The organism is Stutzerimonas stutzeri SDM-LAC (genome assembly GCF_000235745.1).
Classification (GTDB): domain Bacteria; phylum Pseudomonadota; class Gammaproteobacteria; order Pseudomonadales; family Pseudomonadaceae; genus Stutzerimonas; species Stutzerimonas stutzeri_H.
The window spans coordinates 1-55,888 of the sequence record NZ_AGSX01000193.1; the positions used below are offsets into that span (position 1 = coordinate 1).

Genomic DNA, 55,888 nt, shown 5'->3' on the forward strand with positions numbered 1-55,888 from the left:
GCCTGCTATTCCGATCCCGCCGACCACTATTCGCATCGAGTGCGTTATGTGCTTGCTGAAAAAGGCGTCAGCGTCGAAATAATCGATGTCGACTCGGCGCACTGTCCGGTCAGGTTGACCGAGGTGAATCCGTACGCCAGCGTGCCGACGCTAGTGGATCGTGATTTGGCGCTTTATGAGCCGGGTGTTATCACCGAGTATCTCGAAGAGCGTTATCCGCACCCACCTTTGCTTCCTGTCTATCCGGTAGCGCGAGCAAATACCCGGCTGCTGGTGCATCGAGTGCAGCGGGATTGGTGTGCGCTGGTGGATCGGATCGGCGACCGCCGCACAGCTGAAGCGGCGCGTACCCAGGCGCGCAAGGAGCTGCGCGAGAGCCTGACGGGCGTGTCGCCCGTGTTCGCTGAGAAGCCGTTCTTCATGAGTGATGAGATCAGTTTGGTGGATTGCTGCCTGTTGCCTATCCTGTGGCGTTTACCCACACTCGGAATCGAGTTGCCCCGAGCGGCGAAACCGCTGCTCGACTACATGGAGATCAATTTTGCTCGTGAGGCCTTTCAGGTCAGTCTATCCGCCGTTGAGCGCGGCATGCGCTAAGAAGGGGTTGTATATGACATCGAGCCGACCTTATCTGGTACGGGCGTTGTACGAGTGGATCGTCGACAACGACTACACGCCACATCTGCTGGTCAATGCTGATCACGCGGGCGTTCGGGTACCTGATGGCTTTGCCAGTGATGGCCAGATCGTTTTGAACGTGGCGCCCAGTGCGGTGCGCCAACTGCAGATGGATAACCAGGCAATCAGTTTCGAGGGACGCTTTGGTGGTGTTCCGCATAGCTTGCACGTCCCGTCTGCAGCGATCATGGCAATCTACGCCAGGGAGAACGGGCAGGGGATGGTCTTTGAAGTTGAGCCGACTCCGCCGGATGACGAGACGCCCTCCGATGATGCTTCAGCCGGCACGGGCACCGCGTCACGCCCGAACTCCGGTGGGCGGCCGAGTTTGAAGGTCGTCAAATAAGAGAGACCGAAAGGCGCTTTTTGGTTGCGCGGCCGGAAAAGGTCGGTCAAAGCGGCCGGAAGCGTCGAGGGCATACAAGGCTTCATCCGCCGTTGCGCTTTCCGGCCTCGAGGCCTCAATCGATATATTCGAACAACTTGACGATGCGTTGCACGCCGGAAACGCCTTGCACCACGCTTGTTGCGCGGTTGCCTTCCTGGCGCGTGACGAGGCCAAGCAGATAGACGATGCCGTTCTCGGTGATGACTTTGATGCGGGAGCCGGGAACGGAAGCGTCTGTCAGCATCTGAGCCTTGATCTTGGTCGTTAGCCAGGCGTCATTACTGCGAGCCAGGCCGGATGAGGGTTTCAGCACCTGGACTTCGTTGTGTACGCGCTTGACGCGCTGCACTGAGCTGGCGGCTTGTTCGGCTAGCTGTTTCAGTTCTGCGCGTGGCGTTTGCCCCGCCAGCAGCACCACCCCGTTGTAACTGGCAACGACGATGTGGGAGGCCTGGTCTAGATCCGGATGGGCTTTGGCGATGTTCACGGCCGCTTTCGTTTCGATCAAGGAGTCATCAATCGTGCTGCCGATCGTGCGAGTACCACGATTGTCGTCGATCGGGTCGTCGCGTGTAGCGGTGAGCACTGAGCTGCAGCCGGTAACGGCGAGGCACAGTGCGAGCGTAAGCGCGTGCCGATGAACCGAAGTCATTCTTCACTCCCAAAGAGTTGGTTATCGATCAGGTCGCAGAGGCAATGAATGGTCAGCAGGTGCACTTCTTGAATGCGTGCGGTCACCTTTGCCGGTACGCGTATCTCGACGTCCTCCGGAAGCAGCAGCGAGGCCATACCGCCGCCGTCGCGGCCAGTGAGCGCGACCACCACCATCTCTCGGTCATGCGCGGCCTGAATCGCCTGGATGACGTTGGCTGAGTTGCCGCTGGTGGAAATCGCCAGCAGCACGTCGCCCGGCTGACCCAGTGCGCGGATCTGCTTGGAGAACACTTCGTTGTAACTGTAGTCGTTGGCAATGGAGGTTATCGTCGAACTGTCCGTGGTCAGCGCGATTGCCGGCAGGCTAGGCCGTTCCCGCTCGAATCGGTTGAGCAGCTCAGAGGAAAAATGCTGCGCATCGCCAGCGGAGCCACCGTTGCCGCAGGTCAGGATTTTGCCTTCGCTGAGCAGCGTGTTGACCATCACTTGCCCGGCTTGCTCGATGCTTGGTGCGAGCACTTCCATAGCGCTTTGTTTGGTTTCGATGCTGGCCAGGAAGAGCTGACGTATACGGGATTGCATATCCATCGGAAATAAACCTTCAGGTGACGGGCTGGGCTGCTTAGCCGTGCCGCAAGGAATCTTTGGTACAGAAGTGATGTTCACGAGATATCGCAAACCCCGCAAAGCGTATCTTTAGCTATCGAAGGCATTTCGAATCCAACTGGGTTTCGCGTCGCCGTCGGTCGCGCCTATGGCGACGACATCGAAGCGACAGGGATACCTTGCCCAGCGACTCTCCTTGAGCAGGAATAGCTGGGCTGCCTTGATCAGCTTCTGCTGTTTGCGCAGGTCCACGCTCTCGAGCGCGCCGCCCCATGCGGCGTGACGCCTGTATCGAACCTCGACGAATACTACTGTATCGCCATCGAGCATGACCAGATCAAGCTCGCCGCTACGGCAGCTCCAGTTCCGGCAGAGCAGGCGTAGCCCGTGCGCTTGAAGGTGCCGTAGTGAGAAGTCCTCGGCGAGCTTTCCGCTGGCCTGCTTGCTGGTCGCGGTCAATCGGGCATTTCCGTGAGGGGGTGAACTTCGCCATCGCGGAATTCGGCCCATGGCAAGCGCCGCTCGATCCGCTGCTGCGGCGTTAGGCTAAGCGTGCCCGAAAGGCCGTCGAGCTGTGTGTCGGGTAGTGCCAGGAGTTGATTCAGGCGTGGCGCCAGCAGGTAGGCATCCGCGCCCATGGCATACAGCCTGCCGAGGCTGCCGCGGGCTTGCGGCCACTTGCGCTCGATTTCCTGGCGCAGGGGAAGTTGCGGATCGAGCAGCCAGGGGGTTTCGGTAAAGCGAATGCCTTCCAGATCCAGATACTGCGTACGGTTGTCGGTGGCAGCGTGAAGGTGTGAAGTGGCGTAGACGGGTAGGTCTCCGGCGTACTGGAAGATCAGGGTTGGTTTGACTTGTTGCGCCTGCTGCGGCGTGGCGGCAAGAAAGAGGAAATCGATATCCTGACGACGCGATGGCTGCGCATCGCCGCCACTTCCGCTGCTGCGTATCTGAAGTAGATCTGCTATCTGATTGGCCAGCTCGATGGGTTCGGCCAACGGCTCTGCGGCAATTACCGTGCCGCCCAGCTCCTGCCATTCCTGGCGGAAGGCCTCGAATACGCGATTGCCCCAGTCACCGCGAGGTGTCAGGGCTACGGCCCGGCGGTGTCCATCAGCCCAGGCGCGGCGAGCGACTTCACGTGCTTCGTCCTCTGCCGCAAGGCCAAATTGAAACAGTTGCGGTGGCACCTTTTGGTTCGCGTCGCTGTAATTGAGGGCAAGAGTGGTGATGGGGAGCTGCTCGCGGTCGGCCAGCTGGCGGACCATATCCTTTTCCAGTGGGCCAATGACCAGCTCGACGCCTGCGGCAGATGCTTGCCGATAAAACTCATCGAGTGAAGACAGGCGGGTGCTGTCGAACAATTCGATCTTTAGATCTTGCTGGCCAGCGAGGTGGGCGGCTAGAAAGCCATCGCGCAGCGCGCGCGCAACGCTGGCCAGCGGGCCATCCATAGGCAATAGCAGCGCCACATGTGACAAGGGTTTGTCAGCCAGCTCGCTGAGTTTCTTCAATGGGTCCGGCAGTCGTTTCGCGGCGGGATGATTGGGATTTTGTTGTAACCATGCCTCAATTGCGTGTTGCTGCTGGCCGATGGTGCCGGCCTGTTTGACTGCGGCTGCCAAAGTTAGCCAGCCGGTCAGATCGGTGTCAGTGGTCGGTTGCAGCTGCTCTATCGGCAGGCCTGAAACGAGCGCCCAGATAGATTCGTGATTTGCTTCGGCCGGCTCGCCACTTAGCAGGGGTGCGATGAAGGTACGTTCGCGGGCTGCGTCCAGGGGCTGGCTGTTTGCTTCGAATGCCTTGGCGCGGGCCAATTGGGTTCGTAGCTGCTGGTCGATAGGCAGCTCTGCGAGGCGTTCGAACGCGGGGTGCTGAAGTGCCTGCAGTGCACCGTTGGGCTCGTCAGCAGCCAAGGCCAGCTCCGCTTCCAGGGTTTTTGCGAACATTTGCTGGGCAGGCATCAATTGATTGATGTCGATCTGACCAAGGATGTCTCGAGCTTGAGCCTGGTTGCCCTGTTGCATGCTCTGGTCGGCAGCAGACAGCCGCAGCGATGCGGCTTGGGCGGGGTCGCTGGCATCGGCTTCTTTCAATAACTGCTGCGTCGACGCCTGTGGGGTCCGAGGCAGTTCGCCAAGGGTGGACGATGGCGAGCTGGCACAGGCCGACAGCAAGGCGGCAATGCATAAAAAGAAAAGCGGGCGAAAGCGAGCCGTCATGTGTTCATTCCTGAAAGGCGCTGGCGGGTGTCGGCGGATTGTACCCAAGCGTTGGCGGGGTCGCGATGTTGCCGTCCGTAAACGGGCTACAATGCGCGTTTTAGTGACCGAGGTACGCTCTGTGACTGCGACAGGTGATGTGAATTCCGCGGCAGGCACGCTCTATGTGGTTGCCACCCCCATCGGCAATCTCGAAGATATCACCGCACGGGCTCTGCGCGTGCTCTCTCAGGTGGCTCTGATTGCAGCGGAAGATACCCGTCATTCGTCTCGACTACTTCAACACTTCGGCATCACTACACCCTTGGCTGCGTGTCATGAGCATAACGAGCGAGACGAGGGGGGGCGCTTTATCCGGCGGCTGCTGGCCGGTGACGACGTGGCGCTGATCTCCGATGCCGGCACGCCGTTGATATCCGACCCAGGCTACCACCTTGTACGGCAGTCGCGGGCGGCGGGTGTGCGGGTCGTTCCGCTGCCCGGTGCCTGTGCACTTATCGCAGCGCTGTGTGCTGCCGGCCTGCCGTCTGATCGGTTCATCTTTGAAGGCTTTCTGCCTGCCAAGCAGGCCGCGCGTGTTGCTCGCCTGGAGCATCTGCGGGTTGAGCCGCGTACGCTGATCTTCTATGAGGCGCCGCATCGTATTCTTGCTGCGCTTATTGATCTTGAATCGGTGTTCGGTCCTGATCGACCAGCAGTGCTGGGTAGGGAGTTGACCAAGACCTTCGAGACGCTGAAGGGCCTTCCATTGGGCGAGCTGCGCAGCTGGGTTGAGTCAGATACCAACCAGCAGCGCGGCGAGTGCGTGCTTGTCGTGGGTGGCTGGCAAGCGCCAAATGAAGACGAGACGGTCGATGCGGATGCCCGCCGGGTTTTGAATTTGTTATTGGCTGAGCTGCCGGTCAAGCGCGCCGCGGCGCTTGCATCGGAGATTACCGGGGTCAGGAAAAATCTGCTCTATCAACTGGCCTTGCAGGGAAAAGACGCGGGGCAGTGAGCCTGCCGGATGGCCTGTTCAGGGCTTCGAGTGCTTCGACCGGCTGCGATCAGCTTGCAGCAGGCAGTCTAGCCAAGTACTCTAGGCGACCGGAGAGTCGATCGGACAGTCGCTGTCTCTTTTTGTTCCGCAAGAAGGGAGGGAGGAAAGTCCGGGCTCCATAGGGCAAAGTGCCAGGTAACGCCTGGGAGGCGTGAGCCTACGGAAAGTGCCACAGAAAATAACCGCCTAAGCGTTTCGGCGCCGGTAAGGGTGAAAAGGTGCGGTAAGAGCGCACCGCACGGCTGGCAACAGTCCGTGGCTAGGTAAACCCCACTTGGAGCAAGACCAAATAGGGATCCATTGGCGTGGCCCGCGCTGGATCCGGGTAGGTTGCTAGAGGCAGTCAGTGATGGCTGTCGTAGAGGAATGACTGTCCTCGACAGAACCCGGCTTATAGATCGACTCTCCGAACTCTTCCGAAATACCCCCTCTTTTTAGTCCAAAAAATTCTTGCTCTTCATAAAGTACTTTAACTTTGAAGTGCAGGCTTTTGCGTTTGCTGAATATCTCTTGCGGTGCCCCTCGCCAGTTTGCCGTTTATTCCCGTTTCGGTTGCTAAATTCCCGTCACATAAGGGTTTTTCCCGTCAGGCGTACCTTGACGGTGGGGCTGCTGCATTTCTATAGTGCGCACAAGTGGTAGAAAGTGGAATGAAGTGGATATTTATGGGCATGGATAGCTAATTCAGGGGAAGCGCAGCCGTGTTTCGCGGAGCAAACGCCATCAGTCTCGATGCCAAAGGCCGGCTAGCGATGCCCAGTCGGTATCGTGACGAGCTCGTTTCGCGTTGCGAAGGCCAGTTGATCATCACCATCGATGCCGTCGACCGCTGCCTCGGTATCTATCCGTTGCCTGAATGGGAGCAGATCGAAGCCAAGCTGCGTGAGCTGCCGTCTCTAAGAGAAGAAAGTCGTCGGCTGCAGCGCTTGCTCATCGGTAACGCGGTTGATCTGGAGATGGACGGCAACGGTCGCATTCTGGTGCCGCCGCGCTTGCGCGAATACGCCGGGCTGGACAAGCGGGCCATGCTGGTCGGTCAGCTGAACAAGTTCAGCTTGTGGAACGAGGACGACTGGAACGCACAAGCAGATGCGGACCTGGCGGCCATCAAACAACCCGGCGCGTTGCCGGAAGAATTGCGTGATCTAATCCTGTGAGCCAGACCAGCAGCTATAACCATGTGACCGTTTTGCTCGACGAGGCCGTTGCGGCGCTCGGCGTGCGTCCGGATGGCCGCTATCTGGATGGCACCTTTGGGCGTGGCGGGCATAGCCGCCTGCTGCTGCGGCAGCTTGGGCCTGATGGCTGTTTGCTAGGTTTCGACAAAGACCCGCTAGCAATCGCTACGGGGCAAGCACTGGCGGCCGAGGATGGCCGCTTTGTCGTTGTGCAGAGAAGCTTCGCAGAGCTTGGCGAAGAGCTTGCGCAGCGCGGCTGGACCGGTACTTTGAGCGGTGTGCTGCTGGACCTTGGCGTTTCTTCGCCGCAGCTGGACGACCCCGAGCGCGGTTTCAGCTTTCTAAACGACGGCCCGCTGGATATGCGCATGGATCCCAATCGAGGGATCAGTGCCGCTGAGTGGATCGCAACCGCCAGCGAAGACGACATCGCCCGTGTTCTCAAGGAGTACGGTGAAGAACGCTTTGCCAAACGTATGGCGCGGGCCGTGGTACAGCGTCGGGCCGTGCAGCCTTTCGAGCGTACGGCCGATCTTGCTCAAGTATTAACCGTGGCCAATCCCGCCTGGGAAAAAGGCAAGAACCCAGCTACCCGCGCCTTTCAGGGGTTGCGCATTTTCATCAATAACGAGCTTGGCGACCTGGAGGCTGGGCTGGAAGCCGCTCTCGAGGGGCTCGATGTTGGCGGTCGGCTGGTGGTGATCAGCTTCCATTCGCTAGAAGACCGCATCGTCAAACAGTTCATGCGCCGGCATGCGAAAGGCGAAGCCGACACTTTGCCGCGCGACCTGCCGATCATCCCTGAAAAATTCGTGCCTCGGCTGAAACTGCTGGGCAAACCGCAATACGCGTCCGCCGACGAGGTCAAGGCGAACCCCCGTTCGCGTAGCGCGGTGATGCGCGTGGCGGAGAAGTTGCGGTGACTCAGCTGCGTCGCGCCATGCCCAGCGGCAGCTTGTTGATGCTGGTGCTATTTGTTGCCGTGCTTGTTTCGGCGATTGCTGTCGCCTATAGCGCGCACTGGAACCGCCAGTTGCTCAACGAGCTGTACGGTGAGCTCAGTGTGCGTGACAAGGCGCAGGCTGAGTGGGGGCGTCTGATACTTGAGCAGAGCACATGGACTGCTCACAGCCGTATCGAGACCTTGGCTTCCGAGCAGCTGAAGATGCACATTCCTGAAGCGGCCGCTGTCAGGCTGGTGGCGCCATGAATCTCCAGGGCGCGCTCTATCCATGGCGTTTTCGCATCGTGCTGGCATTGCTGGCACTGATGGTCGGCGCTATTGCATGGCGAATCGTCGATTTGCAAGTGCTGGATCAGGGGTTCCTTAAGGGACAGGGCGATGCGCGCAGCGTGCGCCATATTCCAATTCCCGCTCACCGTGGCCTCATGACCGATCGGCATGGCGAGCCCCTGGCGGTGAGCACGCCTGTCACTACGCTTTGGGCGAACCCGCGTGAAATACAGAGCGCGCAGGCCCGCTGGCCCGAGCTCGCCGAAGCGTTGGGGCAGAACTCCGCCGAATTGCATCAGCGCCTCAAGGAGCAGGCCGAGCGGGAGTTCATGTACCTGGTGCGCGGCCTGACGCCTGAGCAAGGGCAGCGCGTGCTGGATCTGGATATACCGGGCGTTTACTCGCAAGAGGAATTCAGGCGTTTCTACCCCGCCGGGGAAGTGGCCGCACATGTAGTGGGTTTCACCGATATCGACGACCACGGTCGTGAAGGTATGGAGCTGGCCTACAACGAGTGGTTGGCCGGTGTTCCGGGTAAACGACAGGTGCTCAAGGACCGTCGCGGTCGTCTGATCAAAGATGTTCAGGTCGTCAAGAATGCCAAGGCCGGTAAGGCGCTTGCGCTGTCCCTTGACCTGCGTCTGCAGTATCTGGCACATCGCGAGTTGCGTAACGCGTTGCTGGAGTTCGGTGCCAAGGCCGGCAGTTTGGTCGTGCTCGATGTGAAAACGGGCGAAGTGCTGGCCATGGTCAATCAGCCGACCTATAACCCGAACAATCGCCGAAATCTGCAGCCAGCGGCGATGCGTAACCGGGCAATGACCGACCTGTTCGAGCCGGGTTCGACGATGAAGCCCTTCTCTATGAGCGCGGCCCTCGAAACGGGGCGTTGGAAACCCAGTGACCTTGTCGAGGTCTGGCCGGGTTCGCTGCGCATTGGTCGCTATACGATCCGCGACGTGTCCAGAACCCAAGGCCGTGAGCTTAGCCTGACTGGCATTCTGATCAATTCTTCCAACGTCGGAATGAGCAAGGTCGCTTTTGATATCGGTGGCGCTACGATTCATGACGTCATGCGCAAGGTCGGCTTCGGGCAGGACACTGGCTTGGGCTTTCCGGGCGAGCGAGTCGGCAATTTGCCGACCTACCGTGAATGGCGCCAGGCAGAAACCGCCACGCTTTCATATGGCTACGGCCTGTCGGTGACGGCCGTGCAACTGGCTCACGCCTATGGCGTGTTGGCTAACGATGGCCGCTTGGTGCCGATGTCATTGACCCGGGTAGATCACAAGCCAGAAGGCGTGTCGGTGGTGTCGCCTGAGGTGGCCAAGACAGTCCAGGGCATGCTCCAGGAGGTCATCGAGGCCCCGCGTGGCGTCTTCCGTGCTCAGGTGCCGGGTTATCACGTGGCCGGCAAGAGCGGTACCGCGCGCAAGGCCTCGGTTGACAGTCGCGGCTATCAGGAAAATTCATATCGGTCGATGTTCGCTGGTTTCGGGCCTATGCGCGATCCGCGCATCGCAATTGCAGTGGTCATCGACGAGCCCAGCAAGAGCGGCTATTACGGCGGCCTGGTATCGGCCCCCGTGTTCAGTCGCGTGATGTCCGGAGCGCTGCGTCTGATGAATGTCGCTCCCGACAATTTACCTCCGGAAGACGTCAAGACCGCCGACGCTGACAAGACCAAGGGAGGGCGTATCTGATGCCGATGCCGCTGAATCAGTTACTGCCTCAAGCTGCCAGCGATACCCTCATTCGAGAGCTGACGCTGGACAGCCGCAAGGTCCGCCCTGGTGATCTGTTTCTGGCTGTGCCCGGTTACCAGCAAGATGGCCGCGTGCACATTGCCGATGCGGTTGCCCATGGTGCTGCTGCTGTCGCCTACGAGGCCGAAGGCGCTGAGAAAATGACCGCGGCAAGCGCCGAGCTGGTGCCGGTTCGCAACCTGGCGGGGCAGCTTTCAGCCATTGCCGGGAGGTTCTATGGTGAGCCAAGCCGCAGCCTGCACTTGGTCGGGGTCACCGGAACCAATGGCAAGACTAGCGTGACCTACCTGATTGCCCAGGCGCTGGATCGTTTGGGCGAGCGCTGCGGGATCATCGGAACCCTCGGTACTGGCTTTCATGGAGAGTTGATCCTCGGTCAGCACACCACGCCTGATGCAATCGGCGTACAGGCCAACCTGGCAAGCCTGCGCAAGCAGGGCGCGCGCGCCGTCGCGATGGAAGTTTCCTCGCATGGCTTGGCGCAAGGTCGGGTTGCCGCGCTGGCGTTCGATGTGGCTGTGTTTACCAATCTTTCCCGAGACCACCTCGACTATCACGGCTCCATGGAAGCCTACGGTGAGGTCAAGGCGCGGCTGTTCAAGATGCCGGGGCTCAGCTGTCGGGTGATCAATCTGGACGACTCCCTGGGCCGCTCGTTCGCGGCAGAGCACGCAGAGTCTCGGTTGATTACTTATAGCCTGGAGGATGCTTCGGCTTATCTCTACTGCCCAGAGGCGCGACTGGACGATAGCGGAATCCATGCGCGGCTGGTCACTCCCCAAGGGGAGCGCTCGCTACGTAGCCCGCTACTCGGCCGCTTCAACGTCAGCAATGTGCTTGCGGCAGTAGGTGCCTTGCTGGGTATGAATTATCCACTCGATGAAATCTTAGTAGCGCTGCAGGACGTTGACGGCCCTGCCGGTCGCATGCAGCGGCTCGGTGGTGGCGACTGCCCGTTGGTCGTGGTCGATTACGCCCATACGCCGGATGCGCTTGAAAAGGTTCTTGGCGCTCTACGCCCGCATACCCGCGGCAAGTTGCTGTGCTTGTTCGGCTGCGGCGGCGACCGTGACCGTGGCAAGCGCACGCTGATGGCCCAGGTTGCCGAGCGTCTGGCAGATCACGTCACGGTCACTGATGACAACCCGCGCAATGAGGACCCGCTGCAGATCCTCGATGAGATTCGTGCTGGTTTCAGCGCACCCGAGCAAGCGCTATTTGTGCCGGGGCGCGCCGCAGCCATTGCCCGCTGCATTGAAAGCAGCGGTGTCGATGATGTGGTGCTGCTGGCTGGCAAAGGGCATGAGGATTACCAGGAAATTAACGGCCAACGCCTGCCATTCTCCGATCTTGAACAGGCCTCGAAGGCCCTGGCTGCCTGGAGAGCTTCCCATGCTTGAAGCCAAGCGCCTTAGCGATCTGGTCGAGCCGTTGTCAGCCAAGCTGATCAACGCCGATGCAGCCTATAGCTCTGTCAGCACCGACAGCCGGGCAATCGGGCCTGGGCAGCTTTTTATCGCACTCACCGGGCCTCGCTTCGACGGCCATAGCTACCTGGCAGACGTTGCGGCAAAGGGCGCCGTCGCTGCGCTGGTTGAACGCCATGTGCCAGAGGTTTCGTTACCTCAGCTTGTTGTTGCCGATAGCCGTATCGCGCTCGGTCAGCTGGGTGCGTTGAACCGCAACGCGTTCACCGGTCCGGTTGCAGCAATCACCGGCTCCAGCGGCAAGACCAGCGTCAAGGAGCTGCTTGCCAGCATCCTGCGTGCTGCCTATGGCGACGATGCGGTTCTTGCCACGCGCGGCAATCTCAACAACGACCTGGGCGCGCCGCTCACGCTGCTGGAACTGGCCCCTCAGCACAAGGCTGCAGTCATCGAGTTGGGCGCTTCGCGTGTTGGCGAAATTGCCTATACCGTCAGCCTGACCCGCCCAGATGTCAGCTTGATTACCAATGCCGGCACGGCTCATGTTGGCGAGTTCGGTGGGCCGGAGAAGATCGTCGATGCCAAGGGCGAAATCCTCGATGGTCTCGGCACGAATGGCGTCGCCGTGCTCAATCGTGACGACCGCGCATATTCGGTGTGGGAGCGCCGAGTGACAGGCAAGCGCGTGGTGAGCTTTGCGGTGGCGAGCCCGCTCGCCGACTTCCACCCCGCCTCGATTGCGTACGACCTGCGCGGCTGCCCCAATTTCGTCCTGACCGGACCGACTGGGTCCGTGCGGGTGCAGCTGAACTTGCTGGGGCGCCATAGCGTGGCCAATGCCCTGGCCGCCGCCGCGGCCGCCAGCGCCATGGGCGTTGCGCGCGAGCACATCGTCGCCGGGCTCGAGAGCCTGCAGCCAGTGAAGGGGCGCGGCGTGGCGCAGATGCTGACTAACGGCGTACGCCTCATAGACGACACATACAACGCTAACCCCGCATCCATCTGTGCCGCCATCGATGTGCTGGCCGGCTTTGCCGGGCGCACGGTGCTGGTGCTGGGTGACATGGGAGAGCTGGGCTCTTGGGCCGAGCAGGGCCACCGTGATGTCGGCAGTTATGCGGCAGGCAAAGTGGACACCCTGTTTGCGGTCGGGCCGCTGATGAAACATGCCGTAGAGGCCTTCGGCCATGGTGCCCGCCATTTCGCCGATCAGCAGAGCCTGATCGAGTCGCTGCGTCTGGAGCAAGGCAATGCGACCACCATTTTGATCAAGGGATCACGGAGTGCAGCGATGGATAACGTCGTCGCAGCGCTTTCCGCATCCGGCATGGAGAAACATTGATGCTGCTGCTACTCGCCGAGTACCTGCAACAATTCCACACGGGCTTCGCAGTCTTTCAGTACCTGTCGCTGCGTGGAATTCTCGGCGTACTGACCGCGCTGGTGCTTTCGCTATGGCTGGGACCCTGGCTGATCCGTACGCTGCAGCTGCGTCAGATCGGTCAGGCGGTGCGCACAGACGGGCCGCAAACGCATCTGTCGAAATCCGGCACGCCGACCATGGGTGGTGCCCTGATCCTCAGCGCAATCGCCATCAGCACCTTGCTCTGGGCCGACCTGTCCAATCGCTATGTGTGGGTGGTGTTGGCCGTGACCCTGCTGTTCGGCGCAATCGGCTGGGTCGATGACTATCGCAAGGTGATCGAAAAGAACTCCCGCGGGCTGCCAAGCCGTTGGAAATATTTTTGGCAGTCGGTCTTCGGCCTTGGTGCTGCGGTCTTTCTCTACCTGACCGCGCAGACCCCGGTCGAAACCACGTTGATCCTCCCGCTGCTGAAGAACATCGAGATTCCGCTGGGGATCGGCTTCATCGTGCTGACCTATTTCGTCATTGTCGGCTCGAGCAATGCGGTGAACCTCACCGATGGACTGGATGGCCTGGCAATCATGCCGACGGTGATGGTGGGCGGCGGTCTGGGTATTTTCTGCTACCTGTCGGGCAACGTGAATTTTGCCGATTACCTGCTGATTCCATACATCCCCGGAGCCGGTGAGCTGATCGTGTTCTGCGGTGCGCTGATCGGTGCCGGGCTCGGCTTTCTCTGGTTCAACACCTATCCCGCGCAAGTCTTCATGGGCGACGTGGGTGCGCTGGCCCTTGGCGCCGCCTTGGGCACCATCGCCGTGATCGTCCGTCAGGAAGTCGTGCTGTTCATCATGGGTGGGGTATTCGTGATGGAAACCCTATCTGTGATGATCCAGGTCGCCTCATTCAAGCTGACCGGCAAGCGGGTGTTCCGCATGGCGCCGATTCATCACCACTTCGAACTCAAGGGCTGGCCAGAGCCCCGGGTGATCGTGCGCTTCTGGATCATCACCGTGATCCTTGTGCTGGTCGGTCTTGCCACATTGAAGTTGAGGTAATACAGAGTGCTTATCGCTTCCGATCAGTTCCGCATCGTCGTAGGCCTCGGCAAGAGCGGCATGTCCCTGGTTCGCCATCTGGCGAGTCGTGGGGTGCCGTTCGCCGTCGCTGACACGCGTGCGAACCCACCGGAGCTGGCCACTCTGAGAGCGCAGTATCCGAATATCGAGGTTCGTTGTGGCGAGCTCGATCCCCAGTTTCTCAGCCGCGCCAGTGAGCTATTGGTAAGCCCGGGCCTACCGATCAGCTTGCCAGCGTTGCAGGCAGCCGCTGCGAACGGCGTGAAGCTGTCCGGTGATATCGAACTGTTCGCGCGCGAAGCCAAGGCACCAATCGTGGCGATCACCGGATCGAACGCGAAGAGCACGGTAACCACCCTGGTTGGCGAAATGGCCGCCGCGGCCGGTCGCAAGGTGGCTGTAGGCGGAAATCTCGGGACGCCGGCGCTGGATCTGCTCAACGATGAGGTCGAGCTCTACGTCCTCGAGCTGTCAAGCTTCCAGCTGGAAACCACGGACCAGTTGAATGCCGAAGTCGCGACCTGTCTGAATATCAGCGAAGACCACATGGATCGCTATGATGGTCTGCCGGCCTACCACCAAGCCAAACATCGCATATTCCGCGGCGCGCGCCAGGTTGTAATCAACCGTGACGATCGACTCACGCGTCCGCTGATCGCCGACGACCTTCCAACCTGGTCGTTCGGCCTTGGCAAACCCGATTTCAAAGGCTTCGGGCTGTTCGAAGAAAGCGCGGAGAAGTACCTCGCCTTCCAGTTCGACGCTTTGATGCCGGCCAACCAGTTGAAAATGCGCGGGGCTCACAATCAGTCCAACGCACTGGCAGCCTTGGCGCTCGGTCATGCCGTTGGCCTTCCGTTCGAGCCAATGCTCGCCACCTTGCGTAACTTTGCCGGCCTCGCCCATCGCTGCCAGTGGGTTGGAGAGCGCAAAGGCGTGACCTACTTCGACGATTCGAAGGCGACCAACGTTGGCGCTGCTCTGGCAGCAATCGATGGGCTGGGTAGCGATATCACAGGCGAACTGGTGCTCATCGCCGGCGGTGACGGCAAGGGCGCGGATTTCTCCGCGTTGCACAGCCCGGTCTCGCATCAGTGCCGCGCGGTCGTCTTGCTGGGGCGCGATGCCGAGCGGCTTGCGGCGGCGCTCGAAGGGGCCGCGCCCATTCACCACGTCAAGACCCTTCAGGACGCCGTGCAGCTTGCGTCCAAGCTTGCCCAGCCAGGCGATGCGGTCCTGCTGTCGCCGGCCTGCGCCAGTCTCGACATGTTCGAAAATTTCGAAGATCGCGGACGCCAGTTCGCCGCTGCAGTGGAGGTGCTCAGCTAATGATCGCTTTCCTGCGCAGCGCGCCGTCACCCTTGTTCAGTCGGCGCGGCATCGACCTCGATTTCCCGATGCTCGCCGGCTGTCTGGCGTTGCTGGGCCTTGGGTTGGTCATGATCACTTCAGCCTCTTCGGAAGTCGCGGCAGTCAATGCCGATAATCCGATGTACTACATGATCCGCCATCTGGTTTACGTGCTGCTCGGTCTTGGCGCAGCGGCACTGGTACTGCTGGTGCCACTGTCTGTGTGGCAGCGGCTGGACTGGATGCTGCTGATCGGCGCGTTCGTGTTGTTGATTCTTGTACTGATTCCGGGCATCGGGCGAGAAGTGAACGGCTCCATGCGCTGGATCGGTTTTGGTGCCTTTAACGTACAGCCCTCTGAATTGGCCAAGCTGTTCGTCGTGGTCTATCTCGCGGGCTATCTGGTGCGTCGCCAGCAAGAGGTGCGCGAAAGCCTGTGGGGCTTCCTCAAGCCGTTTCTTGTGTTGCTGCCAATGGCCATGTTGCTTCTGCTCGAGCCCGACTTCGGTGCGACTGTGGTGATGATGGGTGCAGCGGTGGCCATGCTGTTTCTTGGCGGTGTCGGCTTGATCCGGTTCAGTCTGCTGGTCCTGTTGGCGGTCGGCGCTGTGTTCATCCTGGTGCAGACGCAAGAGTATCGACTGCAGCGGTTGATCACCTTTACCGACCCCTGGGCGGATCAGTATGGCGCGGGCTATCAGTTGACTCAGGCGCTGATCGCATTTGGTCGTGGCGAATGGCTGGGTGTCGGGCTGGGCAACAGCGTCCAGAAGCAGTTCTACCTGCCTGAAGCGCACACCGATTTCGTCTTTTCAGTCCTGGCCGAGGAGCTGGGTATGGTTGGCGCGCTGCTGACCATCCTGCTGTTCGCTTTCGTGGGGGTACGCGCTCTATACATCGGGCTCGCGGCTGAGCGGGCGCGGCAGTTCTTCGCTGCATATATAGCCTGGGGCGTTGCGTTCCTTTGGCTCGGGCAGTTCTTGATCAATGTTGGGGTAAATATTGGTTTGCTGCCGACCAAAGGTCTGACGCTGCCGTTCTTGAGTTATGGCGGCAGCTCGCTGGTGGTGACCTGCGCCAGCATGGCGTTATTGCTGCGCATCGAGTGGGAAAGCCGCACGGTGCTGGGCAGCGAAGATGCCGAGTTCAGCGAAGACGATTTTGCCGAAACGCCTGCGCCGCAAGGTAAGGGGGTCGCGCATGGGCGGTAATGTCCTGATCATGGCCGGCGGAACTGGCGGGCATGTGTTCCCGGCGTTGGCCTGCGCTCAAGAGTTCCAGAGTCGCGGCTATAGCGTGCATTGGCTGGGTACTCCGCGCGGCATCGAAAACGAAGTGGTTCCGGCGGCCGGTCTGCCGTTGCACCTGATCCAGGTAAGCGGGCTGCGCGGCAAAGGTGTGGGCTCGCTTCTCAAGGCGCCATTCCAGCTGCTGCGCTCGCTCGGGCAGGCTCGGCGCATCATGCGCGAGCTGCAGCCCGTATGTGTGCTTGGGCTTGGCGGTTACGTGACAGGGCCCGGTGGCCTCGCGGCGAAGCTTGCTGGAGTACCGCTGATCATCCATGAGCAGAACGCCGTGGCCGGGACCGCCAATCGCAGCCTGGTGCCATTCGCCCAGCGGGTCTGCGAGGCCTTTCCGAATACCTTCAGCAACAGCGCCAAGCGGCGTACGACCGGCAATCCGGTGCGTCACGAGCTGTTTCTCGAAACGCCGCGGCAAACGTTGCTCGGCCGTCGCCCTCGACTGTTGGTGCTGGGCGGTAGCCTCGGCGCCGAGCCTTTGAACAAGCTATTGCCAGAAGCGCTCGGCCAGTTAAGCGAGGAGCTGCGTCCCGAAATATTCCATCAGGCCGGCAAGCAACACGCCGAAATCACGCGGGAGCGCTATGTCGCCGCGGGTGTCGAGGCCGAAGTGGCACCTTTTATCAAGGATATGGCCCGTGCTTACGCCTGGGCTGATCTGGTGATCTGCCGCGCCGGTGCGCTGACGGTGTGCGAGCTGGCAGCCGCTGGCTTGCCTTCGTTTCTGGTGCCGCTGCCCCATGCGATCGACGACCACCAGACCCGTAACGCCGAATATCTGGCGAAGGAAGGCGCCGCCATTCTTCTCCCTCAAGCAACGACCGATGCTGCCGCGCTCGCCGCGCAGTTGACCGAGGTAATGATGCAGCCGGAAAAACTCAAGGCCATGGGAGCAACGGCGCGCCGCCTGGCTCGGCCGGACGCCACTCGAACCGTCGTCGATATCTGCCTGGAGGTGGCGCATGGCTAAATCCCCTGCAGCGGTCAAGGCAGAAGTACGGCGCATGCGCCGCATTCGCCGGATTCATTTCGTTGGCGTCGGCGGCGTCGGCATGTGCGGCATCGCTGAAGTGCTGCTGAATCTCGGGTACGACGTCTCGGGTTCGGATCTAAAAGCCTCCGCAAGTACCGAGCGTCTGCAGAATTTCGGTGCGCAGATCTTCATTGGGCATCAGGCCGGCAACGTAGCCGGTTCCGATGTGCTGGTGGTTTCCAGTGCGGTCAACACCACCAACCCTGAGGTGGCGTTCGCCCTTGAGCAGCGGATTCCGGTGGTGCCCCGCGCAGAGATGCTCGCCGAACTGATGCGCTATCGTCACGGCATCGCCGTCGCAGGCACCCACGGCAAGACCACCACAACCAGCTTGCTGGCCTCTGTTTTCGCTGCGGGTGGGCTGGATCCTACGTTTGTCATCGGTGGTCGCCTGACCGCGGCGGGCACCAACGCACAGCTCGGGACCAGCCGCTACCTGATTGCCGAGGCCGACGAAAGCGACGCCAGCTTTCTGCACTTGCAGCCGATGGTTGCAGTCGTGACCAATATCGATGCCGATCACATGAGCACCTACGGCGGTGATTTCGGCAAGCTCAAGCGCACTTTCGTCGAGTTCCTGCACAACTTGCCGTTCTACGGACTGGCAGTCCTCTGTGTCGATGACCCGATAGTGCGCGAGGTCATTCCCCAGGTGAGCCGGCCGATCACAACGTATGGCACTCACGAAGATGCCGACGTACGCGCCATCAACATCCGCCAGGAAGGCATGCGCACCTACTTCACCGTGCTACGCGATGGTTTCGAGGCACTTGATGTTTCGGTCAACATGCCGGGCAACCACAACGTGCTCAATGCCTTGGCCACCATTGCCATCGCCACCGACGAGGGCATCGACGACGATGCTATCGTCCAAGGTCTTTCGCATTTCGGTGGTGTCGGTCGACGCTTCCAGGTCTATGGCGAGTTGCCGGTGGACGACGGCAGCGTGATGCTCGTTGACGACTACGGCCATCATCCGCGTGAAGTTGCAGCCGTGATCCAGGCCGTCCGGGGCGGGTGGCCTGATCGCCGCTTGGTCATGGTTTATCAGCCGCACCGCTTCAGCCGAACCCGTGATCTGTACGACGACTTCGTTCAGGTGCTGAACGAAGCCAATGTGCTGCTGTTGATGGAGGTGTACCCGGCCGGCGAAGAGCCTATTCCGGGCGCAGACAGCCGCCATCTGGCCCACAGCATCCGCCAGCGCGGCCAACTCGACCCGATCTATATCGAGCGTGGCGTCGATTTGGCTCCGCTGGTCAAACCGCTGCTACGACCGGGCGACATCCTGCTTTGCCAGGGCGCCGGCGATATCGGTGGGCTGGCCCCGCAACTCATCAATAGTCCCCTGTTTGCTGGCGCTGCGAACGCCACGAGGAAGAGCGAATGACGGCCCTCCAATCGACTCGTGATCCCCAGGCGTTCGGCCGGGTTGCCGTGCTCTTCGGCGGCAAGAGTGCCGAGCGCGAGGTATCGCTGAAATCCGGTGCTGCGGTGCTGGCGGCGCTGCAGGCCGCAGGCGTCGATGCGTTCGGCATCGATGCCGGTGATGACCTGCTGACGCGCTTGAGCAATGAGCACATCGATCGTGCATTCATCGTGTTGCACGGGCGCGGCGGTGAGGATGGCAGCATGCAGGGCTTGCTCGAATGCGCCGGTATTCCCTATACCGGCAGCGGCATTCTCGCGTCGGCGCTGGCCATGGACAAGTTGCGCACCAAGCAGGTCTGGCAAAGCCTTGGCCTGCCGACACCGCGACATGCCGTGCTGGCGAGCGAGCGCGATTGCCGTGATGCCGCCGAGCGCTTGGGCTTTCCGCTAATCGTCAAACCGGCCCATGAGGGGTCCAGCATCGGAATGGCGAAGGTCGCCGGCGTCGACGAGCTGATTGAAGCCTGGCGCGCAGCGAGTACATACGACTCGCAGGTTCTGGTCGAACAGTGGATCCACGGCCCGGAGTTCACCATCGCCACGTTGCGCGGCGCGGTGCTGCCACCGATCGGCCTCGGCACACCGCATACATTTTATGACTACGACGCCAAGTATCTGGCCAACGATACCCAGTACCGCATTCCGTGTGGCCTGGATGCCGCCAAAGAGCAGGAGCTCAAGGAGCTCTCCGCACGCGCCTGCGAAGCCGTGGGAATCCAGGGCTGGGCGCGTGTCGATGTCATGCAAGACAACAGCGGTGCGTTCTGGCTGCTGGAAGTGAACACCGTTCCAGGGATGACCGACCACAGTCTGGTGCCGATGGCCGCGCGCGCAGCAGGGCTGGATTTCCAGCAGCTGGTGCTGGCGATCCTTGACGCCAGCATGGCGGCAGGGAACTGACCCATGATCACTACGCTGCGTCACTCACAACCCGGAACCGGACGCGCTTCGCGCAAGCCGGCGCAGCGGGGCGCGAGCCGTCTGGTGCAGCGCGAACCGCTTTCTGCGCGCTTGCCTCGGCCGAGCCTGGGTTCGCTCAAGCGTGCCCTGTGGCCGGTATTGCTCGTGGGGCTGGCTGTGGGACTTTACCAACTGAGTGGCTACCTCGCGCCCTATGCCGATAGGCCGATCGCCAAGGTCAGTGTTCGGGGTGAGCTGACCTACGTCGATCGGCAGGTGGTACAGGCGCGCATGGCTCCGTTCGTCGAAGCCAGCTTCTTCAAGGTGGATCTCGATGCATTGCGTCGCGACCTTGAGCAAATGCCGTGGATAGCCCATGTCGAAGCGCGTCGGATCTGGCCGGATGAGGTCATGGTGCGTCTTGACGAGCAGTTGCCTATCGCTCGCTGGGGTGACGAATCGTTGCTCAACAATAACGGCCAGGCCTTCGCGCCGGACGATCTGACCGGATATGAACACTTACCGCAGTTGTATGGTCCGAAGCGGGCCCAGCAACGGGTCATGCAGCAATACCAGGTGCTTAGTCAGATGCTGCGGCCACTCGGTTTTTCCATCGCTCGCCTGGAATTGCGGGCGCGCGGCAGCTGGTTTGTGACGACCGGGCAGGGCGTCGAGTTGCTACTGGGAAGAGACCAGATAATCGAAAAAATGCGGCGCTTCACTGCCATCTACCAGCAAGAGCTGGCGCAGGAGAGCGACAAAATTGCGCGGATCGACCTTCGCTACGCCAATGGCCTCGCCGTTGCGTGGCACGAGCCGACCCCGACCACGACGGATGAAGCCGTCGTTGCGAAGAATTGAGGAATGAAACACATGTCTAGCGTGCAAAGCGGCAAGATGATCGTCGGTCTCGATATCGGCACCTCCAAGGTGGTGGCGCTGGTCGGCGAAGTGACGCCGGATGGCGAATTGGAGATTGTCGGGATCGGCACGCACCCGTCGCGTGGCTTGAAGAAGGGTGTGGTGGTCAATATCGAGTCCACCGTTCAGTCAATCCAGCGTGCCGTTGAAGAGGCACAGCTGATGGCCGGCTGCCGCATCCACTCGGCATTCGTCGGTCTGGCCGGCAACCATATCCGTAGCCTCAACTCGCACGGGATCGTCGCCATCCGGGACCGTGAGGTCAGCACTGCCGACCTCGAGCGTGTGCTTGATGCTGCCCAGGCCGTCGCTATTCCGGCTGATCAAAGGGTTCTCCACACGCTGCCACAGGACTACGTAATCGATAACCAGGAAGGCGTGCGCGAGCCGCTGGGCATGTCGGGCGTGCGCCTGGAAGCCAAGGTCCACGTCGTTACTTGCGCGGTCAATGCAGCGCAGAACATCGAGAAGTGCGTACGTCGTTGTGGTCTTGAGGTTGACGACATCATCCTCGAGCAACTGGCCTCGGCGCATGCCGTGCTGACCGATGACGAGAAAGAGCTGGGCGTCTGCCTGGTGGATATCGGAGGCGGTACCACCGACATCTGCATCTTCACCGAGGGCGCGATCCGCCACACCGCGGTCATCCCGATCGCCGGTGATCAGGTCACCAACGACATTGCCATGGCGCTGCGTACCCCGACCCAGTATGCCGAGGAAATCAAGATCCGCTACGCCTGCGCGCTGGCCAAACTGGCAGGGCCCGGCGAGACCATCAAAGTACCGAGCGTCGGAGATCGACCGCCGCGGGAACTCTCGCGCCAGGCACTGGCCGAAGTCGTGGAGCCGCGTTATGACGAGCTCTTCACCTTGATTCAGGCCGAGCTGCGTCGCAGCGGCTATGAGGATCTGGTCCCTGCTGGGATCGTTCTCACTGGCGGTACCGCGAAGATGGAAGGCGCCGTCGAACTCGCCGAGGAAATCTTCCACATGCCGGTGCGCCTCGGCGTACCGCACAGCATCAACGGACTCGCGGACGTGGTCCGCAATCCCATCTATTCAACGGGCGTGGGCCTGCTGCTCTACGGGATGCGCAAGCAGACCGAGGGCACATCCATGTCCGGTCTCGGCAACTTTGCCGAAGAACCCAAGACGTCTGTCGTGGACCGGCTCAAGAGCTGGATCCAGGGCAATTTCTGAGCAGTGCGGCTGTACCTAAAACTAGAAAGCTGGAAGGAGAGAGGGAAATGTTCGAACTCGTAGATCATACCCCGCAAAGTGCAGTGATCAAGGTCATTGGCGTAGGCGGAGGTGGCGGCAACGCCGTCAATCACATGGTGCGCAACAGCGTTGAAGGCGTGGAGTTCATCTGCGCCAACACCGATGCCCAGGCGCTGAAGAAAATCGAAGCGCGGACCGTACTGCAGTTGGGTTCCGCCATTACCAAGGGCTTGGGCGCAGGCACCAATCCCGACATTGGCCGTCAGGCTGCGATGGACGATCGTGAGCGCATCGCCGAAGTGCTGCAGGGCGCCGACATGGTGTTCATCACCACCGGCATGGGCGGTGGTACCGGCACTGGCGCCGCGCCGGTGATTGCTTCGGTCGCCAAGGAAATGGGCATCCTGACCGTTGCAGTAGTGACCCGTCCGTTCCCATTCGAAGGCCGCCGCCGCATGCAGGTCGCTGACGAAGGCATCCGTCAGCTGTCGGAGTGTGTCGACTCCCTGATCACCATCCCCAACGAAAAGCTGCTGACCATTCTCGGCAAGGATGCGAGCCTGCTGTCTGCCTTCGCCAAGGCCGACGACGTGCTGACCGGCGCCGTGCGCGGCATTTCCGACATCATGCAGCGTCCGGGCCTGATGAACGTCGACTTCGCTGACGTCAAAACCGTCATGGGCGAAATGGGTATGGCGATGATGGGGACCGGTTGTGCCACAGGCCCGAACCGCGCTCGCGAGGCCACCGAGGCTGCGATCCGCAACCCGCTGCTGGAAGACGTCAATCTGCAGGGTGCTCGCGGCATCCTGGTCAACATTACCGCTGGTCTGGATCTTTCGCTGGGCGAATACGCGGCGGTGGGCGAGATCATCGAGGCGTTCGCGTCCGACGAGGCGACAGTTAAGGTGGGTGCTGTAATCGACCCCGATATGCTCGACGAACTGCACGTAACCGTGGTGGCAACTGGTCTCGGACCGCGTAACGAGAAGCCGGTCAAGGTTGTAGACAATACTCTGCAAACCGCAGCCGTGGCGCCGCAGCCCGCTCCAGCGCCGCGTCAGGACCAGGCGGCCGTGAACTATCGGGACCTTGACCGCCCCACCGTGATGCGTAATCAGGCCCACGCGGCGGCGACCGCAGCGAAGATGAACCCTCAGGAGGATCTGGATTATCTCGATATTCCGGCATTCTTGCGTCGTCAGGCTGATTGATTGGATGTATCAGGACTATCGGGGTGATTGGTATTCAGCAAAGTGGGGTTCTGCTATGATCGCCACCTTTGTTGGAAACCATTCGCAACAGCGCACTAGCGAAAACGAGCCATGATCAGACAACGCACCTTAAAGAACATCATTCGCGCCACAGGCGTCGGCCTGCATTCGGGGGAAAAGGTTTACCTGACCCTGAAGCCGGCTCCCGTGGACACGGGAATCGTGTTCTGTCGCACCGATCTCAACCCGCCTGTGCAGATTGCCGCACGGGCCGAGAACGTGGGCGAGACGACCATGTCAACTACGCTGGTTAGCGGTGACGTCAAAGTCGATACGGTTGAGCACTTGTTGTCAGCGATGGCTGGGCTGGGCATCGACAACGCCTACGTCGAGCTTTCCGCTTCGGAAGTGCCGATCATGGACGGTAGTGCTGGTCCTTTCGTATTCCTGATTCAATCGGCCGGCCTGCAGGAGCAGGACGCCCCCAAGAAGTTCATCCGCATCATCCGCGAAGTTTCGGTGGAGGACGGCGACAAGCGCGCCACTTTCCTGCCATTCGAAGGCTTCAAGGTAAGTTTCGAGATCGATTTCGACCATCCGGTTTTTCGCGGTCGTACCCAGACCGCCAGCGTGGATTTCTCCAGTACTTCCTTCGTCAAGGAAGTCAGTCGTGCCAGAACCTTTGGGTTCATGCGTGACATCGAATTCCTCCGCTCGCACAACCTGGCCCTGGGCGGAAGCGTCGAAAACGCTATCGTGGTCGACGAAGATCATGTGCTCAACGAAGACGGCCTGCGGTACGAGGACGAGTTCGTAAAGCACAAGATTCTCGATGCAATCGGTGATCTTTACTTGCTGGGCACCAGCCTGATCGGCGAATTCCGCGGCTTTAAATCCGGACATGCCCTGAACAACCGTCTGCTGCGCACCCTGATGGAACAAAAGGATGCGTGGGAAATGGTGACGTTCGAGGAGTCCCAGACCGCACCGATCTCCTATATGCGCCCGGCAGCAGCCGGCTGAGCTGTACTCTCTTTCCTTTTAAGGCCACCTTTCGGTGGCCTTTTTTTTGCGAAATAACAGACCGGTGAATGAACCGGTTCGTCAGTTCATGCCGTCCAGCAGGCCGGCCATGTCATCGGCATGTTCTTCCTCCTGTGCGAGGATATCTTCGAAGATTCGCCGTGTGGTCGGATCTTTGTCCCCGATGTACTGGACGATTTCCCGGTAGCTGTCGATCGCGATGCGTTCAGCCACCAGGTTTTCGAACACCATGTCACGCAGCCCGTTTCCCTCCGCATATTGCGCGTGGGCGCGTTCGGTCAGGCTGTCGGGGTTGAAATCCGGGGCGCCGCCGAGCTGCACGATACGCTCGGCCAAACGATCGGCATGCTCCTGCTCTTCGTTGGCGTGCTCAAGAAACTCATCGGCGGCAACGCTCGACTTCAGGCCTGTGGCCATGTAGTAGTGGCGCTTGTAACGCAGGTAGCAGACCAGCTCGGTGGCGAGTGCCTCGTTGAGCAGGTTGATCACCGTATCGCGATCGGCCGAATAGCTTTCAGTCACCGCGCCATTTTCGACATGCTGGCGCGCGCGCTCGCGCAACGTCTGTTTGTCGCTCAATTGCACATAACTCATCACGATTTCCTCCATCTGTGGCGCGCGGTATCGCGTCGCCATGGCTGTCGCGCCTGTCGGCGTCTCGCTGGGCCATAGGTTGTGATAGGCGAGGGCGCGGAAAGTTTAGCCACGTCCGTCGCTAGGGCGCTCCGGCTTGCCCGGCTCTTCGATAGGGACGGGTTCGCCGGGGTCACGGCGCTCAGGCTCCGGCAGCGGGCTCGGCGTGCCGTCGTCCCGCGGATCGGGTTCTTGCATGCAGTGCTCCATTAACTGAGGGCCTTTATCAGATCGTCCTTGCGCATCTTTGAACGACCTCGCACGTCGCGCTTCTGCGCTTCGTGCATCAGTTCGTCGCGGGTGAGATCGCTGAGTGACGTACTGCCTGATCGGTCGTTACGTGCCGAACCCTTGTTGGGTGACTTGCCGGAGCGAGCCTCAGCCGCTCGATGTGCTGAATCCTTGCGGTCGGCTCGCTTGGCTGTCTCGCTCTTTTCTTGCCCCGAGCCACCCTTGCGCTCACCGCCGCCGGACTGCTTGTTGACGGTGGCCCAAGCGCGTGCTTCCGCTTCTTTAGCGGGCACGCCACGCTCTTCATAGCTGTCTTCGATATGTTCGGCTTTACGTTGTTGTTTTTCGGTGTATTTGGATTTCTCTCCTCTGGGCATGACGGCGTCCTCTTGGTGATTGGCGATGTGAGCCTAGGTGGGGTGACGTCTGGGCGAGATTGGCCGCGACGCTTATCCTGTTTGGTCCGCACAACGGGTCTTGGGTTTCACTCGTGTTAGCATTGCCGGCTCGTGCAATATGCCCCCTGACGGACGAATGATTCATTCTTTTCGCTCGCAAAGCGGCGTGTCAGGTCTGCACTCGCACAATAATTCCCATTACGCCTCAATCGGGCGGAACAAAACCCATTTATGCTGGCCTGAACCAGGCGCGGGCTGCGCTATCTCGGTAGTTGTAGCGTGATGCGTGTATCGAGTCTGTTACAAATCCATGCCTGCCGTTTACGGCGGGCCTTGAACGAGGCGCTAACCAGATGCGAATCCTAGTATGCGGAGCCGGTGGCCAGGTCGGCCACGAGTTGATGAACCGTGCCGGCGGGTACGGTCTCGAAGCGCTCGGCATGACTCGCGACCATCTTGATATCACTGACGCGGGCCAGGTGGCCGAGGTAGTCGGCCGACTCAAGCCGGGGCTTATCATCAATGCGGCCGCTTACACGCATGTCGATAACGCCGAGACGCACAGCGAGCAGGCTTACAGCGTGAACCGTGATGGTGCGCAACGGCTGGCGCAAGCGGCACGTCAAGCCTCCATTCCTCTATTACACATCTCCACCGATTACGTGTTCTCCGGTAATGCCCAGACGCCTTACAGGGAGGTCGATGAAGTCGCACCAACGGGTGTTTATGGTGCTAGCAAGTTGGCGGGCGAAGCGGCCATCCAGGCAGCGCTGGACGAGCACCTTATCATGCGTACCAGTTGGGTCTATGGGGCGCATGGCCATAACTTCGTAAAGACCATGCTGCGCCTTGGCGATCAGCGTGACGCGTTATCAGTGGTTGCCGATCAGTTTGGCTGCCCGACTCAGGCGGGCAGCATTGCCGATGCGTTGCTCGAGCTGGCGAAGCGTTATGCCCAGAACGGCGTGCTGGAGTGGGGGCTCTATCACTACAGTGGACGATCCCCCTGTACCTGGTTCGATTTCGCCGTAGAAGTCTTCCGTCAAGCAGAAGCCAAAGGCATGCTTGCTGCTCGTCCGAAAGTATCGCCTATCAGCACCGCTCAGTACCCCACCCCCGCGCGCCGGCCGGCTTGGTCGGTGCTCGATTGCTCGAAGTTCGAGACCACGTTCGGTATCGAAACCAGAGACTGGCATGACGATCTTTCCATTGTTCTCGACTCCCTGGCCAGGGCTGCAGCAGCAGTCGCAGCTGGCGCCGCGCAGCATTCCCAGGCTTGAACAGCCAAAGCAGCCAATACCGACTCAGGCGCATATACGCCTGGGCTTGATCTGGTGATCTGACGCGGGACTCAGGTATTCTGCGCGGTCTTTTACGGGGCGGCATGACGTCGCAACGTTTGCTGGAGAAGCCGCGTGGTGGTGTTTCAGGCGATATTGCCGATCTTTGGCTTGATCATGCTCGGCTACCTGCTGGGCTGGCGTAAATGGCTGGCGGGGGAAGCGGCAGCCGGGCTCGCCAACATCACCTTCAAACTCTTCATGCCGGCGGTTCTGTTCACCGGTATCGCTCGGGCCCAGCTGAGCGACGGGATGTCGCCGACGCTATTGCTGGCCTACTTTGGGCCGGTGCTCACCGTTTTTGCACTGGTTGCGCTAGTTGCTCATCGCTGGCTGGGCCGAGCTTCCCCTCTCGGCTTGACGGCGGCGTACTCAAACAATGTGCTGGTCGGCATCCCTCTGGTGACCACCTTGCTCGGGTCGGAGAGTCTGGTGTACGTGTTTGCCATTCTGGTATTCCACAGCCTGATCCTGTTTTCGCTACAGAGCTCCTATAACGCGTTCGGCTCAGGGCAGAAGATCAGTGCCACCGGACTGCTGAAGAATCTGGCCAACCCGCTGATCGTCGGTCTCTTGCTTGGCGCTTTGCTGAACGTGTCGGGCTGGGAACTGCCTGTGCCGATCTGGCGTGTTGCCGACTGGCTCGCCCAGGCGGCCTTGCCTTGTGCGTTGATGGTGTTGGGCATCAGTCTGTCACGTTATCGGCTGCGACCCAGTGCTACGGCGCTGGGCCTGGCGCTGGTGAAGCTGGGTCTGCTTCCGTTGCTGGTCTGGTATGTCGGCGGATGGTTGCCGGGCCTTAGTCACGAGGCCCGGAGTGTGCTGGTGTTGTTGGCCGCTTGCCCGAGCGGTGTCAACGTGCTGGCATTCGCAGTCACTCCCGAGGACACCCGCGTCGTCAGCTCGACGGTGTTCCTGTCGACGCTGCTGGCCGTGATCAGCTTGCCGCTGTGGATGCTGCTGCTGTCGTCCTGAGGGGTGTCAGGTCTGCTTATCGGTGTGCGCATGGTTGGCGATGATGTCTTCCAGGCGCAACCCGGTCAGGCCGTGGATGGTTTTCCAGAGGTAGTAGAAGATTGCCATCATCATCACCATGCTCGGGATCGCGATCATCGGGTAGCTGAGCAACGTCATGCGGCCGAGTTCCGCGTTGAACGCTTCGCTCCCGGCGGGACTGTTGACGATCCATTTGGCCAATACGTAGTTCATGAACGACGAAAAGAAGAAGGTGGCGCTGAGAAAGTAGGTGGCACGCAGCAGCCGCGTCTCGAAGTGGGCGGTTTGCCCGTTGCGCTCAAGTTGTTCATGAACCTTGTCGACGTTTAGCACCTTGGGGTTGTACAGCAGCGTGCGGATCAACGGAAAACGTGTGCGGGTGGAGGCCAGCACGGCGATGCCAATGATGCCCGGAATTGCAGCCTCTTTGATCGCCAGCCATTGCGGGTCGAGCTGCAGCAGACCGATACCTCCGGTCAGCAGCACGCTTATCAGGCCCAGCAGCGCAATCCAATTGAACTTGCGGTATTTAGCCAGTTCGAACAGTCCCCAGCCGAGCGGAAAGGCCAGCGCCAGCAACAATGCGCCATCCGCCCCAAGGCGATCATCCCCGCTGAGCTTCATCAGGATCAGCGATGGAATAACGATACTGATGGCCAAGTCCATCAAAGGGCGCGGTTTATGTGCAGCCGGTTGATCGGAACCGGGGCGGTTGGTACGGGTATTGGTCATGTGATTCGACTTCGTCTCGTAAGAGGGCGAATGATCGCGCGGCCAAGCGCGTCTGGCCATAGGGCAATGGTGTCGTTTCGTGACCCGTTCAGCGGCTGGTTGAGCCGGTGTGTCGTCGCTGCGACCACTGCCCCGCTTCAAACAGTGCGACCACCAGGATTGCCAAGGCAAACGGCAGTAGCAGGTAGAACCCTCTGAATACGATCAGGGCGGCCAGCACGTCAGCGGTGGGCAGCTCAGGCATCGCAGCGAGAAAGGTCACCTCGAGCACGCCGAGTCCGCCGGGTGCATGTGACAGCAACGCCAGTGAAAATGAGGCAAGGAATACGCCGAGCACGACCAGGTAGCCCGGATTATCCGCCTCGGGCAACGCAAAGTAGATGATCGCCGCGGCGCAGGCGAGCTCCAGAGGCGCGGCAATCAGTTGCCTGCCGACGATAGGCAGGCGCGGATAGGTGATGTGCCATTTGCCGATATGCATGGGCGGGAAGTGCCGCCAGGCGCCGATCACATAAAGCCCGATCACGCCCAGCAGCGATGCGCCTATCGCCCTCGACAGCCATGGCTCGGCATCGACGAGCCTGTTGAGCAATTCCGGCCGGAGGATCAACACCAGGCCGCCGGCCAGCAGCGTGCCAAGAAAAAAGGTCAATGAGCAGAACACGATCACTACGCCAATTTCGTGTGGCGTCAGGCCTTTGCTGCGATATGCGCGGTACCGCACCACCGCGCCGGAAAACACCGACGCGCCAACGTTATGAGCGAGGGCATAGGTCGTGAAGGAGCAGAGCGTGATAAACCACCACGAGATGTGCTTGCCAAGGTGCGCTATGGCGATGCGGTCGTACCAGGCTAGCGCAAAATAGGCGCCCAGCGTTGCCAGCCCGGCCATGACCCAACGGGGTTGGCTGATCGCGTCGAGGCTGTCGGTAAGTTCGGCCAGTGAAAGATTGCGGATTTCCTGATAGAGCATGTAGCCAGACAGCACAACCGCCATGATGCCCACGAGGGTCCAGGCGACATCGCTCCTCTTCAACATTGCGTGGGCTCCTTGGCGACGGCTTATGCCTCGACGCGAAGGTTCGGACACTGGGTAACGTTTCGTCGCGGAATAATTCGGCCGGTCTTTTATCGGCAGCGGGTCGGGCGTTTTGTTCAGTGTCGGGCCAAAAGGCAGGTATGGCGCCATCAACGTCCAGGCATGACCAGAGGCTAATAATCCGCCGCGGCTGCTCGGATCCGGACCCAGTGCTCGATCAGCTCGCGCAACTGCGACATTTCGACTGGTTTGGCCATGTGCCCGTCCATTCCGGCTTCGCGGGCTCGCTCGCGGTGCTCGCTCAGAATGTGCGCAGTCAGGGCGACCACCGGCGTTCGCCGACGGGCCTCGGACGCTTCCCACGCGCGTAGCTGGGCAGTAGCCTCGAAGCCGTCCATCACGGGCATCTCACAGTCCATCAGCACCAGGTCGTAGGGGTGCGCCTTGATCAGTGTGAGCGCCTCCGCTCCGTTGCTGGCGGTATCCGGCTTGAGGTTGAGCTTGCTCAGCATGCCGCGGATAACCTTGGTGGATATGCTGTTGTCCTCGGCAACCAGGATGCGGAAATCGTCCGGCACGGACAGAGGTGCGTTGACTTGAGTCGCCGACGTCTGCGCAATTGCGCTGGTGCGGCGGGCAAGCTCGTCCGCCAAGGTGGTTTTCAGCGTATAGCCGGCAACGGGTTTGGCCAGGATGCGTTTGATGCCGGCGTTGCGTGCGATGATCTTGCTCGGCGCGCTACTCATGCCGGTCAGCATGATCAACAAGATGTCGTGATTGAGGCTGAAGTCTTCCTTGATTCTGCTCGCCAGCTGCATGCCCGTCATACCGGGCATGTCCTGATCGAGCAACACCACGTCGAAATAGTCGCGCAAGTGCGCTTTGGTACGCAGCAGTGCCAGCGCCTCTTTGCCTGAGGCTACCGCGCTGACTTCCATGCCCCAGCTGCTGCACTGCTGGCCGAGCACTTTCCGGCAGGTATCGTTGTCATCCACCACTAGTAGCCGCGCACCTTTGAGCTGATGGTCGAGATCGCATGCGGGATCGGCGATTTCGGCGGACAGTGGCAGACTCATCCACAACGTGTTGCCAGCAATGCCGCCAGTCTGAATGCCGAATTCGCCATCCATCAGATGAATCAGCTGACGCGCGATGATCAAGCCGAGGCGACCACCAAGGCGGGTCGCGGCGAGAAAGTCGCGGCTATCCAGCGCAGCATTGAGCAGGGCATCGCGCTCTTGTGTCTCCAGCGGACGGCCGCTGTCCTGTACGGTGATGCGCAGCCGGGGCTGTCCCTCGCGATCATCCACCGCTGCGGTCAGTAGCACCTCGCCTTCTTCGGTTTGCTTGAAGGCGTTCTCGAGCAGATTCAACAGTGCCTGGCGCAGGCGAGTCGGGTCGCCAGCAACCACGTGCGGCATCTGGGGCTGGACAAAACTGATCAGCTCGACTCGCTGCTGTTCGGCCTTGGCGCGGAAGATACTGAGGCAATCTTCGATCAGCGCGTTGAGATCGAACTGCACGTCGTCCAGCTCGATCTGCCCGGATTCCAGTTTGGAAATGTCCAGAATCTCGTTGATCAAGTTGAGCAACTCGTTGCCGGAGCTGTGGATCGTCTGGACGTAATCACGCTGTTTCGCCGACAGCGAGGTGCTGAGTAGCAGTTCACTCATGCCCAGCACACCGTTCATTGGCGTGCGAATCTCGTGGCTGATCTTCGCCAGGAAATCCGCTTTGGTCCGCAGTTCGGCGCTATTAACGGCCTCGGCGGTATGTTGGTTGCGGCTGTCCGATTGAATCTGTCGCTGCCGCTCGAGTAGTGCAAAGCTGAGAATGAGCCCGGAACAGGTGGCCACGCTGAACATGATTCCGGTCAGCCAATCCGGATCGAATTGATTGAAGCCCAACAGAACGGGCAGCACCAAGATAAAGCCGCCATCGAACAACAGCATGCCAGCAACCAGCAATCGGGCCGGCTCGTAGCGCTGCCGCCAATGATGAATAGCCACGACGGTAACGCTGACGGCGGTGCCTAGCACCAGCGCATATATCAACCAGCTGAACCAGAGGTGATCGGTAAGCAAGATGGTTGCTGCTACCGCGCTCACCAGACCTGTTTCCAACGCGAGCACTGCAGTTACCCAGGGTATCTTGCGGTTATGGAAGAAACCGTAGGTGAAGGCCAGCAAGGAAATACAGGTCAGCAACGCGGCCATATCGGCAATCAGCGGCTGGCTATAGATCAGCTTGGGCGACCAGACCGCAAGCAGGCCTAGATTCGTGATCGCGCAAGTGAGAAGGGTGCCGTGTAGCAAGGCAAGCCACACATGGCTGTAGCTCAAGGTGTAGGCGAAGCGCAGCAGGTTGTAGATGGTCAGTAGCGCCAAGGCTCCAAACAATGCGCCGAACAGGTAAGCCGGGCGCGCCAGTCCGACCAGCCCTACCTCATCCACGGTGCTGAACCAGGCCATGATCGGATGGGATGATTGCAGGCGAATGTAGGCCTCGCGAGGCGTATCGTCGCTGGGTAGCGTAAACAGATAGGCCCGGGTGGGCAGGGGGCGCGACTCGAGCGGTCTGAGCTCGCCAGTTTCGATATGGCGTTCCAGCTGCCCGTCACGCAGCAGGTAAAAATCGAGGTACTGCACGCGTGGCGCAAAGATCCACAACCAGTTCGGCTCGGCGAACGCGGGGAGGTTCACCTGCAGCCAGATGGCGTTATCGCTCGCTGGAGCGGCATAGGCACGTTTGTCGATTCGCTGGAACAGGCTGCGCTGGGCGACAACCTCATCAAGCGTGAGCAAGCCGGATTGGTCGACGAGTAATCGCCAGTTGGGCTCTGCCGCTGCTATGGCGTCTGGGGATACAGGAAGGGGGGCGGGCTCGGTAACGGCGCCCAATGCAGGCCATGCAACCAGCGCAGTCAGCAACAGACTGAAGGTAAAAGCAATGGCGACCCAGAGTCGACGCACGATTGAAGTCCCTTCATGTGTGTGGCGGTGGATTATAACCACCGCACGGGCGCTCAGTAACGCGCGCGACGACCTATAAGAGTTGCCGCCGCGCACATTACCGCGATTATCGCGCTTAGCTTTCGCCCTGCTCACGTGCAATTGCACGATAGCCGATGTCATGGCGGTAGAAATGTCCGTCCCAGTCGATTCGGGCCGCCAGTGCATATGCATTTTGCTGGGCCGCGGAGACTGTTTCACCAAGTGCCGTCGCGCAGAGGACGCGACCGCCTGAGGTGGTTACCGCTCCGTCCGCCAACAGGGTACCGGCATGGAACACCTTGCCTTGCAGTTGGGCAGCAGCCTTCAGGCCGTGGATCGCGGCGCCTTTGCTGTACTCGCCTGGATAGCCCCCCGCAGCCATTACCACGCCGAGGCTCGGGCGCGGGTCCCACTGTGCTTCGATCTTGTCCAGCGCCTTGGCCAGGGCTGCTTCCACAAGCAGTACCAGACTGGACTGCAAGCGCAACATGATCGGCTGGGTCTCCGGGTCGCCGAAGCGGCAATTGAACTCGATGACTTTGGGTGCACCGTGGTGATCGATCATCAAGCCGGCGTAGAGAAAGCCGGTATAAACGTTGCCCTCGGCAGCCATGCCTTTCACCGTCGGCCAGATCACTTCGTCCATCACGCGTTGGTGGACATCGGCTGTCACCACGGGCGCAGGGGAATAGGCGCCCATGCCTCCCGTATTCGGGCCGGTGTCGCCATCGCCGACGCGCTTGTGGTCCTGGCTGGTCGCCATCGGCAACACATTGGCGCCATCGACCATGACGATAAAGCTGGCTTCCTCGCCGTCGAGAAATTCTTCGATCACCACGCGTGCGCCCGCATCACCGAATGCGTTGCCGGAGAGCATGTCGCGCACGGCCTCTTCCGCTTCGGTCAGGGTCATGGCGACGATCACACCCTTGCCAGCGGCCAGGCCGTCGGCCTTGATCACGATCGGGGCGCCCTTTTCTTGCAGATAGGCGAGAGCCGGTTCGACTTCGGTGAAGTTCTGGTAGTCGGCGGTGGGAATCTTGTGGCGAGCCAGGAAGTCTTTGGTGAACGCCTTGGAGCCTTCCAGTTGAGCTGCGGCGGCCGTCGGGCCGAAGCAGTCGAGCCCGCGCGAACGGAACAGGTCGACTACACCTTTGACCAGCGGCGCCTCGGGGCCGACGATCGTCAGCTGTACGTTGTGCTCGGCGAAGTCCGCCAATTGCTCGATGGCCAATACATCGATCGCGACATTTTCACATTTGGCTTCAGTTGCCGTGCCGGCATTGCCGGGCGCGACAAAGACTTTCTTGACGCGCGGGTCCTGTGCGACCTTCCAGGCCAGGGCGTGCTCGCGGCCGCCGCTGCCGATGATTAAAACGTTCATTTGTCTCTCCCAATGGAGGCGGGCCGATAGCCCGTTTGGTGGATAAGCGAACCGTTATCCACCCTATGAAACCCGAGGTCGCGATCGGGCTGGTAGATGCGAGGCGCCCGATTCTTCCCCCAGCGGAGTTGCCTTCCGGCAATGAACATGGGGAAGAGTCGGGCAACGCCGCAAACGCCTGTCCGAGTGCAGCCGATTCAGTGCCGGAAATGGCGCATGCCGGTGAACACCATGGCGATGCCAGCTTCATCGGCTGCGGCGATTACTTCGGCGTCGCGCATCGAACCACCTGGCTGGATCACTGCAGTAATGCCAGCTTTGGCGGCATTGTCGATGCCATCACGAAACGGGAAAAACGCATCGCTGGCCATCACTGCGCCGGGCACCGGCAGGCCGGCATGTTCGGCCTTGATCGCGGCGATACGTGCAGAATTGACCCGGCTCATCTGACCGGCTCCGACCCCGACCGTCTGCCGGTTCTTGGCATAGACAATGGCGTTGGATTTGACGAACTTGGCGACCTTCCAGGCAAAGATCAGGTCGTGGATTTCCTGCTCGGATGGGGCGCGCTGGGTGACGACCTTGAGGTCGGCTTCGCTGATCATGCCGATATCGCGGCTCTGAACCAGAAGCCCGCCGTTGACGCGCTTGAAATCCCAGCCTGGCGCACGCTCGGCGGGCCACTGGCCGCATTCGAGCAGGCGAATATTGGCTTTGCTTGCGATGACTTCACGGGCTTCGGCGCAAATGCTCGGCGCGATGATTACTTCGACGAACTGGCGTTCGACGATGGCTTTTGCGGTCTCGCCGTCGAGCTCGCGGTTGAAGGCAATGATGCCGCCAAATGCGGACTCGCTGTCGGTGGCATAGGCCAGTTCATAAGCTTGACGGATACCGCCCTCAGCATCCGGAACCACGGCGACGCCGCAAGGGTTGGCGTGCTTGACGATGACGCAGGCTGGCTTGACGAAGCTCTTCACGCACTCAAGCGCGGCGTCGGTGTCGGCCACGTTGTTGAAGGACAGTTCCTTGCCCTGCAACTGGCGGGCAGTCGCAACGCAGGCTTCGTCGGCGGTTTCGACATAGAACGCCGCGATCTGATGCGGGTTCTCACCGTAGCGCATGTCCTGCGCCTTGACGAACTGGGTGGTGAAGGTGCGCGGCAGCAGACTGCGGCCTTCGGTGGAAAGTGTCTCGGCGCTCTGGTCGACCGTGCCCAGGTAGTTGGCGATCATGCCGTCGTAGGAAGCCGTATGCTCGAAGGCTTTAAGCGCCAGGTCGAAGCGCTGCGCATAGGTCAGCCCGCCGGTCTTGAGGTTCTCGATGACGCTGGCATAGTCATCGGCGTTGACCACGATGGCGACGTCCTTGTGGTTCTTAGCCGCGCTGCGGACCATGGTCGGGCCGCCGATGTCGATATTCTCGATCGCGTCCGGCAGCGTGCAGCCAGGCTTGGCGACGGTGGCAGCGAACGGATAAAGGTTGACCGCAACCAGGTCAATCGGGTTGATGCCATGTTCGACCATGACCTCGCCGTCCAAGTCACGCCGGCCGAGGATGCCGCCGTGTATCTTCGGGTGCAGGGTCTTGACCCGACCATCCATCATTTCCGGAAAACCGGTGTAGTCGGCGACTTCGACCGCGGCGATCTGGTTTTCGCGCAACAGCTTGAAGGTACCGCCGGTTGAGAGAATTTCGACGCCGAGTGCGACGAGCTCGCGTGCGAATTCAACGACGCCGGTCTTGTCGGACACGCTGATCAGCGCGCGGCGGACGGGAAGGCGGGTGCTTTGGTCGGTCATAGACATTTCCTAGGAGCTACAGGCTGCGAGCGGACAAGCCCTTGAGAGACGGCTTGCACCGTTCCATCGGAGCGCGCCGCTGTTCAGAGAAGGTCGTACTGCTTGAGTTTCTTGCGCAGGGTGCCGCGGTTCAGACCCAACAGCTCCGAGGCCTTGGTCTGGTTGCCTTTGACGTAATTCATTACGGTTTCCAACAGTGGGGCCTCCACTTCGGAGAGCACCAGGTTGTAAACGTCGGTAACGTCTGCGCCTTCCAGACGAGCGAAATAGTTGTGCAACGCCTTCTCTACACTGCCTCGCAAGGTCTGGCCTGCTTCGCTTGGCGTGTTGAGGTGTTGCTTGAGGTTCACGTTGTCGCTCACGGATGTTGTTCCAGTTAACAAGGTTTCGTTCAACAGCGTCATGCAGCCACCCCTTTTCCTTCCCCCGAAACAGGGCTTGTACGGCGCTCGGCGAAAAACCTCCGAACGCTGGCGCATTGCGCATCCCTGTCTTCCAAACCGTTGAACCGGCCGCGGTATTCCTGCGCGCCGGGTAGTGTTGCCAGATACCAGCTGACGTGCTTACGGGCGATACGTACACCCATCACATCGCCATAGAACGCATGCAGTGCTTCGAGGTGCTGCAGCAGAATCTCCTCGACTTCGACCAGCGTCGGCGATGCCATCAACTCGCCTGTGGCGAGGTAGTGGTTGATCTCGCGAAAGATCCACGGTTTGCCCTGGGCCGCACGGCCGATGAGCAGTCCGTCCGCGCCGGTCTTGTCGAGTACCTGGCGGGCCTTTTCTGGTGTATCGATGTCTCCATTGGCAAACACAGGTATCGAGACGGCCTGCTTGATCGCGGCAACGGTCTCGTATTCCGCATCGCCGGTGTAAAGGTCGGCACGTGTACGGCCGTGCACGGCCAATGCAGCGATTCCGGACTGTTCGGCGATTCTCGCCACCGAGAGTCCGTTCTTGTTCTGTCTGTCCCAGCCGGTTCGGATCTTCAGCGTCACGGGCACATCAACCGCGCCGACCACGGCCTCGAGTATCTCCGATACCAGTTTTTCATCCTTCATCAGCGCCGAGCCGGCGGCCTTGTTGCACACTTTCTTGGCTGGGCAACCCATGTTGATATCAATGATCTGCGCGCCGAGCTCGACATTGCGAGCAGCCGCTTCGGCCAGCATTTGTGGATCGCCACCGGCGATCTGCACAGAGCGTGGCTCTGGATCCCCTTCGTGCAGCAAGCGCAGGCGCGATTTGCGGCTGTTCCACAGGCGCACATCGCTGGTCACCATTTCCGACACCACCATGCCGGCGCCTAGGCGTCGACATAACTGGCGGAACGGCTGATCGGTCACGCCGGCCATGGGCGCGAGGATCAACCGATTCGAAAGGATGTAGGGGCCGATGCGTACCGCTGACATGAAGATTCCCTGCTTGGAGCCTGCTTGTTAGGTCGATCGGGACAGCAAAAAAGGGTGTGCATAATACCCGCTACGGATGACGGGTTAAAGGCTGTTTTGAACAAAATCTGAACAGCTCCGGCCTTATAACCAGCCGTAGCAGGCTGCCCTGAAGCGGGGCGCGGCAACGCCGCTCATCGTCTCAGGCGCAGCGGGTATCAGTCGGGTGAGCGAAACGCGAGGCTGTAGTTAACCGCCGTAATGCCAGGGTCGAGGATATCCAGAGCGATGTGGATTGGAATCTGCGACGGCATTTCCCGCTGTCCTGCGAGCTCTCCGGAAAGGTATTCGCCAGGCTTGAACGTCCGCTGCGCCAGTGTCTTACCCTGGATGTCAGCGAAACGTACTTCCAGCAACGGGAACGGTTGGGCGAAGGGCGCGCGGTTGTAGATGATTGCGTCGACTACCAGCGCTCCTGCGAAATCCGGATGGCTGCGCACCACGAGATTGCTGCTCTTGATCTGGCTGATGTCGACTCTGGGCGGTAGCTTGCAGTCCACCACAGGGCAGACTTTTTCCAGCCATGGGCGGTACTCATCCTGTCGCGCCAGCTCATCGAAGTTATAGATCACATATTGGGTCACCAATCCAAGCAGGGCGATCAGGTTCAGCAAGCCCCAGCCCATCCAACGGCCCCAGGGCCGACGGCGCGCCTGCCAAGCGAGCTGCAACGGTTCATCGTCCAGTTCGAATAAGCGCTCTTCACGATCTTGACGTGGTGATCGCGTTGATTCGTGCTCGGTGCCGGACCTGTCTCGGCCTGTCAGCGTTGTGCGAGCGCTGGTCTCACCGGAATCCAAGGGCAGATCGACCAGCGGTTCGGCGCGCTCCGTTGAGTTGACCTGTCGGATCAGTGGATCAGGCGCCGCGAGCGGACTTGGCGGGGCGGGATGTTCGACACTCACCGGGGTGAAGCGAATATCCGCGGCGTCGACAGCGGCTTCGCCGGTGTGTTCTGGTTTCGCCTCGGGTGGTTCGTTGTTGGCCTGGGGCGATGATTCCGCGCTTAGCAGCTGCTCGGCCCACGCTTCGTCGTCGTCACTCGTAAGATCGGCGTGGGTGTGATGCTGCTGCTCACCGGGTTGCGGCTCCAGTTCGAGAAACTCGCGGGACAGTTCCAGCTCCTGCCGCTCAAGCTTCGCCAGCTCTTCATCGAGGTCCAGGCTATCGAGATCCAGATCGTCGTGGATCCATAGTGTGTCGTCTCGACCGGCAGATTTGGCTGGCTGTGCCCGCTCGCTTGGCACCTGGCTGGCGGCGGGGACGTCAGTGGCGCGGCTCGTGACATCCGGTCCTGCTTCTCTGGTGCCTGTCGTGTCTGCGTCTTGCAGGTAACGGGCGGCATTGAACAGCTCCATGCAGGCGCCGCACCGCACCACACCCTGGGCAGCGGCGAGCTGGGTGCGGCTGACGCGGAAGCTGGTCTGGCAATGGGGGCACTGGGTGACGAAGCTGGTCATGCGTTGGTCCGGCTTAAATGGCCGTAGTCTAGCGTATGCACGTTAATGAGCAGCAGCGGAGGACGGCGAGTTGATTGCTGGATCTGAGACATTATTCAGAGCCGACGAGTGCCGGTGATCCGCACCCAGCCGTCTTTGTCGGCCGTTGGGTCAAGGTCGAATTGGTTGGCATAGGCGGTGCGCACCTCTTCTGCCTGCTCGGCCAATATTCCCGACAGGGCAAGACGGCCGCCGGGCTTGACCCTTTCAATAATGCGCGGCGCCAATGCCACCAGCGGGCCGGCAAGAATGTTGGCGACCACTACGTCAGCCTGGCCCTCGGGTAGCTGCTCGGGCAGATACAGCGGGAAGCGCGCCGGGTCGATGCCGTTGCGCCCTGCATTGTCGCGTGATGCTTCAAGGGCCTGCACGTCGATATCGGTTCCGACGGCTTGCTTCGCGCCCAGGAGCAGGGCAGCAATGGCGAGAATGCCCGATCCGCAGCCGAAATCGAGTACTTCGAGACCTTTCAATGGCTGGGCGTCAAGCCACTCCAGGCAAAGCGCCGTGGTCGGGTGAGTGCCGGTGCCGAAGGCCAGGCCGGGGTCAAGCAAGAGGTTCACGGCATCCGGTTCTGGAGCAGCGTGCCAGCTCGGCACGATCCATAGACGATTGCCGAAACGCATCGGGTGAAAATTGTCCATCCAACTGCGTTCCCAGTCCTGGTCTTCGATGCGCTCGAGCTGGTATTCAGGTAACTCTCCGCCCGTAAGTAACTGCAGGTGGGCCATGAGATTACTTTCATCAGTATCGCCTTCGAACAATGCCAGCAGGTGGGTGTGCGACCACAGCGGCGTGGTATTGAGGTCGGGTTCGAATATCGGCTGATCTTCGGCGTCCATGAAGGTCACCGACACTGCACCCACGCCCAGAAGCGCGTCTTCGAGGGTTTCTGCCTGTTCGGGGGAAATCGCGAGACGGAGTTGTAGCCAGGGCATTGGGGCCTCTCGGAGCGAGCGACCGGAATAACCGGTCGGAAAAGTCGGAATCTTACTGGAGCCTGTGAGTGGCATCCATCCTGCTGATGCCAGAAACGACAAGGGCTGCCGATTGGCAGCCCTTGTCGATGTCCGCACTGAATCAGTGCTTGTCCATTCCCAGCTTCTTCTCCAGGTAATGGATGTTCACGCCGCCTTTGCCGAAGCCATCATCACGAACCAGATCCCGGTGCAGCGGGATGTTGGTCTTGATTCCGTCGACAACGATTTCGTCCAGAGCGTTGCGCATGCGCGCCATTGCTTCCTCACGAGTGGCGCCGTAGGTGATCAGCTTGCCGATCAGCGAATCGTAATTCGGTGGTACCGAATAGCCGCTGTACAGGTGCGAATCAACCCGGACGCCGTTGCCGCCAGGCGCATGGAAGTGCTTGACCTTGCCTGGACTTGGCAGGAAGTTCGAAGGGTCTTCGGCGTTGATCCGGCATTCCAGGGAGTGGCCGCGAATGACCACGTCTTCCTGCTTGATCGACAGCTTGTTGCCTGCCGCGATGCTGAGCATTTCCTTGACGATGTCGACGCCAGTCACCATTTCGGTTACCGGATGCTCGACCTGAACGCGGGTGTTCATCTCGATGAAGTAGAAGCGGCCGTCTTCGTATAGGAACTCAAAAGTGCCGGCGCCCCGGTAACCGATCTCGACGCAGGCATCGGTGCAGCGCTTGAATACTTCGGCGCGGGCCTTCTCGTCGATATATGGAGCCGGTGCTTCTTCGAGAACCTTCTGATGGCGGCGTTGAAGCGAACAGTCGCGGTCGCCCAGATGCACGGCGTTGCCCTGTCCATCAGACAGTACCTGGACTTCCACGTGGCGCGGATTGCCCAGGAATTTCTCGAGATAGACCATCGGATTGCCGAACGCTGCGCCCGCTTCGGTGCGGGTCAGCTTGGCCGACTTGATCAGGTCTTCTTCGTGATGGACCACGCGCATGCCGCGGCCACCGCCGCCACCCGCCGCTTTGATGATGACCGGGTAGCCGACCTCACGGGCGATACGAAGGGCTTCCTTCTCGTCTTCCGGCAGTGGGCCGTCGGAGCCGGGAACCACCGGCACGCCGGCCTTGATCATCGCCTCCTTGGCCGAGACCTTGTCGCCCATCAGGCGAATGGTGTCGGCTTTCGGGCCGACAAAGGCGAAACCGGATTTTTCCACTTGCTCAGCAAAGTCGGCATTTTCTGCGAGAAAACCATAGCCGGGATGTATCGCTGTGGCGCCAGTCACTTCCGCTGCGGCAATGATCGACGGGATATGCAGGTAAGAGTTGGTCGCGAGCGCCGGGCCGATGCAGACGGATTCGTCGGCCAGGGCCAGGTGCATCAGCTCTCGGTCAGCGGTGGAGTGAACCGCGACGGTCTTGATCCCCAGCTCTTTGCAGGCTCGCAAGATCCGCAGGGCAATTTCACCGCGGTTGGCGATTAGTACTTTTTCCAACATCGCTGGCTCTCCGCGGTTCAAACGATGGTGAACAGCGGCTGGTCGTATTCGACCGGCTGACCATTCTCCACCAGGATGGATTCTATGGTGCCGCTGGTTTCGGCCTCGATGTGGTTCATCATCTTCATGGCTTCGACGATGCAGAGGATGTCGCCCTTCTTAACGCTCTGGCCGACTTCAACGAAGCTTGCCGACTCCGGCGAGGAGGCGCGGTAGAACGTGCCGACCATCGGCGAACGGATTACGGTGCCATTGAGCTTTGGCTGCGCCGGTGCAGCATCGGCTGCGGGTGCGGCAGGGGCTGCTGCTGCGGGCGCTGGCATCGGTGCCGGAGCGTAATAAGGCTGTTGCATGGCCGCTTGCTTGCTGTGGCGGCTGATGCGAACGGATTCTTCGCCTTCGTGAATTTCCAGCTCATCGATACCGGACTCTTCCAGCAGTTCGATCAGTTTTTTGACTTTGCGAATATCCATGAAGCGGTGACTCCCGAGGTAAGTTCAAAGGGCATTGCTGCTCGCTTCTTCGAGGCCGGGCGCATGTCGCGCGCGGTCCTGTCAGGAAGCAGCGAGTTGTTCCAGGGCGGCCTCCAATGCCAGGCGGTAGCCGCTGGCGCCAAGGCCGCAGATCACTCCTACCGCGACGTCTGAGAAGTAGGAGTGATGACGGAAAGGTTCACGCTTGTGCACGTTTGACAGGTGCACTTCGATGAATGGGATGCTCACCGCCAGCAGCGCGTCACGTAGCGCGACGCTGGTATGCGTGAAAGCGGCGGGGTTGATCAGGATGAAATCGACGCCTTCGCTGCGCGCGGCATGAATCCGCTCGATCAGTTCGTACTCGGCATTGGACTGCAGGTGCAGCAGGTGGTGACCGGCATTGCGGGCTCGCTGCTCCAGATCCTGGTTGATCTGCGCCAGCGTCGTGGCGCCATAGACGCCCGGTTCGCGGGTGCCGAGCATATTAAGATTCGGGCCGTGGAGGACCAGAAGCGTCGCCATGAGTATTCCTTGTTGTTCTGTCCGGACGGGTGCCTGGAAGGGCATCGGTCGGTGAGGGCAAAAACTATGCACGAAGCGAGGGCTGACTGTCCAGTCATGTCTTGATCGGCGTAAATGCCGACATTATGGCTGGAGATTGCCGCAGGGGCCGTCTAGAGAGAGGCTTCGACGCGGTCCAGTCGTTCAGCGAACTGGCTGGCGTTTATTTCGCCCACGACCCTTACGTCGGTTCGCTCCTTGCCGGTGCGATCGAAGAACAGAACCGCTGGCGGGCCGAAGAGTTTATAGCGATCGAGTAATGCCCGTTGCTCCGGGTTGCTGTCGGTGATGTCGAAGCGAATCAGGCGGTAGTCTGCCAGACGGGGGGCGATTTCCGGGGCAGCGAACACTTCACGCTCAATCACCTTGCAGCTGATGCACCAATCGGCGTACCAGTCGAGCATCAGGGGCTGACCGGCTGCCTGCGCTGCGTTGATCTGGGTATCAAGTTCAGCCGGGGTAGATATTGTGTGCCAGGCTTCTGCCTCGCTGGTGAAGCTGCCAGCTGCAACTGGGGTCGAGCGAGGCAGTGGCCGCAGTGGATCGGAGCCTCCTTGTAGCGCACCGACCCAGGTCGCCAAGGCATACACCAGCAGAACCAGGCCCAACAGCTGTGCGAGTTTTTGCCGGGAGGTCTTGGGGGCGAATTCCAGGGTGCCCAGGAACAGTGCCGTGCCGGCGGCCAGCAAGCCCCAGAGTGCCAGCGCTAGCGGGCCTGGCAAGACTCGCTCGAGCATCCATACGGCAACCGCCAGGAGCAATACACCGAAGACGTTGCGCACCGTGACCATCCACGGACCGCTCCTGGGGAGCAGGGCGCCGCCGCCAATCGCGAACAGAATCAGCGGTGTGCCCATGCCCAGGCCAAGGGCAAACAGTTTCAGGCCACCACCCAGCGCATCGCCACTGGCACTGATATACAGCAAGGCGCCGGCAAGCGGTGCCGAGACGCACGGCGAGACCAGCAAGCTGGAGATGGTGCCGAGCAGCGCGGCACCGATGAACGAGCCACCTTTGGCATTGCCAGCGATGCGCTCGAGGCGGTAACCCATCGCTTGCGGCAGGCGTAGCTCAAACAAGCCGAACATCGCCAAGGCAAAGGCGACGAAAAACAGGGCGAACGGCACCAGGATCCAGGGCGACTGCAAGCGTGCCTGCAGATTCAGTTCGGCGCCGAACATGCCCATCAATGCACCCAGCACAGCGAAGCCGGCGGCCATTGGCAGGACGTAGGCGAGTGATAGGCCGAAGCTGCGCATCCCTCCGATCTGCCCGCGCAAAACAACACCAGAAAGAATCGGCAACATGGGCAAGACGCACGGTGTGAACGTCAGCCCCAGCCCGGCGAGAAAGAACAACGCCACTGAGCGCCAGGAGAATCCGGTAGTGCTGTCGGCCCCGCTGCTTGAATCGGTGGCTGCAGATGCCGCCACCGGCGTGCCGCCAATATCGAACGATTCGGTTTCCGGCGGATAGCACAGGCCCTTTTCGGCGCAGCCTTGGTAGGTCACCTTCAACGTAAAGGGCTGGTTCTGTGGGTTGTGAATCGGAAGTTCGAGGTCGAGCACGCCGTAATAGACTTCGACCTCGCCAAAATAGTCGTCGGTCTTTTGCTCTCCCGCCGGCAGCTTCGCTTCTCCGATGACGACCCCGGAGGTATTGGTCTTGAATTTGAACTGGTGCCGGTAGAGGTAATAGCCCTCCGCTGCGACGAAACGCAGCTTGACCTGTTCTGGCGAGGAGTCGACCAGATTCAGGCGAAACGCCTCCCGTACCGGCAGGAAGTCCGCACTGTTGTTCAGCCCCCCAAGCGTTGAGCTGGGGCGGCTATCAAACAGGCCTGCGGCAGCGGGGAGGGCGAACAACAGGATCAGCAGACTCAGCAAACGGCGCATGGTCATCTCACAGGAAGCAGTGACCGCATGATACCCAACGCGGCCAATCGTCGCTCGTACGCAACGTCGCACTACCGCACGTTCTGTAACCAGATGGTGCCGTCTTGCTCGATCCATGGCAGTGTCTGCAGCGCTTGTCCTTCGCAGGGGCCTGCTACGCACTCGCCGCTATCGATGAGAAACAGCGCGCCGTGGGTGGCGCACTGGATGAGGCTGCCGCTACTGTCCAGAAACTGGTCTGGCAGCCACTCCAGGGGGATCCCGCGATGAGGGCAGCGATTGATATAGATGTACAGCGTGCCATTCTTGCGTACTGCCAGCAGGCGCTGCCCTTCTCGTTCGAACCCCTTGCTCTGTCCTTCCATCACGTCGGTGGCTTCACACAATCGAATCATCCGATCCTCCTTAATTCGGCGGAATTATCGCCCAATCAGTCTGTCGTCGGGTCGACAAACAGTGGATAGCGCTGGCGGAGCCAGTGCCTGGCTTTTATCCTTCTGCCCGAACTCCAACTGGCGAAACTTTTGATGAGCCCTGTGCTATCTGCACGCCCGCTGTTTATTTCGCTGGGCCTCATGTGGCTGATCGCCTTCTGGTTGTCGCTGGCGCTTGGGCCGGTCCATCTACCGCTGGTCGACATTTTTAATGCCCTGCCGCAGCTGTTTGCCTTATCGACTGGGAGCGAGCATGCCGACCACGCTGTATTGATCCTCGGGCAGATACGCCTGCCGCGTGCCTTGCTCGGGTTGAGTGTGGGGGCGATGCTGGCCTTGTCCGGCGTTGCCATGCAGGGGTTGTTTCGCAATCCGTTGGCTGATCCGGGGCTGGTCGGTGTCTCCAGCGGCGCCGCACTCGGCGCCGCCGCTATCATCGTCGGTGGTGAGCTGGTCGGCGGAATTTCTCCGCTACTGGAACCCTATCTCCTCTCGATCAGTGCGTTTCTCGGTGGCTTGGCTGTCACGTGGATGGTTTATCGCCTCGGTCGTCGGGACGGCCGTACGCATGTCGCCACGATGCTGCTTGCGGGCATCGCGCTGACCGCTCTGGCGGGCGCGGTAATTGGGCTCTTCACCTACGTGGCGGACGACAGTGCGTTGCGTAGCTTGACCTTCTGGAATCTGGGCAGCCTCAACGGCGCGAGCTACGCACGGCTCTGGCCGCTGTTGCTGGTGACGTTGGCGGTGACATTCTGGTTGCCTCGCCGGGCCCATGCGCTGAACGCGCTGCTGTTGGGTGAATCGGAAGCGCGTCACCTGGGCTTTGATATCGAACGGCTCAAGCGTGAACTGGTGTTTTGCACAGCGCTCAGTGTCGGTGCAGCGGTAGCGGCAGCAGGCATGATCGGGTTCGTTGGCTTGGTGGTTCCACATCTGGTGCGGCTGCTGGTTGGTCCCGACCACCGCTTGCTATTGCCGGCCTCAGCGTTAGCTGGCGGCAGCCTGTTACTGTTTGCCGATCTTCTTGCCCGGCTTATGCTGGCGCCTGCAGAGTTGCCGATCGGTATCGTCACGGCGCTGCTGGGCGCACCTTTCTTCCTTTATCTGTTACTACGGCGGCGGCCTCACTGATGCTCAGTCTTCTACAGGGCTCCGTTCGGCGAGGCACTTCCGACATCCTCACCGGTGTCGACGTCAAGCTGCGGTCGGGCGAGGTTCTAGGGGTGCTGGGGCCGAACGGCGCAGGTAAAAGCACCTTGCTTGGCGCGATGAGCGGTGAGCTACCCATCAGCGCTGGTGAGTTGCTGTTGCAGCAGAAACCGCTGCACGATTGGAGTGCCCCGGAGCGTGCACGCTGCCTGGCGGTGTTGCCACAGAGCTCAAGCTTGAGTTTTGGCTTTCGCGTCGACGAAGTGGTTGGCTTGGGGCGCCTGCCCCATGACAGCGGTCTCGCAGCCGATCGGGTGATCGTCTCGGCAGCATTGCACGCTGCAGATGCGCAACATCTGGCCCAGCGCAGTTACTTGTCACTGTCCGGAGGCGAGCAGCAGCGCGTGCATCTCGCTCGAGTATTGGCGCAGCTGTGGCCTGGGCGTTCCGGGCAGGTCCTGCTACTCGACGAGCCTACGGCGATGCTCGATCCGCTGCATCAGCACAGCATCTTGCACGCGATCCGGCAGTTCGCCGAACTGGGCGGCGCGGTACTGGTTATCCTGCATGATCTGAACCTCGCGGCACGCTACTGCGATCGTCTGTTGCTGCTGGCGGACGGGCGTGTGCGTTTGGCCGGCACGCCCGATCAGGTGTTGCAGGCCGAGCCACTGAGATCGGTTTTCGGCCTCGATGTGTTGATCCAGCGACACCCGGAGAGAGGCCATCCGCTCGTTATTGCCCGCTGAGGATTCCCGTATGCGATTGCTGTTGCCCCTGGTCATGATTCTGCTCACAGCGTGCCAGTCGCCGCCGCGATTGCCGAGCTGGCAGAGTCCGGAGGGGCTCGGCCATCCCGATCTGGGGCAAATTGTAGATCTGCGAAGCGGCGCGCAGATCTCGCCAAAGCAGTTGGCCGATGACTTGGCCGAGGCCGATCAGGTCTTGGTTGGAGAGCGGCATGACAACCCGGACCATCATGCACTCCAGCTTTGGCTTCTTCAGGCTTTGGCACAGCGCCGGGCGCAGGGCAGCCTGTTGTTGGAGATGCTGAATCCGGATCAGCAGGACAACGTGGTTCAGGTGCAGGCATCAGTTGAGTACGGGCAGTGGTCAACTGACCTGGCCGCTGCGCTGGACTGGCAAAAAGGCTGGGAATGGAGGCAGTACGCGCCGTTGCTCAAGCATGCGCTGGCACAACCCTATCCGGTGCTGTCGGCCAATCTCGACCGCCCGGAGATCATGCGAGTCTATCGTCATATACCCACGCTGACCGGTGCTCCGGCTGACAAGCGGGTGCAGCGGGCCTTGATCGAGCAAATTCGGATATCGCATTGCGACATGCTGCCAGAGACGCAGTTGCCTGCCATGCTGGCGGTTCAGCAGCAGCGCGATAGGCGAATGGCTGAGCAGCTGGACGCAGCGCCGAAGCCGGCACTGCTAGTGGCGGGAGCCTTTCATGTCCGGCGTGATCTCGGCGTGCCCTTGCACCTACCGACTCAGGACGGCAAAGCCATCACGCGTGTACTGATCCTTGCGGAAGTGGATGAGGCGATAAGCGCCGATCAGGCCGATTTCGTCTGGTTTACCCCGGCCCAGCCGCAGCAGGACTATTGCGCCGGGCTTCGCAAGGCGACCGAGAACCGCCAATAGCGCGTGAAGAAGCTAACCGGCTTTTGTGCGGGCAAAAAAAGACCCGGCAAGAGCCGGGTCAAAACCGTGATTAGCCTGATGAGGAGATAACCTGAAAAGACGGCTGCCCGTCTTTTCAACCTATCGACTGGCCTCGCGGCCAGTGGTGCTAATAATAACAATTCTCATTCGCTGGTCAACAGGTGAAAGTAAATATATTTCTCCAGTATTGAAATGCGAATCGCTAGGCGGTGAGGGGCATGCGCAGCTGCGTGACCTCTTTGTTCAGCAGGTCAATGCGTCTGGCCATGCTTTCGATCAGGCTGTGAGCAATCTTGGGGTTGCTCTGCATCAGCCCGAGAAACTGATCCTTGGGGATAAGCATGACGGTGCAGGCCACAGCGGCGATGACGGTCGCGCTGCGTTTCTCTTGAGTGAACACCGCCATCGCGCCGAATATTTCGTCACGCTGCACGTCGCCAACCTTCTGCCCGTCTACATACGCCTCGGCGTGGCCTTCGATGATGATGAACACATTGTCCGCATCGTCGCCCTGATGAATCAATTCCTCGCCCGCCGCGAAGTGCTGGAAGCCGGTCGTAGGGTGGATCTCCGGTTGCTTCAGGCGCGCCAGTGCATCCGATAGCAGCGCCGTCTGCCCAATCAGGTACTGGGTATAGAGTTCCTGCCGCCGCTGATCCGTATGGATGTGGCGAAACACTTCGCTGCGCGAATAGGGGGCCAGGCGAATCGATTCTTCGCTGCGATACCGGCACAGCGGCAGCTCCATTCCTTGGCGCAGCCCAAGCAGGTCGCCTTCCTGCATGTAGAACAGTGGCCGTTCGTCGACCAGCGCATGCAGCAGGCCACTCTCGATGATGAACAGTTGCTGCTCGGGCAGCTCTTGCATCAGGTCATCGGAACTCTTGAGCTCAATACTGGAACTCGACGGGGCGAGGCCTTCAAGTAGCTGCGCGGGGATCCCCTGCAAACGGTTGATCAGTTGATCGGCATAGGCCGGTTGTTCCCCGAGTAGATACATGTCAGCAATCCTTGGACGAGCGAGCTCACAGAGGTGGAGCGAAGCGCGTGCTCACGATAAGGCCGCGCTGGGCGAGAGTAAATCTTGTCGAGCGGGCAGTGTGAGCTAGCTCTTGTCTCGGTAATCGTATCGGGCCAGGTGCTGGTTCAGCTCAATTTTCAAGGTGTCCGGCAGTTCCTTCCAGCTGACGTCACGCAACGCACCTTCAATGGCGTAGAGCAGTACTCTTGACGCGCTGAAGCCGCGTGACTTGACCGCCTGGTAGGCGTTGACCGCACCAAGTCGGCGCAGGTCATCGGCGGTATGGATACCCGAGGCGTGCAGCCACTGCGCGGATGTCTTGCCGAGATTTCTCAAGGTCAACAGTTCGTCGTGCATGAATGCTCCTATCGGCCTGGGTAGCCAGCGATGAAGTGAAGCGGTCAGCGAACCCGACGTTGCTGTTCTGGGTTTCCCCACAGACCTTTGAGCTCAGGTTCCAGCTGTGTCACCGGGTCCCGCCCATGGGCTTGTTGCCACCGCTTCACAGCCGACCACGTCCGCAGGTAGCCAAGCAGCTGCGGCAGGTTCCAGTTGGCCTCGATAGCAAATGCCGGAGGTTGGAAGGTTTCGAATGGCGCCTGGATATCTCGGTAACCCGCATCGACGCTGGCGCGCCCCTGTGGCCAGTAACCGCTGAGGGTTCCGTCGTGCAGCTGGCCGATCACGGCGTCCATTGACGGTTCGATGCGAAGCAAGCTGTAGCACCACGCGCAGAACAGGCCGTCGGCTGATAGCACCCGCTTCGCTTCGGCAAAGAACGCGGGGGTCGCGAACCAGTGCAAAGCCTGTGCGACCACGATCAGATCGGCCTCGCCATGGCGTAGCGGTAGCTGCTCGGCCTGGCCGGCGAATCGCTCCGCAGATCGCCAATCGGTGCTGCTGGTCAGTTGATCAGGGCTGGCATCACACGCCACAACACGCTGGAAGTGGTCCAACAATGGCCGTGTTGCTTGGCCGCTACCGGCCGCAACGTCAAGTGCACAGCGGGTCGTCGGACACCTTTCAGCGAGCCATTTGAACAGGCTGTCCGGGTATGTTGGGCGGAACTGAGCGTAATCCTCAGAACGAATCGAAAAGAGCTGGACACTGTCACCCATGGCAACGGTCCAGCGGTATCAATAGCAGAGCACAATGAGACATGGCCGACTTCCGCTGGCAGACACGCTCAGTATAGAAGCACCGCCGGGTTCTGCCCTCAGCGGTGCCTGGGTATGCTTTTGCGTAAAACTGCCTTGTCAGTCTGAGGATCAGAGGCCCGGCAGGCGCTGGCGAATCGCACTGACCAAGGCGTCGAGGCTCCCCGCTTCGGGTGTATTGATCTGCCGGTTGAGCAGCTGCTCGTGCTCGTTCAGCGGCTCGCGAGATGACTGTTGAGCATCGATCACCGCCATGGTGGCATCGGACGGATCGCCGCCCTCGGCCTGGCGCTGGGTGAGCCACTGTTCGATCACTGCGTCGGGCGCCTCGCAGCTCAGGATCATAAAGGGCACGCCGGTCGACTCTGCAACTTGCCAGGCGGCTTGACGATATTGGCGCCTTAGATAAGTCGCGTCGATTACTACCGAGAAGCCGGCGCTGAGCGCAGTTTCGGCGAGCGAGTGCAATCGCTGATAGGTGGCATCGCCAGCCTCAGTATTGTAAATGCCAGCGTTTAGTTCGGAACCCAAGGGCTCTGGTTGCTGACCGTAGAGCCGCTTGCGCTCGACATCCGAACGTATCCGGATAGCGCCCAGGGCCTCAACCAGGCGCAGTGCAACCTGGCTCTTGCCAACTGCCGACACGCCGTGAGTGATGGCAAGGAAGCGGGAGGGGATGGCGCTGTAGCTCTCAGCCAGATTGGCGTAGCTGCGATACTGGCGCAGGACGATTCGGCGCTGAACGGCGTCCGTTTCCTGATGCAATCGGAACAGGCTGACCTTGGCCCGAACAAGCGCGCGATACGCCTTGTAGAGGTTGAGCAAGGGAAGCGCGGCGTAGTCGCCAGTGCGTTCCAGCCAGCCGTTGGTGAAGCGCCGTGCCTGACATTTCAATCCTCGATCTTCCAGGTCCATGGCCAGGAAGGCCGCGTCGGAAGCAATATCGATCAGGCGAAATGGCTCGTTGAATTCGATGCAGTCGAACAGCACCACTTTGTCTTCGATGATAGTCGCGTTGCCCAAATGCAGATCGCCGTGGCATTCACGGATGAAACCTTGCTGGCTGCGCTGCTCGAGCAACGGCTGCAGTCGGGCGATGCTGGTTTCTGTCCAATCCAGCAGCGCATCGAGTTGCTGCACATCTGCTTGCTCGGTAAGCAGCGGACGAATCTGCTCGAAGTTCTGCCGCATCGGCGCGACTATCGCCTCGGCACTGTTCAATGCATGGTCGGCTGCCACCTGCGGGATGCTCAGGTGGAACTCGGCGATCTGCTCGGCGAGGGCATCGATGTGATTGTCCGTCAACTCACCGCGCGCCTGTACCTCTGCCATCAGCTGCGTTTGTGGAAACTCACGCATTTGCAGCAGATATTCGATGGGCTCGCCTTTGCCACCGATCTCCGGTTGTTCGGCACTGCCGGTGACAGGCAGGACCTGGAGGTACAGGTCCGGCGCCATGCGCTGGTTCAGGCGTAGCTCTTCCTCGCAGTAATGTTTACGTGCCGCGAGGTCGGTGAAATTGAGGAAGCCGAAATCAACCGGCTTCTTCATCTTATAGGCGTACGTACCCGTAAGGATGACCCAGGAAATGTGGGTCTCGATGACGTTGAAACCGTCGACCGAATGAGGGTACAGGGCCGGATTCTGCAGTGCAGCGATCAGTGCTTGGCTCACGGTCACTCCTTGGAGGTTTGTTGGACGGGTGTGTGAGCACTTTCGGGAGACAGTTCACACAGTCGGAAAACGTCCCATTATGTCCATCCAGGGTAGGCGTGCAAACCGCCAAGAGGCCGTCTTCGGCGCAAATCAAAGTGCGTATAATGCGCCGCCATGACTAAATCACGCTCGTCTCGCTCCCGCTCCAAACGCCGTTCCGGTGCTTCTCGCCCCTGGTTAGGCTGGATTGTCAAACTCTCCATCGTCGCGCTGGTCCTGTTGGCTGGCGTCGCGGTGTATCTCGATGCCGTGGTGCAGGAGAAATTCTCCGGCAAGCGCTGGACGATCCCGGCGACGGTGTATGCCAGGCCGCTGGAGCTGTTTGTCGGACAGAAACTCGACAAGGATGACTTTCTAACCGAGGTTGATGCGTTGGGCTACCGCCGAGAAAAATCGGTGAGCGGGCCGGGGACTGTTTCGGTCGCCAGTAATGCGGTTGAAATGCATACACGCGGCTTCCGCTTCTATGAAGGTGTGGAAGAGTCGCAGCGAATTCGTGTGCGTTTTTCCGGGGATTTCGTCGCGGGGCTTGTACGTATGGACGGCAGCGAGCTGCCGGTCGCGCGTCTGGAACCGCTGGTTGTGGGCGGGCTATACCCCGCGCACAACGAAGACCGCATTCTGATCAAGCTCGATCAAGTGCCACCGTATCTGGTGGAGACCCTGGTTGCAGTCGAAGATCGGGAGTTCTTCGATCATTTCGGCGTGTCGCCTAAGTCCATTGCGCGTGCCGTCTGGGTGAACCTCACCGCTGGGGAAGTGCGTCAGGGCGGCAGCACGCTGACGCAGCAGTTGGTGAAGAACTTCTACCTCACCAACGAGCGCAGCCTGAGCCGCAAAGCTACCGAAGCCATGATGGCGGTGCTGCTTGAACTCCACTATGACAAACCGGAAATCCTCGAGGCCTATCTGAACGAGGTTTTTCTTGGTCAGGACGGCCGTCGCGCCATTCATGGCTTCGGTTTGGCGAGCCAGTATTTCTTTGGACGGCCACTGGCAGAGCTCAAGCTGCAGCATGTCGCTCTGTTGGTCGGCATGGTCAAGGGGCCGACCTACTACAATCCCCGCCGCCATCCCGAGCGCGCCTTGGAACGACGCAATCTGATCATCGATCTGTTGGCTGAGCAGCAGGTAGTCAGCGCAGAGGAAGCTGCTCAGGCGAGGCAGGCGCCGCTTGGCGTAACGAAGCGTGGCAGCCTGGCTGACAGTTCCTACCCGGCATTTCTCGACCTGGTAAAGCGCCAGTTGCGAGAGGATTACCGCGACGAAGACCTTACGGAGGAAGGGCTTAGGGTTTTCACCAGCTTTGACCCGATCATCCAGTCCAAGGCTGAAAAAGCCATGACAGACACGCTTAAGCGGCTGGGCAAGGCAGCTGAGGGCGTTGAAGCCGCGATGCTGGTCACCAATCCGGAGACTGGCGAGCTGCAAGCTATGTTGGGCAGTCGACATCCAGGCTTTGCCGGCTTCAACCGGGCGCTGGATGCGTCGCGACCAATTGGCTCGCTGATCAAGCCGGCGATCTATCTTGCTGCCCTGGAAAAGCCCAGCCAATACACCTTGACCAGCCTGCTTGAGGATGAGCCATTTTCGGTCAAGGGAACTGACGGCAAGGTTTGGAAGCCGCAGAATTACGGGCGTACCGCTCATGGCACGGTCTACCTCTATCAGGCCCTGGCGAATTCCTACAACCTGTCGACCGCGCGGCTTGGCCTGGATCTAGGCGTGCCGCATGTGCTTAACACGCTGGCGCGCTTGGGCGCTTCGCCCGATTGGCCGGCCTATCCGTCGATGCTGCTGGGGGCGGGCGGATTGAGCCCTATTGAAGTCGCTGGCGTCTACCAGACGATTGCTAATGGTGGCTTCAATACTCCGTTGCGGGCCATTCGCAGTGTCGTCGCGGCCGATGGCGAGCCCCTTAGCCGCTATCCATTCAAGATCGAACAGCGTTTCGACCCCGGCGCTATCTACCTGACGCAATACGCCATGCAGCGAGCGATGGTCGAAGGGACCGGGCGTTCTGTCTACAATCACGTCCCGAAATCGCTGACCCTGGCAGGCAAGACCGGTACCACCAATGAATCGCGTGACAGCTGGTTTGCCGGCTTCAGCCAGGATTTGCTGGCGGTAGTCTGGTTGGGACGCGATGACAATGGCAAGACATCGTTGACCGGTGCCACGGGCGCATTGCAGGTGTGGGCAGACTTCATGCGTCGCGCCGATCCATTACCGCTGCAGATGCCCATGCCGGACAATGTGTCGATGGCCTGGGTTGACGCGCAAACCGGCGAGGGGACGCTGGAAAATTGTCCCGGTGCCGTACAGATGCCTTATATCCGCGGAAGCGAGCCTGCTCCCGGTCCAGGTTGCGGCCTGCAGGCCCCGGCTGAATCGGTCATGGATTGGGTTCGCGGCTGGTTGCCATAGATGGCAGCGGGCCGGTTGGTTTATCAAGAGGTTTAAATCGTGAACAAGCAATGGATGATCGTATTGGTGGCGGTAGCGCTGCTGCCGGGCTGCGCGTCGGTCAAGCGCGGCGCAATCCCCGTCGTCGATTCGGGAGCGCCGGTATCGGAGGAGGTTTCGGCGCGTCAGCCCAATCGCCGCGCTAACGCACCCGCGACTGCTGCGCAGTCTGTACCTGCGGACTCGGGCGTGATGGTCATGGTGCCGCAGCAAAACTCTGAGCCGTTGCAAACCTATGGTGCGCCTGATGCCCCGTTTTCCGGGAGCTCTGCGCAACCGCCGGCCGGTGGGGCTGGTCAGTGGACGCCGCCTGTTCAATCCGCGCCAATACCCGCGCCGGCGCAGCGACAGCCAATGCCCAGCGGAATCCCGTCAAACAGTGGGACCTTGTCAGCAGATGAACAGCTTGATGGGCCGGTGCTGGCACTGCTTACCACTGCGCAGCAGCAACAGGGTGGAGGTGACCTGAACGGAGCTGCTTCCAGCCTCGAGCGCGCTCAGCGCATCGCCCCGCGCGAGCCTCAGGTGCTCTATCGCCTGGCTCAGGTCCGTCTGGCGCAAGGCGATGCCATTCAGGCTGAACAGCTGTCTCGACGTGGGCTGAGTTACGCAAGCGACCGGCCAGCGCTGCAGGCAAGTCTTTGGGAATTGATCGCGCAGGCACGTGAGCGTCAGGGAAATGCTGCCGGCGCGGCGCAGGCGCGCGAGCGCGCCAAGGTCTCGATGTGATGGATGATCGAGTGCCAGCGTTGGCTGACCAGTTGCTGTTGATCGAGCGCGAGCTACGGGCGCTTGGGGTTTGGGCATCTTCGCCGCCTGCACCTGAGGCGCTCGCCAGTCAGGAGCCGTTTTGCGTCGATACGCTGGCGTTCGATCAGTGGTTACAGTGGATTTTTCTGCCGCGCATGAAGCAAATTCTCGAGCACGGCGAACCGTTGCCGACAGTGTCGGGGATTCTGGCGATGGCCCAAATGGTTTATCAGCATCAGTCGCAGCGAATGGCCGGGTTGTTTGAGGCGCTTGAACGCTTCGATCGATTGATCAGTGCGGGTGGAGGCTACGCAACGCCGGCCATGTAGGCGGGCGTTGTTACCAGGCGTTGGTTACTGCGTTTACTTACAGCTGTCGGCGATCTTCTGTTGGGTTTCGCCAATACGCGCCTGACGCTCTTCTTCGTTCAGTCGCCGGACGCTGCCTTCTTCTTCCACACGCACGCGAGGGTTGTTCTGCAGTTGCGCCAGGTTCGTGCGCAAGGTTGTGCAATAGCGTTGCAGCTCGGCTTCCTGCTCGGCTACCTGACGTTTTACTTTGCGGTCAATGTCGCGCTGCTCGGCCTCGCCTGATAGTCCCGGCGCGGCTTTTTCGGTCAAGGCTGGCTTCGGCGGGGCTATGGCGGTATTGAGCGTTTCGGCCGGTTGACCTTGCGGTGGCTGTGCTCCGAAATGTGTAACGCCGTCAGCGTCGACCCACTTGTAAACCTGGCCAGCCATGATGCTGCTGCTTAATGCAAGCAGCAGGCCGCCTGCGAGAATGGTCAAACGCATGCTTTTCCCTTCAGTGGATGCAAAACCAAGCCGGTACTATACGCAAAAGACAGGGGGCGTCATTCTGCGCTGGATCACAGCTGAATGCAGCCGAAGGGTAACGCCAGGCTTGACTTGACCAAGCCTAATCCGAACAATTCCACGCTTGCTGTTCTGATGGGCCGCCGCAAGCGAGCCTTTCGCTCAACCATGAGGTGCATACCCGCGCCGACCTGCAACACCCGCAACGCGTTACCTCGCGCTGGGAGGGTGCCCCGCAACACTTTGGGGCTTCCCTAGTACTCGCTTTGACAGTAGCTGACGTAGTCGGCGACCACCGTCGCTCATGCACTGCTTGGCAGTAAACCTAATTCTGGCCGGTCCGACGCGGAGCGGCTATCTGGCGTTCTAGAGGTGAACAACGTGGAACTTTTATCCGGCGCTGAAATGGTCGTCCGCTTCTTGCGCGACGAAGGCGTTAAGTACATCTACGGCTATCCGGGCGGCGCCTTGCTGCACATCTATGATGCGCTGTTCAAGGAAAAGGAAGTCACGCATATCCTTGTCCGCCATGAGCAGGCTGCCACCCACATGGCCGATGGCTATGCGCGAGCCACCGGTAAGGCCGGTGTAGTGCTGGTCACCTCTGGCCCGGGTGCGACCAATGCCATCACCGGTATCGCAACGGCCTATATGGACTCGATCCCGATGGTCGTCATATCGGGGCAGGTTGCCAGCAATATGGTCGGTACCGATGCGTTCCAGGAAACCGATATGATCGGTATTTCCCGCCCGATCGTTAAGCACAGCTTCATGATCAAACATCCTTCG

General features: G+C 60.4%; 54 protein-coding genes and 1 other RNA gene (1 of these 55 cut by a window edge). 29 read left to right on the top strand and 26 right to left on the bottom strand.

What is annotated here, in order from left to right; all coding sequences use genetic code 11:
* Nucleotides 1–597: glutathione S-transferase N-terminal domain-containing protein (locus tag PSTU_RS0119215; protein WP_019342649.1), on the top strand; the 597-nt coding region annotated here is incomplete at its 5' end.
* 13 nt (nt 598–610) lie between these two features.
* Nucleotides 611–1,024 (top strand): ClpXP protease specificity-enhancing factor, encoded by a 414-nt coding sequence (locus PSTU_RS0119220; protein ID WP_019342650.1) that lies wholly within the window; start codon nt 611–613, stop codon nt 1,022–1,024.
* A 115-nt stretch (nt 1,025–1,139) separates the two neighbouring features.
* Here PSTU_RS0119220 and PSTU_RS0119225 read toward each other — a convergent pair whose 3' ends face one another.
* The 4 genes from PSTU_RS0119225 to PSTU_RS0119240 form a co-directional block, all read right to left on the bottom strand.
* On the bottom strand, nt 1,140–1,718 hold the full coding sequence (locus PSTU_RS0119225) for a BON domain-containing protein (protein ID WP_019342651.1): 579 nt from the start codon (nt 1,716–1,718) through the stop codon (nt 1,140–1,142).
* Complete coding sequence (locus PSTU_RS0119230) at nt 1,715–2,308, bottom strand: phosphoheptose isomerase (RefSeq protein WP_019342652.1); 594 nt, start codon at nt 2,306–2,308, stop codon at nt 1,715–1,717. The genes PSTU_RS0119225 and PSTU_RS0119230 overlap by 4 nt, the downstream gene beginning before the upstream one ends.
* Before the next feature lie 108 nt (nt 2,309–2,416).
* On the bottom strand, nt 2,417–2,785 hold the full coding sequence (locus PSTU_RS0119235) for a YraN family protein (RefSeq protein ID WP_019342653.1): 369 nt from the start codon (nt 2,783–2,785) through the stop codon (nt 2,417–2,419).
* Nucleotides 2,782–4,548, bottom strand: coding sequence for a penicillin-binding protein activator (locus PSTU_RS0119240; RefSeq protein ID WP_019342654.1), 1,767 nt, complete (start codon nt 4,546–4,548; stop codon nt 2,782–2,784). The genes PSTU_RS0119235 and PSTU_RS0119240 overlap by 4 nt, the downstream gene beginning before the upstream one ends.
* Nucleotides 4,549–4,639: 91 nt before the next feature.
* Between PSTU_RS0119240 and rsmI the strand changes: the two genes are divergently transcribed.
* The 18 genes from rsmI (at nt 4,640) to lpxC (ending at nt 24,031) form a co-directional block, all read left to right on the top strand.
* Nucleotides 4,640–5,545 carry a 16S rRNA (cytidine(1402)-2'-O)-methyltransferase gene (gene rsmI, locus PSTU_RS0119245; protein ID WP_192827038.1) on the top strand — a complete coding sequence of 302 codons (906 nt, stop codon included), beginning with the start codon at nt 4,640–4,642 and terminating at the stop codon, nt 5,543–5,545.
* 93 nt (nt 5,546–5,638) lie between these two features.
* Nucleotides 5,639–5,997, top strand: an RNA gene (rnpB, locus tag PSTU_RS21095) — RNase P RNA component class A.
* A 291-nt stretch (nt 5,998–6,288) separates the two neighbouring features.
* On the top strand, nt 6,289–6,744 hold the full coding sequence (mraZ, locus tag PSTU_RS0119250; RefSeq protein ID WP_019342656.1) for a division/cell wall cluster transcriptional repressor MraZ: 456 nt from the start codon (nt 6,289–6,291) through the stop codon (nt 6,742–6,744).
* Nucleotides 6,741–7,688, top strand: coding sequence for a 16S rRNA (cytosine(1402)-N(4))-methyltransferase RsmH (gene rsmH, locus PSTU_RS0119255; RefSeq protein WP_019342657.1), 948 nt, complete (start codon nt 6,741–6,743; stop codon nt 7,686–7,688). The genes mraZ and rsmH overlap by 4 nt, the downstream gene beginning before the upstream one ends.
* 17 nt (nt 7,689–7,705) lie before the next feature.
* Nucleotides 7,706–7,975, top strand: a complete 270-nt coding sequence (gene ftsL, locus PSTU_RS0119260) for a cell division protein FtsL (RefSeq protein ID WP_413771566.1) — start codon at nt 7,706–7,708, stop codon at nt 7,973–7,975.
* Entirely contained in the window at nt 7,972–9,702 is a 1,731-nt protein-coding gene (locus tag PSTU_RS0119265; protein ID WP_019342659.1) for a peptidoglycan D,D-transpeptidase FtsI family protein, read from the top strand. The genes ftsL and PSTU_RS0119265 overlap by 4 nt, the downstream gene beginning before the upstream one ends.
* Nucleotides 9,702–11,165, top strand: a complete 1,464-nt coding sequence (locus PSTU_RS0119270; protein ID WP_019342660.1) for a UDP-N-acetylmuramoyl-L-alanyl-D-glutamate--2,6-diaminopimelate ligase — start codon at nt 9,702–9,704, stop codon at nt 11,163–11,165. The genes PSTU_RS0119265 and PSTU_RS0119270 overlap by 1 nt, the downstream gene beginning before the upstream one ends.
* Entirely contained in the window at nt 11,158–12,534 is a 1,377-nt protein-coding gene (locus PSTU_RS0119275; protein ID WP_019342661.1) for a UDP-N-acetylmuramoyl-tripeptide--D-alanyl-D-alanine ligase, read from the top strand. Before PSTU_RS0119270 ends, PSTU_RS0119275 begins: the two co-directional genes overlap by 8 nt.
* Nucleotides 12,534–13,616, top strand: coding sequence for a phospho-N-acetylmuramoyl-pentapeptide-transferase (mraY, locus tag PSTU_RS0119280; protein WP_019342662.1), 1,083 nt, complete (start codon nt 12,534–12,536; stop codon nt 13,614–13,616). Before PSTU_RS0119275 ends, mraY begins: the two co-directional genes overlap by 1 nt.
* Nucleotides 13,617–13,622: 6 nt before the next feature.
* Nucleotides 13,623–14,966: a UDP-N-acetylmuramoyl-L-alanine--D-glutamate ligase gene (gene murD, locus PSTU_RS0119285; RefSeq protein WP_019342663.1), complete on the top strand. Its 1,344-nt coding sequence runs from the start codon at nt 13,623–13,625 to the stop codon at nt 14,964–14,966.
* Nucleotides 14,966–16,198 carry a putative lipid II flippase FtsW gene (gene ftsW, locus PSTU_RS0119290; RefSeq protein ID WP_019342664.1) on the top strand — a complete coding sequence of 411 codons (1,233 nt, stop codon included), beginning with the start codon at nt 14,966–14,968 and terminating at the stop codon, nt 16,196–16,198. Before murD ends, ftsW begins: the two co-directional genes overlap by 1 nt.
* Entirely contained in the window at nt 16,188–17,258 is a 1,071-nt protein-coding gene (murG, locus tag PSTU_RS0119295; protein WP_019342665.1) for an undecaprenyldiphospho-muramoylpentapeptide beta-N-acetylglucosaminyltransferase, read from the top strand. The genes ftsW and murG overlap by 11 nt, the downstream gene beginning before the upstream one ends.
* Nucleotides 17,251–18,711 carry a UDP-N-acetylmuramate--L-alanine ligase gene (gene murC, locus PSTU_RS0119300; RefSeq protein WP_019342666.1) on the top strand — a complete coding sequence of 487 codons (1,461 nt, stop codon included), beginning with the start codon at nt 17,251–17,253 and terminating at the stop codon, nt 18,709–18,711. The genes murG and murC overlap by 8 nt, the downstream gene beginning before the upstream one ends.
* Nucleotides 18,708–19,652 carry a D-alanine--D-alanine ligase gene (locus PSTU_RS0119305; protein WP_019342667.1) on the top strand — a complete coding sequence of 315 codons (945 nt, stop codon included), beginning with the start codon at nt 18,708–18,710 and terminating at the stop codon, nt 19,650–19,652. Before murC ends, PSTU_RS0119305 begins: the two co-directional genes overlap by 4 nt.
* A gap of 3 nt (nt 19,653–19,655) precedes the next feature.
* On the top strand, nt 19,656–20,513 hold the full coding sequence (locus PSTU_RS0119310; protein ID WP_019342668.1) for a cell division protein FtsQ/DivIB: 858 nt from the start codon (nt 19,656–19,658) through the stop codon (nt 20,511–20,513).
* 12 nt (nt 20,514–20,525) lie between these two features.
* Nucleotides 20,526–21,773 (top strand): cell division protein FtsA, encoded by a 1,248-nt coding sequence (ftsA, locus tag PSTU_RS0119315; protein WP_019342669.1) that lies wholly within the window; start codon nt 20,526–20,528, stop codon nt 21,771–21,773.
* A 47-nt stretch (nt 21,774–21,820) separates the two neighbouring features.
* Entirely contained in the window at nt 21,821–23,008 is a 1,188-nt protein-coding gene (gene ftsZ / locus PSTU_RS0119320) for a cell division protein FtsZ (protein ID WP_019342670.1), read from the top strand.
* Between the two features lie 111 nt (nt 23,009–23,119).
* Nucleotides 23,120–24,031 (top strand): UDP-3-O-acyl-N-acetylglucosamine deacetylase, encoded by a 912-nt coding sequence (lpxC, locus tag PSTU_RS0119325; RefSeq protein WP_019342671.1) that lies wholly within the window; start codon nt 23,120–23,122, stop codon nt 24,029–24,031.
* Nucleotides 24,032–24,112: 81 nt separating this feature from the next.
* Here the strand turns inward: lpxC and PSTU_RS0119330 are convergent, their stop codons facing one another.
* The 3 genes from PSTU_RS0119330 to PSTU_RS0119340 form a co-directional block, all read right to left on the bottom strand.
* Nucleotides 24,113–24,646 carry a ferritin-like domain-containing protein gene (locus PSTU_RS0119330; protein ID WP_029404882.1) on the bottom strand — a complete coding sequence of 178 codons (534 nt, stop codon included), beginning with the start codon at nt 24,644–24,646 and terminating at the stop codon, nt 24,113–24,115.
* A gap of 105 nt (nt 24,647–24,751) precedes the next feature.
* The gene (locus PSTU_RS22210) at nt 24,752–24,883 is read right to left on the bottom strand and encodes a hypothetical protein (RefSeq protein ID WP_019342673.1); all 132 of its coding nucleotides are present in this window, start codon (nt 24,881–24,883) and stop codon (nt 24,752–24,754) included.
* An 11-nt stretch (nt 24,884–24,894) separates the two neighbouring features.
* Nucleotides 24,895–25,293: a termination factor Rho gene (locus PSTU_RS0119340; RefSeq protein ID WP_019342674.1), complete on the bottom strand. Its 399-nt coding sequence runs from the start codon at nt 25,291–25,293 to the stop codon at nt 24,895–24,897.
* Nucleotides 25,294–25,667: 374 nt separating this feature from the next.
* On the opposite strand from PSTU_RS0119340, the gene rfbD reads away from it, so the two are divergent.
* Together rfbD and PSTU_RS0119350 are read left to right on the top strand one after the other, a co-directional pair.
* Nucleotides 25,668–26,594, top strand: coding sequence for a dTDP-4-dehydrorhamnose reductase (gene rfbD, locus PSTU_RS0119345; RefSeq protein ID WP_019342675.1), 927 nt, complete (start codon nt 25,668–25,670; stop codon nt 26,592–26,594).
* Nucleotides 26,595–26,729: 135 nt separating this feature from the next.
* Nucleotides 26,730–27,629: an AEC family transporter gene (locus tag PSTU_RS0119350; protein ID WP_019342676.1), complete on the top strand. Its 900-nt coding sequence runs from the start codon at nt 26,730–26,732 to the stop codon at nt 27,627–27,629.
* Nucleotides 27,630–27,635: 6 nt separating this feature from the next.
* On the opposite strand, the gene PSTU_RS0119355 is transcribed toward PSTU_RS0119350, so the two are convergent.
* The 14 genes from PSTU_RS0119355 to PSTU_RS0119420 all read right to left on the bottom strand — a co-directional run bounded on the left by PSTU_RS0119355 (nt 27,636) and on the right by PSTU_RS0119420 (nt 44,309).
* Nucleotides 27,636–28,382, bottom strand: a complete 747-nt coding sequence (locus PSTU_RS0119355) for a VC0807 family protein (protein ID WP_019342677.1) — start codon at nt 28,380–28,382, stop codon at nt 27,636–27,638.
* Between the two features lie 88 nt (nt 28,383–28,470).
* Nucleotides 28,471–29,421 (bottom strand): lysylphosphatidylglycerol synthase transmembrane domain-containing protein, encoded by a 951-nt coding sequence (locus PSTU_RS0119360; protein ID WP_019342678.1) that lies wholly within the window; start codon nt 29,419–29,421, stop codon nt 28,471–28,473.
* A gap of 173 nt (nt 29,422–29,594) precedes the next feature.
* A complete protein-coding gene (locus PSTU_RS0119365; RefSeq protein ID WP_019342679.1) occupies nt 29,595–32,393 on the bottom strand; it encodes a hybrid sensor histidine kinase/response regulator in 2,799 nt (932 codons plus the stop codon).
* Between the two features lie 115 nt (nt 32,394–32,508).
* The gene (gene purD / locus PSTU_RS0119370; protein ID WP_019342680.1) at nt 32,509–33,798 is read right to left on the bottom strand and encodes a phosphoribosylamine--glycine ligase; all 1,290 of its coding nucleotides are present in this window, start codon (nt 33,796–33,798) and stop codon (nt 32,509–32,511) included.
* Between the two features lie 197 nt (nt 33,799–33,995).
* Nucleotides 33,996–35,600 (bottom strand): bifunctional phosphoribosylaminoimidazolecarboxamide formyltransferase/IMP cyclohydrolase, encoded by a 1,605-nt coding sequence (gene purH, locus PSTU_RS0119375; RefSeq protein WP_019342681.1) that lies wholly within the window; start codon nt 35,598–35,600, stop codon nt 33,996–33,998.
* 83 nt (nt 35,601–35,683) lie between these two features.
* Nucleotides 35,684–36,004 (bottom strand): DNA-binding transcriptional regulator Fis, encoded by a 321-nt coding sequence (gene fis, locus PSTU_RS0119380; RefSeq protein ID WP_019342682.1) that lies wholly within the window; start codon nt 36,002–36,004, stop codon nt 35,684–35,686.
* Nucleotides 36,001–37,014, bottom strand: coding sequence for a tRNA dihydrouridine synthase DusB (gene dusB / locus PSTU_RS0119385; protein ID WP_019342683.1), 1,014 nt, complete (start codon nt 37,012–37,014; stop codon nt 36,001–36,003). Before dusB ends, fis begins: the two co-directional genes overlap by 4 nt.
* Nucleotides 37,015–37,211: 197 nt before the next feature.
* A complete protein-coding gene (locus PSTU_RS0119390) occupies nt 37,212–38,513 on the bottom strand; it encodes a DUF3426 domain-containing protein (protein ID WP_019342684.1) in 1,302 nt (433 codons plus the stop codon).
* 95 nt (nt 38,514–38,608) lie between these two features.
* A complete protein-coding gene (gene prmA, locus PSTU_RS0119395) occupies nt 38,609–39,490 on the bottom strand; it encodes a 50S ribosomal protein L11 methyltransferase (RefSeq protein ID WP_019342685.1) in 882 nt (293 codons plus the stop codon).
* Between the two features lie 142 nt (nt 39,491–39,632).
* Entirely contained in the window at nt 39,633–40,982 is a 1,350-nt protein-coding gene (gene accC, locus PSTU_RS0119400) for an acetyl-CoA carboxylase biotin carboxylase subunit (protein WP_019342686.1), read from the bottom strand.
* 17 nt (nt 40,983–40,999) lie between these two features.
* On the bottom strand, nt 41,000–41,455 hold the full coding sequence (gene accB, locus PSTU_RS0119405) for an acetyl-CoA carboxylase biotin carboxyl carrier protein (protein ID WP_019342687.1): 456 nt from the start codon (nt 41,453–41,455) through the stop codon (nt 41,000–41,002).
* Nucleotides 41,456–41,536: 81 nt separating this feature from the next.
* Nucleotides 41,537–41,980, bottom strand: a complete 444-nt coding sequence (gene aroQ / locus PSTU_RS0119410; RefSeq protein ID WP_019342688.1) for a type II 3-dehydroquinate dehydratase — start codon at nt 41,978–41,980, stop codon at nt 41,537–41,539.
* A 152-nt stretch (nt 41,981–42,132) separates the two neighbouring features.
* On the bottom strand, nt 42,133–43,914 hold the full coding sequence (locus PSTU_RS0119415) for a protein-disulfide reductase DsbD (RefSeq protein ID WP_029404883.1): 1,782 nt from the start codon (nt 43,912–43,914) through the stop codon (nt 42,133–42,135).
* 71 nt (nt 43,915–43,985) lie between these two features.
* Nucleotides 43,986–44,309, bottom strand: coding sequence for a Rieske (2Fe-2S) protein (locus PSTU_RS0119420; RefSeq protein WP_019342690.1), 324 nt, complete (start codon nt 44,307–44,309; stop codon nt 43,986–43,988).
* Nucleotides 44,310–44,441: 132 nt separating this feature from the next.
* Here PSTU_RS0119420 and PSTU_RS0119425 point away from each other — a divergent pair, with 132 nt between their 5' ends.
* Genes PSTU_RS0119425 through PSTU_RS0119435 form a run of 3 tightly spaced genes read left to right on the top strand, consistent with a single transcriptional unit; the run spans nt 44,442 to nt 47,153 of the window.
* Entirely contained in the window at nt 44,442–45,482 is a 1,041-nt protein-coding gene (locus tag PSTU_RS0119425; protein WP_019342691.1) for a FecCD family ABC transporter permease, read from the top strand.
* The gene (locus tag PSTU_RS0119430) at nt 45,482–46,249 is read left to right on the top strand and encodes a heme ABC transporter ATP-binding protein (protein WP_019342692.1); all 768 of its coding nucleotides are present in this window, start codon (nt 45,482–45,484) and stop codon (nt 46,247–46,249) included. The genes PSTU_RS0119425 and PSTU_RS0119430 overlap by 1 nt, the downstream gene beginning before the upstream one ends.
* A 10-nt stretch (nt 46,250–46,259) precedes the next feature.
* Complete coding sequence (locus PSTU_RS0119435; protein WP_019342693.1) at nt 46,260–47,153, top strand: ChaN family lipoprotein; 894 nt, start codon at nt 46,260–46,262, stop codon at nt 47,151–47,153.
* Between the two features lie 223 nt (nt 47,154–47,376).
* On the opposite strand, the gene PSTU_RS0119440 is transcribed toward PSTU_RS0119435, so the two are convergent.
* The 4 genes from PSTU_RS0119440 to PSTU_RS0119455 form a co-directional block, all read right to left on the bottom strand.
* Nucleotides 47,377–48,174 (bottom strand): Crp/Fnr family transcriptional regulator, encoded by a 798-nt coding sequence (locus PSTU_RS0119440; RefSeq protein WP_019342694.1) that lies wholly within the window; start codon nt 48,172–48,174, stop codon nt 47,377–47,379.
* Nucleotides 48,175–48,279: 105 nt separating this feature from the next.
* Nucleotides 48,280–48,552, bottom strand: a complete 273-nt coding sequence (locus PSTU_RS0119445) for a TfoX/Sxy family protein (RefSeq protein WP_019342695.1) — start codon at nt 48,550–48,552, stop codon at nt 48,280–48,282.
* A 44-nt stretch (nt 48,553–48,596) separates the two neighbouring features.
* On the bottom strand, nt 48,597–49,313 hold the full coding sequence (locus tag PSTU_RS0119450; protein WP_019342696.1) for a class I SAM-dependent methyltransferase: 717 nt from the start codon (nt 49,311–49,313) through the stop codon (nt 48,597–48,599).
* Between the two features lie 150 nt (nt 49,314–49,463).
* Entirely contained in the window at nt 49,464–51,026 is a 1,563-nt protein-coding gene (locus PSTU_RS0119455; RefSeq protein WP_019342697.1) for an AAA family ATPase, read from the bottom strand.
* Between the two features lie 156 nt (nt 51,027–51,182).
* Between PSTU_RS0119455 and mrcB the strand changes: the two genes are divergently transcribed.
* Genes mrcB through PSTU_RS0119470 form a run of 3 tightly spaced genes read left to right on the top strand, consistent with a single transcriptional unit; the run spans nt 51,183 to nt 54,613 of the window.
* A complete protein-coding gene (gene mrcB, locus PSTU_RS0119460; protein ID WP_019342698.1) occupies nt 51,183–53,495 on the top strand; it encodes a penicillin-binding protein 1B in 2,313 nt (770 codons plus the stop codon).
* Nucleotides 53,496–53,549: 54 nt separating this feature from the next.
* A complete protein-coding gene (locus PSTU_RS0119465; protein ID WP_036993480.1) occupies nt 53,550–54,263 on the top strand; it encodes a tetratricopeptide repeat protein in 714 nt (237 codons plus the stop codon).
* Entirely contained in the window at nt 54,263–54,613 is a 351-nt protein-coding gene (locus PSTU_RS0119470; protein ID WP_019342700.1) for a YqcC family protein, read from the top strand. The genes PSTU_RS0119465 and PSTU_RS0119470 overlap by 1 nt, the downstream gene beginning before the upstream one ends.
* 33 nt (nt 54,614–54,646) lie before the next feature.
* On the opposite strand, the gene PSTU_RS0119475 is transcribed toward PSTU_RS0119470, so the two are convergent.
* Nucleotides 54,647–55,078, bottom strand: a complete 432-nt coding sequence (locus tag PSTU_RS0119475) for a DUF4124 domain-containing protein (protein ID WP_019342701.1) — start codon at nt 55,076–55,078, stop codon at nt 54,647–54,649.
* Between the two features lie 402 nt (nt 55,079–55,480).
* On the opposite strand from PSTU_RS0119475, the gene PSTU_RS0119480 reads away from it, so the two are divergent.
* Nucleotides 55,481–55,888: the 5' portion of an acetolactate synthase 3 large subunit gene (locus tag PSTU_RS0119480; RefSeq protein ID WP_029404884.1), read on the top strand. Its footprint extends 1,317 nt past the window's final position; the window shows 408 of its 1,725 coding nt (coding positions 1–408); the start codon lies at nt 55,481–55,483; its stop codon lies beyond the right edge, outside the window.

What these genes read in the sequence shown, in the direction of transcription:
- PSTU_RS0119440 (WP_019342694.1), bottom strand. Translation starts at nt 48,174, where the DNA reads ATGTATCTACTCGGGGAACAACCGGCCTATGCCGATCAACTGATCAAC.
- PSTU_RS0119330 (WP_029404882.1), bottom strand. Translation starts at nt 24,646, where the DNA reads ATGAGTTATGTGCAATTGAGCGACAAACAGACGTTGCGCGAGCGCGCG.
- PSTU_RS0119435 (WP_019342693.1), top strand. Translation starts at nt 46,260, where the DNA reads ATGCGATTGCTGTTGCCCCTGGTCATGATTCTGCTCACAGCGTGCCAG.
- PSTU_RS0119310 (WP_019342668.1), top strand. Translation starts at nt 19,656, where the DNA reads ATGATCACTACGCTGCGTCACTCACAACCCGGAACCGGACGCGCTTCG.
- PSTU_RS0119305 (WP_019342667.1), top strand. Translation starts at nt 18,708, where the DNA reads ATGACGGCCCTCCAATCGACTCGTGATCCCCAGGCGTTCGGCCGGGTT.
- PSTU_RS22210 (WP_019342673.1), bottom strand. Translation starts at nt 24,883, where the DNA reads ATGCAAGAACCCGATCCGCGGGACGACGGCACGCCGAGCCCGCTGCCG.
- PSTU_RS0119430 (WP_019342692.1), top strand. Translation starts at nt 45,482, where the DNA reads ATGCTCAGTCTTCTACAGGGCTCCGTTCGGCGAGGCACTTCCGACATC.
- PSTU_RS0119240 (WP_019342654.1), bottom strand. Translation starts at nt 4,548, where the DNA reads ATGACGGCTCGCTTTCGCCCGCTTTTCTTTTTATGCATTGCCGCCTTG.
- PSTU_RS0119265 (WP_019342659.1), top strand. Translation starts at nt 7,972, where the DNA reads ATGAATCTCCAGGGCGCGCTCTATCCATGGCGTTTTCGCATCGTGCTG.
- PSTU_RS0119220 (WP_019342650.1), top strand. Translation starts at nt 611, where the DNA reads ATGACATCGAGCCGACCTTATCTGGTACGGGCGTTGTACGAGTGGATC.
- PSTU_RS0119420 (WP_019342690.1), bottom strand. Translation starts at nt 44,309, where the DNA reads ATGATTCGATTGTGTGAAGCCACCGACGTGATGGAAGGACAGAGCAAG.
- ftsW (WP_019342664.1), top strand. Translation starts at nt 14,966, where the DNA reads ATGATCGCTTTCCTGCGCAGCGCGCCGTCACCCTTGTTCAGTCGGCGC.
- lpxC (WP_019342671.1), top strand. Translation starts at nt 23,120, where the DNA reads ATGATCAGACAACGCACCTTAAAGAACATCATTCGCGCCACAGGCGTC.
- PSTU_RS0119470 (WP_019342700.1), top strand. Translation starts at nt 54,263, where the DNA reads ATGGATGATCGAGTGCCAGCGTTGGCTGACCAGTTGCTGTTGATCGAG.
- fis (WP_019342682.1), bottom strand. Translation starts at nt 36,004, where the DNA reads ATGACGCTGTTGAACGAAACCTTGTTAACTGGAACAACATCCGTGAGC.
- PSTU_RS0119355 (WP_019342677.1), bottom strand. Translation starts at nt 28,382, where the DNA reads ATGACCAATACCCGTACCAACCGCCCCGGTTCCGATCAACCGGCTGCA.
- PSTU_RS0119445 (WP_019342695.1), bottom strand. Translation starts at nt 48,552, where the DNA reads ATGCACGACGAACTGTTGACCTTGAGAAATCTCGGCAAGACATCCGCG.
- purH (WP_019342681.1), bottom strand. Translation starts at nt 35,600, where the DNA reads ATGACCGACCAAAGCACCCGCCTTCCCGTCCGCCGCGCGCTGATCAGC.
- PSTU_RS0119450 (WP_019342696.1), bottom strand. Translation starts at nt 49,313, where the DNA reads ATGGGTGACAGTGTCCAGCTCTTTTCGATTCGTTCTGAGGATTACGCT.
- PSTU_RS0119465 (WP_036993480.1), top strand. Translation starts at nt 53,550, where the DNA reads ATGATCGTATTGGTGGCGGTAGCGCTGCTGCCGGGCTGCGCGTCGGTC.
- PSTU_RS0119275 (WP_019342661.1), top strand. Translation starts at nt 11,158, where the DNA reads ATGCTTGAAGCCAAGCGCCTTAGCGATCTGGTCGAGCCGTTGTCAGCC.
- mraY (WP_019342662.1), top strand. Translation starts at nt 12,534, where the DNA reads ATGCTGCTGCTACTCGCCGAGTACCTGCAACAATTCCACACGGGCTTC.
- rfbD (WP_019342675.1), top strand. Translation starts at nt 25,668, where the DNA reads ATGCGAATCCTAGTATGCGGAGCCGGTGGCCAGGTCGGCCACGAGTTG.
- ftsL (WP_413771566.1), top strand. Translation starts at nt 7,706, where the DNA reads ATGCCCAGCGGCAGCTTGTTGATGCTGGTGCTATTTGTTGCCGTGCTT.
- mrcB (WP_019342698.1), top strand. Translation starts at nt 51,183, where the DNA reads ATGACTAAATCACGCTCGTCTCGCTCCCGCTCCAAACGCCGTTCCGGT.
- PSTU_RS0119390 (WP_019342684.1), bottom strand. Translation starts at nt 38,513, where the DNA reads ATGACCAGCTTCGTCACCCAGTGCCCCCATTGCCAGACCAGCTTCCGC.
- dusB (WP_019342683.1), bottom strand. Translation starts at nt 37,014, where the DNA reads ATGTCAGCGGTACGCATCGGCCCCTACATCCTTTCGAATCGGTTGATC.
- PSTU_RS0119415 (WP_029404883.1), bottom strand. Translation starts at nt 43,914, where the DNA reads ATGCGCCGTTTGCTGAGTCTGCTGATCCTGTTGTTCGCCCTCCCCGCT.
- murG (WP_019342665.1), top strand. Translation starts at nt 16,188, where the DNA reads ATGGGCGGTAATGTCCTGATCATGGCCGGCGGAACTGGCGGGCATGTG.
- rsmI (WP_192827038.1), top strand. Translation starts at nt 4,640, where the DNA reads ATGCGCGTTTTAGTGACCGAGGTACGCTCTGTGACTGCGACAGGTGAT.
- PSTU_RS0119360 (WP_019342678.1), bottom strand. Translation starts at nt 29,421, where the DNA reads ATGTTGAAGAGGAGCGATGTCGCCTGGACCCTCGTGGGCATCATGGCG.
- accB (WP_019342687.1), bottom strand. Translation starts at nt 41,455, where the DNA reads ATGGATATTCGCAAAGTCAAAAAACTGATCGAACTGCTGGAAGAGTCC.
- PSTU_RS0119225 (WP_019342651.1), bottom strand. Translation starts at nt 1,718, where the DNA reads ATGACTTCGGTTCATCGGCACGCGCTTACGCTCGCACTGTGCCTCGCC.
- purD (WP_019342680.1), bottom strand. Translation starts at nt 33,798, where the DNA reads ATGAACGTTTTAATCATCGGCAGCGGCGGCCGCGAGCACGCCCTGGCC.
- ftsA (WP_019342669.1), top strand. Translation starts at nt 20,526, where the DNA reads ATGTCTAGCGTGCAAAGCGGCAAGATGATCGTCGGTCTCGATATCGGC.
- murC (WP_019342666.1), top strand. Translation starts at nt 17,251, where the DNA reads ATGGCTAAATCCCCTGCAGCGGTCAAGGCAGAAGTACGGCGCATGCGC.
- PSTU_RS0119230 (WP_019342652.1), bottom strand. Translation starts at nt 2,308, where the DNA reads ATGGATATGCAATCCCGTATACGTCAGCTCTTCCTGGCCAGCATCGAA.
- accC (WP_019342686.1), bottom strand. Translation starts at nt 40,982, where the DNA reads ATGTTGGAAAAAGTACTAATCGCCAACCGCGGTGAAATTGCCCTGCGG.
- aroQ (WP_019342688.1), bottom strand. Translation starts at nt 41,980, where the DNA reads ATGGCGACGCTTCTGGTCCTCCACGGCCCGAATCTTAATATGCTCGGC.
- PSTU_RS0119475 (WP_019342701.1), bottom strand. Translation starts at nt 55,078, where the DNA reads ATGCGTTTGACCATTCTCGCAGGCGGCCTGCTGCTTGCATTAAGCAGC.
- PSTU_RS0119340 (WP_019342674.1), bottom strand. Translation starts at nt 25,293, where the DNA reads ATGCCCAGAGGAGAGAAATCCAAATACACCGAAAAACAACAACGTAAA.
- ftsZ (WP_019342670.1), top strand. Translation starts at nt 21,821, where the DNA reads ATGTTCGAACTCGTAGATCATACCCCGCAAAGTGCAGTGATCAAGGTC.
- PSTU_RS0119425 (WP_019342691.1), top strand. Translation starts at nt 44,442, where the DNA reads ATGAGCCCTGTGCTATCTGCACGCCCGCTGTTTATTTCGCTGGGCCTC.
- PSTU_RS0119270 (WP_019342660.1), top strand. Translation starts at nt 9,702, where the DNA reads ATGCCGATGCCGCTGAATCAGTTACTGCCTCAAGCTGCCAGCGATACC.
- prmA (WP_019342685.1), bottom strand. Translation starts at nt 39,490, where the DNA reads ATGCCCTGGCTACAACTCCGTCTCGCGATTTCCCCCGAACAGGCAGAA.